Here is a 56,515-nt window from a genome sequence, read left to right as displayed (position 1 = left end):
CGACGAGGAGGCCGCGGCCCACGCCCGCACCCTGCTGGGCCCGCTGCTGGACGCCCCCGTCCTGGTGGAGACGCTGCGGGTGTGGCTCTCCCTGCACGGAGGCTGGGACCGCACCGCGGCGGCGCTGGGCGTGCACCGCAACACCGTCCGCCAGCGCGTCGCCCGCTGCGCGGCACTGCTGGACACGGACCTGGAGGACCCGGACGTGCGGATGGAGCTCTGGTTCGCCCTGCGGGCGGCGGGGCCCCCGGAGGCAGGCCGGCCCCCCACGGACTGAAGGACCCGCGCCCCGCGCACCGGCGCGCCACACGGTGCGGGAGTCGCCGGCGGGGTCCGTACGGGCGGTCACCGGAGGACGCCGCTGCGCCTGCCCTCGTCGAGCAGGGCCCGCACCAGGGCGGGCTTGGCTCCCGGCGCCACGAACCAGAGGGGCGCGGCGGCGCCCCTGAGGATCTCGACGCGGTGGCAGGCCACGACGAGACCCGCCACCGCCTGCTGCCGCACCCCGGTCACCTCGCTCCACGCCACCGAGTCGCGTATCCGCCCGAACAGGTCGGTGACGGCCACGCCGTCCGCGCACAGGTAGCACCTGTTGACGCCGAGCGGACGGGTCAGCCGTCGCCATCCGAACTTCAGGGCGTACACCGCGGCCACCACGGCGGTCGCGACGGCGGCGTTCCCGTCGACCGCGGAGGGGTTGACGAGGGTGGTGACGAGCAGGGCGCCCCAGATGAGCAACAGGAACCCCCTCGCCATCTGCGCCACGGTGCCCAGCGCCGGATTGACGACGGCGTGGTCGCCGCGCACCGCACCGCGCCCCAGGCCGGCCACTCTGTTCCCCGCTGAAGCCCCCACTGACGCCCCCTCCGTCGAAGCCGGATCCGCCCGCGTGACCCGCGCGCGGCAGGACAGGGCATACCCGCGCCGCCGACGCCGAGAAACCGCGTGGCCCCGGGCCCGCGCACCTGTGCAGCGGTTCTCGCCGCCCGGTCGGACCCGGGCGGCGAGAACCGCCGAGTGGTCAGCTCGGCCGGTCCGTCGCGGGCGGCTCCTGCGCGGCGGGCTCACCTCGCCCGACGGTCATGGACCACTGCACCGTGGACGGAGCCTGGACGGTCACCGTCCCCTCGCGTTCCACGCCCGCCACCTCGACCTGGTGGTGAAGGGTCTTCACCTTGCCGGAGCCGCACTCGACCGGGAAGACGACATCGACCGCGTCGACCTTCACCTGGATGGTGCCCGCTCCCTCGCAGCGCACGCCGACGATCAGAGCGTCGCCTTCGGCTCCGCTGTCGTACGCGAAGCCGGCGTTGCCACGAGTGACCTGCTGACGGCCGGCGAGCTTCTCGGTGCCGTCCAGCTCGGGCGGCTGCTGCACCGACGGCGACGCGGCCGAACCCGAAGGCGGTGTCGGTGACGGCGCCGTGGCCCGTGCGGTGGTGGCGTCGGAGGAAGGCGAAGCTTTCGCACCCTCCCGGCTTTCGGTACATGCGCCGGCGGACAGCAGGACCGCCGCGGCGGCAATGCCCAGTCCCATCGGCTTGCGGCGTGTCACGTCGATCCTCCCGGATGGCCCAGCCGACCCGGCGGGGGGTGTGAAGGATGGGCGCGGCGCGCGAAGCGGCCCCCGATCCGAACCCACCGGCGGCGCCTGCCCCTCGACCAGCCCTGTCTCGCGTCAGTTCTCGTTCCTCGCGCGGTGACCGCACATCGGCCGTGCGGAACCTCGGCAGCATGCCGGCCCCTCCCCGCCCCCGGCGTGGTGGGTGGGCACGACAGCGGCGCGCCCGGGTTCCGGCCGCGCCGCTGTCGTGCCGTGGTCGGCCCTCGGGGGAGCCCCCGGTCAGTGGAGCTTGTTGACGGCGGTCTTCGTCGTGGTGCGGAAGGCGGTCAGCGGGGCGTCCTTGAGGTCGCCCATCTGGCCCCAGCGGACGAGGGTGACGGTGCGGCCGTCGCGGCCGACGGCGAACAGGTGGATGTCGCTGTTGCCGACTCGCGGGTCGGCGGTGTCCAGGCTGTAGACCCAGGCGCCCTCCTCGACGGCGATCTTGCCGTGGTAGCCGCTGACGGCCTGCATTCCCGGGTTCTGCTGCTTCAGCTGGGTGCCGCAGACGGCGAGGGACTTGCGCAGGGTGTCGACCAGCTTCACGGCGTCGGCCTCGGTGCGGGCGACGTTGGTGATCTGGACGCCGTAGGCGTCGAGCTCGTTGCTGAAGTCGCGGTAGCTGCTGTTCTGCGCCGGGATCTTGTACGGGGCGCAGAGGGTGCCACCGTTCTCCGGGACGCCGGCGAAGACCTTGGAGGCGGTCCACGGCGTCGACGACTTCGGCATCTCGGAGGCGGTGAGGAAGCCGGGCTGGGCAGCGGCCTGCGCCGGGGCCGTGGCGAGGGCCGCGAGACCCAGGGCGGCAGCGGCGGCGGTGGCGAGTGCGGTACGGAGCTTGTTCATGGCGGTGGATCCCCCGTCGGGTCGTTCGTTCGTTCGGTCAGTGCTCAACCAGCGTGGGGCCGGCGCCCGCCATCTGCAACGATCACACGCCCACCATCCGTCCCGGAACCATTCCACCCCCGCTGACGTGCAAGGACGTGAAGGATGGGACGCAGGGTCGAGGGGGATGGAATGCCGAAGGACGCCACCGTCGAGGAGTTCGCGGGGCTGGTGCGCGCGCTGAAGGCGCGGGACGGGAGGAGTTACGAGGCGCTGGGCCGGCGCCTGAGCGTCAGCGCGTCCACCCTGCACCGCTACTGCTCCGGCGCGACCGTCCCGGAGGAGTTCGGCGTGATCGACCGCCTGGCCGTGCTGTGCGGGGCGGACGAGGAGGAACGGCGGGCCCTGGAGGCGGCCTGGACGGAGGCGGACCGCGCCCGCCGCCGAGCGGCCTCGCCCGTGCCCTCGCGTACGCCTGTGCCGGCCGCGCCGGAACCGAACCCGGCCGCGCCGGAACCGAACCCGGCCGCGGCGGAACCGAGCCCGGAACCGGCCGCGCCGGAACCGGGCCCCACCCCCGCCCCGGAACCGACCGCGCCCAAGGCGCCCCGCGCCCGCACCCGTCGTGTCGCCCCCGCTCCCCTCCTCGTCGCCGCCGCCGTCGCCCTCGTCGTGCTCGCCCTCGCCGCCGCCCTGCTCGGCAACCCCACCCGTACGGCTTCCGCTCCCGCTCCCGCTGCCACCCCTCCGGGGCGGACCGCGGCCCCCCTCCCCTTCACCTGGACCGTCGGCTCCCAGCTCTGGCAGGGCGGCTGCGGGCACACCTACCTCGTGGACCGGGCCCCCCGCGCGGTCGCCCCGCCGCCGGTCGCGGCCGACTCCGGGGCGTGGGCCGGGACGCACGGTGCCGTGCACGGCGGGGAGGCGCTGGTGCGGATCACGCTCCAGGGCCGGTCGCCGTCCGACGCCGTCGTCCTCCAGGCCCTGCACGTGCGCGTGGTCGACCGGGCCGCTCCGCTGCCGTGGAACGCGTACCGGATGGACAACGGCTGCGGCGGCGCCGTCACCCCGCGCCACTTCGCCGTGGACCTGGACCGGCCGCGCCCGCTCGCGAGGCCCGTCGACGGCGTCGACGCCTCCGGCGCCGAGGTCCGGACGATCCCGGCCGTCTCCTTCCCCTACAAGGTCACCTCCTCCGATCCCGAGGAGCTGCTCGTCTCCGCCCGGACGGCGGGCTGCGACTGCCGCTGGTACCTGGAGCTGGAGTGGAGCGCCGGGGGCCGTTCGGGGACGGCGCGGATCACGGACGGCGGGAAGCCCTTCCGCACGAGCGGGACCCGAGGGAGGCCGGCGTACGTGTACGACTCCGTGGAAGGGCTCTGGATCACAGACGCGGAGTCTGGACAGACCGGGTGACCGGTAAGTAACTTCGACTGACACAGGCTGAGCAAGCGCTTAGGCACATGCCGGAGCGTCGGAGTGACCGGCCGGACCAGGACAGGAACCGAAGGAGGCGGCTCGTGCGCCGTACCGTATTCAACGAGGACCACGAGGCGTTCCGGGAGACCATCCGCGCCTTCATCGAGGCCGAGGTCGTCCCCGTCTACGACGAGTGGTTCGCCGCCGGCCAGGCGCCGCGCGACTTCTACCACAAGCTCGGTGAGCTGGGCGTCTTCGGCATCAACGTCCCCGAGGAGTTCGGCGGCGCGGGCCTGGACACGCACAAGTTCGAGGCGGTGCTCTACGAGGAGACGGCCCGCGCGGGCGTCATCTTCGGCGGCTCCGGCGTCCACGTCCTGCTCGCCCTGCCGTACCTCAAGATGCTCGCCACCGACGAGCAGAAGAAGCGGTACCTGCCGAAGTTCGTCTCCGGCGAGGAGATGTGGGCGCTGGCGATGACCGAGCCGGGCACCGGCTCGGACGTCGCCGGCATGAAGACCACCGCGAAGCTCTCCGAGGACGGCTCGCACTACGTCCTCAACGGCGCCAAGACGTTCATCACCGGCGGCGTCCACGCCGACCGCGTGATCGTCTGCGCCCGCACCTCGGCCCCGTCCGCGGAGGACCGCCGCTTCGGCATCTCCCTCTTCGCCGTCGACACCAAGTCCGAGGGCTACTCCGTCGGGCGCAAGCTGGACAAGCTGGGCCTGCGCACCTCCGACACCGCCGAGCTGGCGTTCGTCGACGTGAAGGTGCCGGCCGAGGACCTGCTCGGCGAGGAGGGCAAGGGCTTCTCGTACCTGGGCCACAACCTCGCCTCCGAGCGCTGGGGCATCGCCTTCGGCGCGTACGCGCAGGCCAAGGCAGCGATCCGGTTCGCGCAGCAGTACGTGACCGACCGCACGGTCTTCGGCAAGCCGGTCGCGCACTTCCAGAACACCAAGTTCGAGCTGGCCGCCTGCCAGGCCGAGGTCGACGCCGCGCAGGCCGTCGCCGACCGCGCCCTGGAGGCCCTGGACGCGGACGAGCTGACCCCGGCCGAGGCCGCCAGCGCCAAGCTCTTCTGCACCGAGGTCGCCCACCGCGTCATCGACCGCTGCCTCCAGCTGCACGGCGGCTACGGCTACATGAACGAGTACCCGATCGCCCGCCTGTACGCGGACAACCGCGTCAACCGCATCTACGGCGGCACCAGCGAGATCATGAAGTCGATCATCGCCAAGTCGATGGGCCTGTAACACCGGTGACCGCAAGCGCGCAGCCGCTCGACGACCTGCTCGACCTGCTCGACCTGGAGCGGATCGAGCAGGACATCTTCCGTGGCGAGTCCCGCGCGGCGATCGTCCCGCGCGTCTTCGGCGGCCAGGTCGCGGCCCAGGCACTGGTCGCGGCCGGCCGCACGGTCCCGGCGGACCGGCCCGCCCACTCCCTGCACGCGTACTTCCTGCGCCCGGGGGACCCGGGCGCGCCGATCGTCTACACCGTGGACCGGATCCGCGACGGCCGCTCGTTCACCACGCGCCGGGTCGTCGCGGTCCAGCACGGCCAGCCGATCTTCCACCTGTCGGCGTCGTTCCAGGTGTACGAGGAGGGGCTGGAGCACCAGACGGACATGCCGCCGGCGCCGGACCCGGAGACGCTGCCGACGGGCGCCGAGCTGCTCCCCCGGTACGCGGACCGTTTCGTGGCGCCGGACGCCCTGGACCGCCTGCTGGAGGCGCGTGCGGCGGTGGACCTGCGGTACGTCGAGGAACCCCCGTACGGCACGGCGGGCACGCCCCGGGAGCCGCGCTCCCAGGTGTGGTTCCGCACCGACGGCAAGCTCGCCGACGACCCGCTGCTGCACGTGTGCCTGGCGACGTACGTCTCCGACATGACGCTGCTCGACTCGGTCCTGCTCGCCCACGGGCGGGGCGGGTGGGCGGTCGGCGACGTGGTGGGCGCGTCCCTGGACCACGCGATGTGGTTCCACCGGCCGTTCCGCGCGGACGAATGGCTCCTGTACGACCAGGAGTCCCCGTCCTCGTCGGGCGGCCGCGGCCTGGGCCAGGCCCGCATCTACACCCGGGACGGCCGCCTGGCGATCACGGTCATCCAGGAGGGCCTGATCCGCGTCCCGCGCGGCTGACCCGCGGCGGCGCCCGCCCACCCGGTGGCGGCGCCCGCCCACCCGGTGGCGTCGCCCGCCCCCGCGGGGCGGGCACCCCCCGCCCCCGACGGGGTGTACCAGCGGGCAGGCGCCGTGCAGCGGGCGCTCACGGAGCGCGGCGAGCACCGCGGCGCCGGGCCGGTCGACCTGCTCGTCGCCGCCACGGCCGAGCTGTCGGGGCTCACCGTCCTGCACTACGACGCGGACTTCGAGACGGTGGCGCGGGCCACCGGGCAGGCGACGGCGTGGGTGGCGCCCCCGGGCGGCCGGTGAGCGGCCGCCCCGCCGGGCGCCGGGCGACGGGGCCCGGACTGCTCAGAGCAGGCCCGCCGCGTTCAGGAGGTACTGGGTCATCGGCTCGTAGAAGCGCGGGTCCACGACGTGGTCGTCGAGGGGGACGGTGACCTGGAGGGTGCCCTCCGCCTCGGCGACGAAGAGCGCCGGGTCGTTGGAGTCGGCGTAGCCGACGGTGTCGATGCCGCGCTGGGCGGCGCGGCCGGCCCAGCCGTGGTCGGCGACGACCAGGTCGGGCAGCGGCTGGTCCAGGGCGCGCAGCCCGTCGAGTACGGCGTTCATCGGCTCGGGCGAGTGGGTGTGCCACAGGGTGGCGCCGCGCTCGAAGACCGCGACGTCGGCGAACTGCACGACGCAGCCCTCGTCGGCGTGCAGGCCGCCGGGGATCCGTACGACGTCGCACCCGGCGGCGCGCAGCGCGGCGGCGGTGCGGCTGTGCACGTCGAGGAGCGCGCCGGGGTGGCCGGTCGCGAACAGGACGCGTTCCCGGCCGGCGGCGGCCTTGCGCAGGCGGGCCGCCATCCGGTCCAGGGCGTCGACGGTCAGTTCCGGGTCGATGGTGTCCTGCCCGGCGCGGTGGGCGGGGTCGTCGATCACGCCGCAGCGCTCGGCCATCACGGCGAGGACGTCCTGCTCGTCGGTCCAGCGGTCGCCCAGCTCCAGACCCAGCCAGTAGTGGCGGTCGCCGTTCGCCAGCTTGCGGTAGTGGGAGAGGTTGTTGTCGCGGGGCGTGGCGACGTCGCCCGCGATGCGCGTGCGGACGAGGTGCTCGACGAGGGCGGGGCGGCTGGGTATCGGCATCCCCCCATTGTGCCGCCCGGTACGGCGCGTGGCCGAGCCGTTCCGGGGCGTGGACGGCCGTGGGTTCGACGGTCCGCGCCGATTGTAGGGAAAACGCCCCGGAACGGCCCCGCGGCCGGGCAGACTGGGCGCCGGCCACCCCCCTCGCTCCCGGGACGCGCGGTCCCGGACCGGCCGGGCCGCCACGCGCCCCGGCACCGCAGCAAGAAGGGCACCTCTTTGAACCGTGCGACACGCGCCGCCGCCCTGGCGACGGCCGCGCTCTGCCTCGCCGCCCTGCCGTCGATCGGCCACGCCGCCTCCACGACGGGCTCCCTGATGGTCACGCACGTGCGGCCCAACGCCGCCGGCGCGGACACGAAGGACGGCCGGCAGGTCAACGTCAACGGCGAGTACTTCGTCATCAAGAACGTCACGGCGCGGGCGGTGAACACCGGCGGCCACGTCCCGGACATCACGTCCAACACCTACGGCCGGGCCCTGCCCTCGTACAGCCTGCCGGCGGGCGCGCGGGCCTACGTGCACACCGGCAGCGGCACGAACCACCGGGACAGCGCCGGCTGGCACCACATCTACCGCGGGTACGCCCGGCACGTCCTGCCCAACGAGGCCGGCACGCGCAACCCCGACCTGCGGCTGAAGAAGCCCGGCAGCCGGGACGACAACACCTCGGCCGGCTCCCTCTCGGCGTGCAACTGGGGCTCGGCCCGGGACGCCACCACGTACGCCTGCTGATCCGGGCGCGGCCCGCGAGGCCGGTCGGGCGGTGCACCCGCCCGGCCGGCCTCCGCCGTACCCGGCGCGGGTCGGGGCACGGCGGTCACCCGGGGGGCGTACGGCGGGCCCGGGGGCGGGCGCCCGGTCCCGTCAGGCGCCCCGCACGCCCGTGCCCGCCGCGGCGAAGGCGCCCCGGGCGAGGCGGTGGAGCAGGGCGGCCGTGCTTCCGTGGCTGGTGAGGGCGCCGGCGGGGCCGAGGTGCGGGGTGGAGTTGAGCAGGCCGAACACCGCGTGGACGGCGGCGCGGGCGTCGGGCTCCCCCAGCTCGGGGTAGGTGGCGCGGACGGCGTCGACCCACAGTTCGACGTACTGCCGCTGGAGCTGGCGGACCCGCTTGCGGTCGGTGTCGCGGAGGCGGTCCAGCTCGCGGTCGTGCAGAGTGATCAGCGAGCGGTCGTTGAGCGCGAAGTCGATGTGCCCGTCGATGAGCGCGGCGAGCAGCGCGCGCGGGTCGCCGTCGGACTCGGCCACGCGGCGGCGGCCGCCGTCGAGGAGCCGTTCGCTGATGCCGACGAGCAGCTCGGCGAGCATGGCGTCCTTGCCGGCGAAGTGCCGGTAGAGGCCGGGGCCGCTGATGCCGACCGCCGCGCCTATCTCGTCGACGCCCACGCCGTGGAAGCCGCGCTCGGCGAAGAGGCGCGCGGCCTCCTTGAGGATCTGCTCGCGGCGGGTCGGGGCGTCGGTCCTGGTGGTCATGGATCGATTCTAGACAACGCGGTTAGCGCTCGTTAACCTGAGGGACACACGTTAACGCTCATTAACGCTCTCGTACGGGCAAGGGGGCTCGACACGATGCAGCAGGCACCTGTGCTGGCCGGCGCGGCGGATCCCGCGTCGCCGGCCTGGCAGGCCAACGAGGCGGCGCACCGGGAGCTCGTCGACGACCTCCGGGCGCGGCTCGCCGCCGCCCGGCTGGGCGGCGGCGAGAAGGCGCGCGCCCGGCACACGGCACGCGGCAAGCTGCTCCCGCGCGACCGCGTCGACACGCTCCTGGACCCGGGCTCGCCCTTCCTGGAGCTGGCGCCGCTCGCCGCGAACGGCATGTACGGCGACCAGGCGCCCGCCGCCGGGGTGGTCGCGGGGATCGGCCGGGTCGCGGGCCGCGAGGTCGTGGTCGTCGCCAACGACGCCACGGTCAAGGGCGGCACGTACTACCCGATGACGGTCAAGAAGCACCTGCGCGCGCAGGAGGTGGCCCTGGAGAACCGGCTGCCCTGCGTGTACCTGGTCGACTCGGGCGGCGCGTTCCTGCCGATGCAGGACGAGGTCTTCCCCGACCGGGAGCACTTCGGCCGGATCTTCTACAACCAGGCCCGCATGTCGGGCGCGGGGATCCCGCAGATCGCCGCCGTCCTCGGGTCGTGCACGGCCGGCGGGGCGTACGTCCCGGCGATGAGCGACGAGGCCGTCATCGTGCGCAACCAGGGCACGATCTTCCTGGGCGGCCCGCCGCTGGTGAAGGCCGCGACGGGCGAGGTCGTCACCGCGGAGGAGCTGGGCGGCGGGGAGGTCCACTCCCGGACCTCCGGCGTCACCGACCACCTCGCGGAGGACGACGCGCACGCCCTGCGGATCGTGCGGAACATCGTCGCGACGCTCCCCGCGCGCGGGGAGCTGCCCTGGTCGGTGGAGCCGGTCGAGGAGCCGAAGGTCGACCCGGCGGGGCTGTACGGCGCGGTCCCGGTCGACCCGCGCACGCCGTTCGACGTGCGGGAGGTCATCGCCCGGGTCGTCGACGGCTCGCGCTTCCAGGAGTTCAAGGCGGAGTACGGCCAGACGCTCGTCACGGGCTTCGCCCGGATCCACGGCCACCCGGTGGGGATCGTCGCCAACAACGGCATCCTCTTCTCCGAGTCCGCGCAGAAGGGCGCGCACTTCATCGAGCTGTGCGACCAGCGGGGCGTGCCGCTGCTGTTCCTCCAGAACATCTCCGGCTTCATGGTGGGCCGGGACTACGAGGCGGGCGGCATCGCCAAGCACGGCGCGAAGATGGTCACCGCCGTCGCGTGCACGCGCGTGCCGAAGCTGACGGTCGTCGTCGGCGGCTCGTACGGCGCGGGCAACTACTCGATGTGCGGCCGGGCGTACGGCCCCCGCTTCCTGTGGATGTGGCCCAACGCCAAGATCTCCGTCATGGGCGGCGAGCAGGCCGCGTCGGTCCTCGCCACGGTCAAGCGCGACCAGCTGGAGGCGCGCGGCGAGGAGTGGTCGGCGGAGGCGGAGGAGGAGTTCAAGGCCCCCGTCCGCGCCCAGTACGAGCAGCAGGGCAGCGCCTACTACGCGACGGCCCGGCTGTGGGACGACGGGGTCATCGACCCGCTGGAGACCCGCCAGGTGCTGGGTCTGGCCCTGACCGCCTGCGCCAACGCCCCGCTGGGTGAACCCGGCTTCGGCGTCTTCCGGATGTGAGGGACTGATGTTCACGACTGTTCTTGTCGCCAACCGGGGCGAGATCGCGGTTCGCGTCATCCGGACGCTGCGGGCCCTCGGCATCCGCTCGGTCGCCGTCTTCAGCGACGCGGACGCCGACGCCCGGCACGTCCGGGAGGCGGACACCGCCGTGCGGATCGGCCCGCCCGCCGCGACCGAGAGCTACCTGCGCGTGGACCGGCTGCTGGAGGCCGCCGCGCGCACCGGCGCCGAGGCGGTGCACCCGGGGTACGGCTTCCTCGCGGAGAACGCCGCGTTCGCGCAGGCGTGCGAGGACGCGGGGCTGGTCTTCATCGGGCCGCCGGCCTCCGCGATCTCCCTGATGGGGGACAAGATCCGCGCCAAGGAGACCGTGAAGGCGGCCGGCGTGCCGGTCGTGCCCGGCTCGTCGGGCAGCGGTCTCACCGACGGGGAGCTGGCCGCGGCGGCCCGCGACATCGGCATGCCGGTGCTGCTGAAGCCCTCGGCGGGCGGCGGCGGCAAGGGCATGCGGCTCGTGCGCGCCGAGTCGGCGCTGGCGGACGAGATCGCGGCGGCCCGCCGCGAGGCGCGGGCCTCCTTCGGCGACGACACGCTGCTGGTGGAGCGGTGGATCGACCGGCCCCGGCACATCGAGATCCAGGTCCTCGCCGACGGCCACGGCGCCGTCGTCCACCTCGGTGAACGCGAGTGCTCCCTTCAGCGCCGCCACCAGAAGGTCGTCGAGGAGGCGCCGTCGGTCCTGCTGGACGAGGCGACGCGCGCCGCGATGGGCGAGGCGGCCGTGCAGGCGGCCCGCTCCTGCGGCTACCGGGGCGCCGGCACGGTGGAGTTCATCGTCCCGGGCGGCGACCCCTCCCAGTACTACTTCATGGAGATGAACACCCGCCTTCAGGTGGAGCACCCCGTCACCGAGCTGGTGACGGGCGTGGACCTGGTGGAGTGGCAGCTGCGGGTGGCCGCCGGGGAGCGCCTCGGCTTCTCCCAGGACGACGTCGCCCTGACCGGCCACTCCATCGAGGCGCGCCTGTGCGCCGAGGACCCCTCGCGGGGCTTCCTCCCGTCGGGCGGCACGGTGCTGGCCCTGTCCGAGCCGGCCGGCGAGGGCGTGCGGACCGACTCGGGCCTCAGCGAGGGCACCGAGGTGTCCAGCCTGTACGACCCGATGCTGGCCAAGGTCGTCGTCCACGCCCCCGACCGGCCCACCGCGCTGCGCAGGCTGCGCGCCGCCCTGGCCGGCACGGTCACCCTCGGCGTCCCGACGAACGCCGGGTTCCTGCGCCGCCTCCTCGCCCACCCGGACGTCGTCGCCGGCGACCTGGACACGGGCCTGGTGGAGCGCGAGGTGGACGGGCTGGTCCCCGAGGGCGTGCCGGAGGAGGTGTACGAGGCCGCGGCGGCGGTGCGCGAGGCCCGGCTGCGGCCCGCCCCGGACGCGCGCGGCTGGACCGACCCGTTCTCGGTGCCGAGCGGCTGGCGGCTGGGCGGCGGGGCCGTGCCGGTGGAGCACTGGCTGCGCGTCCCCGGGCACGAGCCGGTCGCCCGCCGGGCCCGCGCCGGGGCGCGCGTGGACGAGGACCGGGTGACCGTCACCGTGGACGGCGTCACCCACACCTTCCACCGCGCCGGGACCTGGCTGGGCCGGGACGGCGACGCGTGGAACGTGCTGGACCACGACCCCGTCGAGGCGTCGCTCACCGGCGCGGCCCACGCGGGCGCCGACTCCCTCACCGCGCCCATGCCCGGCACGGTCACGGTCGTCAAGGTCGCCGTGGGCGACGAGGTGACGGCCGGTCAGGGGCTGCTGGTGGTGGAGGCGATGAAGATGGAGCACGTCATCTCCGCCCCGCACGACGGCACCGTCGCCGAGCTGGACGTCACGCCCGGCACCACCGTCGCCATGGACCAGGTGCTGGCCGTGGTGGTCCCGAAGGAGGAGGAAGCGTGAGCGCCGCTCCGGGCCTTCCCATGACCGTCCCCGCGCCGGGGCTGCCCGCGCGGGTGCGGATCCACGAGGTGGGCGCCCGCGACGGCCTGCAGAACGAGCAGGGCGTCGTACCGACCGAGGTGAAGGCGGAGTTCGTCCGGCGCCTCGCGGACGCCGGGCTGACCACGGTCGAGGCGACGAGCTTCGTCCACCCGAAGTGGGTGCCGCAGCTGGCCGACGCCGAACGGCTCTTCCCGCTCGTCCGGGACCTGCCCGTGGCGCTGCCCGTCCTCGTCCCCAACGAGCGCGGGCTCGACCGCGCCCTGGCGCTGGACGCCACCCGCGTCGCCGTCTTCGCCAGCGCCACCGAGTCCTTCGCGCGGGCCAACCTCAACCGCACGGTGGACGGGGCGCTGGCGATGTTCGAGCCGGTGGTGGCCCGCGCCAAGGCCGCGGAGGTGCACGTGCGCGGCTACCTGTCGATGTGCTTCGGCGACCCCTGGGAGGGCGCGGTACCCCTCCCCCAGGTGGTGCGGGTGTGCCGGGCCCTGCTCGACATGGGGTGCGACGAGCTGAGCCTCGGCGACACCATCGGCGTGGCCACGCCCGGCCACGTCACCGCGCTGCTCGACGCGCTCGGCGAGGCCGGCGTCCCGGTCGGCGCGCTGGGGGTGCACTTCCACGACACCTACGGGCAGGCCCTCGCCAACACGCTGGCCGCGCTCCGGCACGGCGTCACCACCGTCGACGCCTCCGCCGGCGGGCTCGGCGGCTGCCCGTACGCCAAGTCCGCCACCGGCAACCTCGCCACCGAGGACCTCGTGTGGATGCTGAGCGGACTCGGCATCGACACCGGGGTCGACCTCGGCCGTCTCGTCGCCACGAGCGCCTGGATGGCCGACCGGCTGGGCCGGCCCAGCCCCTCCCGCACCGTCCGCGCCCTGTCCCACAAGGAGCAGTGATCACCGATGGACCACCGCCTGCCCGCCGAGCTGGAAGAACTCCGCCGCACGGTCGAGGAGTTCGCACACGACGTCGTCGCGCCGAAGATCGGCGACTTCTACGAGCGGCACGAGTTCCCGTACGAGATCGTGCGGGACATGGGCCGGATGGGGCTGTTCGGCCTGCCCTTCCCGGAGGAGTACGGCGGGATGGGCGGCGACTACCTGGCGCTGGGCATCGCGCTGGAGGAGCTGGCCCGCGTCGACTCCTCGGTCGCCATCACGCTGGAGGCGGGCGTCTCGCTGGGCGCGATGCCGATCTTCCGGTTCGGCACGGAGGAGCAGAAGCGGGAGTGGCTGCCGCGGCTGTGCTCCGGTGAGCTGCTGGGCGCGTTCGGCCTGACGGAGCCCGACTGCGGCTCGGACGCGGGCGGGACGCGCACGACGGCCGTGCGCGACGGCGACGAGTGGGTCGTCAACGGCACCAAGTGCTTCATCACCAACTCCGGTACGGACATCACCGGCCTGGTCACGGTGACCGCGGTGACGGGCCGCAAGGAGGACGGCCGCCCGGAGATCTCCTCCCTCATCGTCCCCGCGGGCACGCCCGGCTTCACCGTCGCGGCGCCGTACTCGAAGGTCGGCTGGAACGCCTCGGACACCCGCGAGCTGTCCTTCTCCGACGTTCGCGTGCCGGCCGCGAACCTGCTGGGCGAGGAGGGCCGCGGGTACGCCCAGTTCCTGCGCATCCTGGACGAGGGCCGCATCGCCATCGCGGCACTCGCCACCGGGCTGGCGCAGGGCTGTGTGGACGAGTCGGTGCGGTACGCGAAGGAGCGCCGCGCCTTCGGCCGGCCCATCGGCGACAACCAGGCCATCCAGTTCAAGCTGGCCGACATGGAGATGCGGGCGCACATGGCCCGGATCGGCTGGCGGGACGCGGCGTCCCGGCTGGTGCTGGGCGAGCCGTTCAAGAAGGAGGCCGCGCTGGCGAAGCTGTACTCCTCGACGGTGGCGGTCGACAACGCCCGCGAGGCGACCCAGATCCACGGCGGCTACGGCTTCATGAACGAGTATCCGGTGGCGCGGATGTGGCGGGACTCGAAGATCCTGGAGATCGGCGAGGGCACGAGCGAGGTGCAGCGCATGCTCATCGCCCGGGAGCTCGGCCTCTCCGCGTGATCAAGGGAACAACCGGGAGTCACCCCCTGGACAAGATCTGAGGTTAGGCTAACCTACCCTCGAACTTGCCCACTGGCCGGATCCGGCCGTACGAAAGCGACTCCGCCATGCCCAGCAACGCCCGAGCCACCCATCTCACCCGACGCGGTCTCCTCGCTGCGGGCGGCGCCCTCGGCCTGGGCGCCGCTCTCGCCGCGTGCGGCGGCAAGGAGGCGGACGGCGGCAAGGGCGCCGACAAGAGCGCCGCCGCGTCGGGCCCGTGGAAGTTCACCGACGACCGCGGCGTGGCGGCCGAGGCGAAGACCACGCCGAAGAACATCGTGGCCTTCACGGGCATGGCGGCGGCGCTGCACGACTTCGGCGTCGAGGTGAAGGGCGTCTTCGGCCCCACCAAGACCGCCGACGGCAAGCCCGACGTGCAGGCCGGCGACCTCGACGTGAACAAGGTCAAGGTCATCGGCAACGTCTGGGGCGAGTTCAACATCGAGGAGTACATCAAGCTCCAGCCCGAGCTCCTCATCACGGACATGTGGGAGAAGGACGCCCTCTGGTACGTGCCGGACGAGTCGAAGGACAAGATCCTCAAGCTCGCCCCGAGCGTCGCGCTGTGGGCCGCCGACCAGTCGATGCCCAAGGTGATCCAGCGTCACGTGGACCTGGCCGAGAGCCTGGGCGCCGACGTGAAGACCAAGGCGATAGCCGACAGCAAGGCCCGCTTCGAGAAGGCCGCCGCCCGGCTGCGCGCCGCCGCCAAGGCGAACCCCGGGATCCGGGTGCTCATCGGCTCGGCGAGCGCCGACCTCTTCTACGTCTCCACCCCGGCCCGGCCGACGGACACGCTGTACTTCAAGGAGCTCGGCGTCAACGTCGTCGTCCCGACCAAGCTCGACGCGGCCGGCTGGTTCGAGGGCCTGAGCTGGGAGAACGTCGACAAGTACCCGGCCGACATCATCATGATGGACAACCGCACCTCGGCCATCCAGCCCAAGGACCTGGCGTCGAAGCCGACCTGGGCCCAGCTGCCCGCCGTCAAGGCCGGCCAGGTCATCCCGCGCGTCACGGAGCCGATCTACTCGTACGAGAAGTGCGCGCCGCTCCTGGAGGACCTCGCCGAGGCCATCGAGAACGCCAAGAAGGTGGCCTGACCCCATGACGACCACCGAGCCCGCCGAGCCCACCGAGGCGACCGAGCCCGCCGAGGCCCCCGCGCTGCCCTTCGCCTTCTTCGCCCTGCGGGTGGCGCGGACGCGGCGGCTCGGACCGTCGCTGGTCCGCGTCACCTTCACCGGCGCCGGTGACGAGGACCTGTCGGGCTTCGTCTCCGGGGGCCACGACCAGAGCCTGTCGCTGTTCCTCCCCCACCCGGGCCAGCCGGAGCCGGTGATGCCGCCGGTCGTCGACGGCGACCTGTACGGCGCGCTCGGCGCCTGGCGGGCCATGGACGACGACGTACGGGCCGTGATGCGCTCCTACACCGTGCGGGAGCAGCGGCGTACCGGCGACGGGACGGTCGAGGTCGACATCGACTTCGCCGTCCACCCCGACGGCGGGCCCGCGTGCGCCTGGGCGCAGCGGGCGGTGGAGGGCGACCGCGTCGCGGTCCTCGGTCCGACTGTGGCGGACAACACCGGTGTCCGCTTCCGGCTGCCCGCCGACGCCGACGAGGTGCTGATCTGGGCCGACGAGACGGCCCTGCCCGCCGCCTCGGCCGTACTGGAGCGGCTCCCGGCCGGCATCCGCGCCCGGGTGTGGCTGGAGGTGCCGCACGCCGGCGACCGCGTGGAGCCGCGCACCGCCGCGGACGCCACCGTGACCTGGCTGGTGCGGGAGGAGGGCGCGCCCCCGGCCGTGGAGGCGGTCCGCGCCGCGCGGCTGGAGGGCGAGGCGCCGTACGCCTGGATCGCCGGCGAGTCGGGCGTCGTGAAGGCGCTGCGCCGCCACCTGGTGAACGAGCGGAAGTTCGATCGCCGTCGCGTCACGTTCGTCGGATACTGGCGCAAGGGGCTGAGCGAGGACGCCCTGCGCGAGGTCCCCGAGCCCGACGCCGACAGCGAGTCCTGACCCGTACCGCCCGTACGACGGCACGTCAGCACCGCACCACCCGCACGACGGCACCACCGGCACACCGGCACCACCGGCACCGCGCTGTACCACCGGCACCACTCGCACCACCGTGCGACCGCGCCACCCGCGGCGCGCCCTTCGGGGCGCGCCGCACCGGCGCGTCCGCACGTCCGCACGCCCCTTCTCGGGGGCCGAGGAGACGTTGAACATCAACTTAGGTTAGGCTAACCTAAGCAACACCGCGTCCCTCGCCCTCATCCTGTCCCTGAGGGACGGTCAAGTCCCTGCATCCGGGAGGATGTCGCATGCGCTCGCACCTGCTCAATGACGCAACGGCGGAGCAGTACCGGCGTTCCGTCACCGAAGGAGTCGAGCGGGTGGCGCGCAAGATCGCCACCACCCGGCAGCCCTTCAGCGGCGCCACCCCCGACGACCTCGCGCCGCTCGTCGACGCGGTCGACCTGGACCGCCCGCTGGGCGACGCCTCCGCCGCCCTGGACGAGCTGGAGGACCTGTACCTGCGTGACGCGGTGTACTTCCACCACCCCCGCTACCTGGCGCACCTCAACTGCCCGGTCGTCATCCCGGCCGTCCTCGGCGAGGCCGTCCTCTCGGCGGTGAACTCCTCCCTCGACACCTGGGACCAGAGCGCCGGCGGCACGCTCATCGAGCGCCGCCTCATCGACTGGACCACCGGCCGCATCGGCTTCGGCGAGGCCGCCGACGGCGTCTTCACCAGCGGCGGCACCCAGTCCAACCTCCAGGCGCTGCTGCTGGCCCGGGAGGAGGCCAAGACGGACGACCTGACGAAACTGCGGATCTTCTCCTCCGAGTGCAGCCACTTCAGCGTCCAGAAGTCCGCGCAGCTCCTCGGCATGGGCCGCTCCTCCGTCGTCTCCATCCCCTGCGACCGCGACCGCCGGATGCAGAGCGTCGTCCTCGCCGCCGAGCTGGCCCGCTGCGCCGCCGAGGGGCTCGTCCCGATGGCGATCGTCGCCACCGCGGGCACCACCGACTTCGGCTCCATCGACCCGCTGCCGGAGATCGCCGCCCTGGCCGCCGAGTACGGCGCCTGGATGCACGTCGACGCCGCCTACGGCTGCGGGCTGCTGGCCTCCCCCACCCGCCGCCACCTCCTGGACGGCATCGAGCTGGCCGACTCGGTCACCGTCGACTACCACAAGTCGTTCTTCCAGCCCGTCAGCTCCTCCGCCGTGCTGGTCCGCGACGGGGCGACCCTGCGCCACGCCACCTACCACGCGGACTACCTCAACCCGCGCCGCACGGTCGCCGAGCGCATCCCCAACCAGGTCGACAAGTCGCTCCAGACGACCCGCCGCTTCGACGCGCTGAAGCTGTGGCTGACGCTGCGCGTCATGGGCGCCGACGGCGTGGGGCAGCTCTTCGACGAGGTGTGCGACCTGGCCGCCGAGGGGTGGGAGATGCTCGCCGCCGACCCGCGGTACGACGTCGTGGTCCAGCCCTCGCTCTCCACCCTCGTCTTCCGCTACGTCCCGGCCGCCGTCACCTCCCCCGCGGAGATCGACCGGGCCAACCTCCACGCCCGCAAGGCGCTCTTCGCGTCGGGCGAGGCCGTCGTCGCCGGCACGAAGGTCGACGGCCGCCAGTACCTCAAGTTCACCTTGCTCAACCCCGAGACGACCGTGCACGACATCGCCGCCGTCCTCGATCTGATAGCCGGCCACGCCGAGCAGTACCTGGGAGAGAACCTTGTCCACGCCTCTTGATTTCCTCGGTATCGGACTGGGTCCGTTCAACCTGGGCCTGGCCTGCCTGACCGAGCCCATCGCGGAGCTCGACGGCCTCTTCCTGGAGTCGAAGCCGGACTTCGAGTGGCACTCGGGGATGTTCCTGGAGGGCGCGCACCTCCAGACGCCGTTCATGTCGGACCTCGTCACCCTCGCCGACCCGACCTCGCCGTACTCCTTCCTGAACTACCTGAAGGAGAAGGGCCGACTGTACTCGTTCTACATCCGCGAGAACTTCTATCCGCTGCGCGCCGAGTACAACGACTACTGCCGCTGGGCCGCCGGGAAGCTGAGCAGCGTCCGCTTCGGCACGACGGTCAGCCGCGTCGAGTACGACACCGAGGGCGAGGTGTACGTCGTCCACACCGAGGGCGGCGAGACGTACCGCGCCCGCCGCCTCGTCCTGGGCACCGGCACCCCGCCGTACGTCCCGGAGGCGTGCCAGGGCCTGGGCGGCGACCTGCTGCACAACTCCCGGTACATGCAGGGCCGCGAGGCGCTGAAGGCGAAGAAGTCCATCACGCTCGTGGGCAGCGGGCAGAGCGCGGCCGAGATCTACTACGACCTGCTCTCCGAGATCGACGTCCACGGCTACCAGCTGAACTGGGTGACCCGCTCCCCGCGCTTCTTCCCGCTGGAGTACACCAAGCTCACGCTGGAGATGACCTCCCCCGAGTACATCGACTACTTCCACGCCCTGCCGGAGGAGACCCGCTACCGCCTGGAGACCGCGCAGAAGGGCCTCTTCAAGGGCATCAACGGCGAGTTGATCGACGCCATCTTCGACCTGCTGTACCAGAAGAACCTGGACGGCCCGGTCCCCACGCGGCTGCTCACCAACTCCGCGCTGCACTCCGCCTCCCACGACGAGGCGACCGGCACGTACACGCTGGGCCTGCGCCAGGAGGAGCAGGGCAAGGAGTACGAGATCCGCACCGAGGGCCTGGTCCTCGCCACCGGCTACAAGTACAGCGTGCCCGCGTTCCTGGAACCCGTCCGCGACCGGCTGCGCTGGGACTCCCGCGGCCGGTTCGACATCGCCCGCAACTACTCGATCGACACCACCGGCCGCGGGGTCTTCCTCCAGAACGCCGGGGTGCACGCCCACTCGGTCACCTCGCCCGACCTGGGCATGGGGGCGTACCGCAACTCCTACATCATCCGTGAGCTGCTGGGGACCGAGTACTACCCCGTCGAGAAGTCCATCGCGTTCCAGGAGTTCACCGTATGAGCACCACCGGCACCACCGTCCCCGGCATAGGCACGTTCACGTTCCGTCCGCTCGACCCCCTGACGGACGCCGAGCTGGTCCACGGCTGGGTCACGCACCCGAAGGCGTCGTTCTGGCTGATGCAGGACCACAAGCTGCAGGACGTGGAGCGGGAGTACATGGCCATCGCCGCCCACCCGCACCACGACGCCTTCATCGGCCTCCTCGACGGCGAGCCCGCCTTCCTCATGGAGCGGTACGACCCGGCGCACGTCGAGCTGGTCGGGCTGTACGACCCGCTGCCCGGCGACGTCGGCATGCACTTCCTCGTCGCGCCGACGGACACCCCGGTCCACGGCTTCACCCGCGCCGTCATCACCGCCGTCATGGCGGAGCTGTTCGCCGACCCGGCCACCCGCCGCGTCGTGGTCGAGCCGGACGTCCGCAACACCGCCGTGCACGCCCTGAACGAGGCGGTCGGCTTCGTCCCCGTCGACAAGATCGCCAAACCGGAGAAGGAAGCCCTGCTCAGCGTGTGCACGCGAGAGGCGTTCGAGGCGGCAGTGGGAGCGACCCGATGAGCGAGACGACCGCCACCGGCACCCCGGCGGGCACCGCCCTGGCGCGCGGCGCCGACGCCGTCGCCCACCTCACCCCCGAGCGCTGGGAGCACGCCAACCGCCTCCTGGTCCGCAAGGCCCTCGCGGAGTTCGCCCACGAGCGGCTGCTCGACCCGCAGCCGCTCGGCGAGGGCCGCTACCGCGTCCTCAGCGACGACGGCGCCACCGAGTACCGCTTCACCGCGGGCCGCTTCGCCCTGGACCACTGGCAGGTGTACGCCGACTCCGTCAGCCGCCACCGCGACGGCCGCGAGCTGCCGGTGGACGCCCTGGAGTTCGTGATCGAGCTGCGGGGCGCGCTGGGCCTGAGCGACGAGATCCTGCCCGTGTACCTGGAGGAGATCTCCTCGACGCTCTCCGGCACCGCCTACAAGTCCGCGAAGACGCCGGTGAGCGCCGCGGAGCTGGCGCGGGCGGACTTCCAGGCGGTCGAGACGGGCATGACCGAGGGCCACCCGTGCTTCGTCGCCAACAACGGCCGGCTGGGCTTCGGCGTCGACGAGTACCACGCGTACGCGCCCGAGGCCGCCAGCCCGCTGCGGCTGGTGTGGCTGGCCGCGCACCGGGACCGCACGGACTTCACGGCGGGCGAGGACATCGAGTACGACGCGTTCGTCCGGGCCGAGCTGGGCGACGCCGTCGTCGACGGCTTCGCCCGCACCCTCGCGGAGCGCGGCCTGGACATGGCCGACTACCTCCTCGTGCCGGTCCACCCCTGGCAGTGGTGGAACAAGCTGACCGTCACCTTCGCCGCCGAGATCGCCCGGCAGCGGCTGGTGTACCTCGGCGAGGGCGACGACCGGTACCTGGCCCAGCAGTCGATCCGGACGTTCTTCAACACGAGCGACCCGGCCAAGCACTACGTGAAGACGGCCCTGTCCGTGCTGAACATGGGCTTCATGCGGGGCCTGTCGGCCGCGTACATGAAGGCCACGCCCGCGATCAACGACTGGCTGGCCCGGCTGATCGACGGCGACGACGTCCTGCGGGCGGCCCGCTTCTCGATCATCCGCGAGCGGGCGGCGGTCGGCTACCGGCACCTGGAGTACGAGGCCGCCACCGACCGGTACTCGCCCTACCGGAAGATGCTCGCCGCGCTGTGGCGTGAGAGCCCGGTCCCGTCCCTGGAGCCCGGTCAGCGGCTCGCCACCATGGCGTCGCTCCTCCACGTCGACCACGAGGGCGCGTCCTTCGCGGGTGCGCTGATCGCCGAGTCGGGGCTCGCCCCCGACCGGTGGCTGCGCCGCTACCTGGACGCCTACCTGCTGCCGATCCTGCACACCTTCTACGCCTACGACCTGGCGTGGATGCCGCACGGCGAGAACGTCATCCTCGTCATCGAGGACGGCACCGTGCAGCGGGCGATCTTCAAGGACATCGCCGAGGAGATCGTCGTCATGGACCCGGACGCGGTGCTGCCGCCGGCCGTGGAGCGGATCCGGGTCGAGGTGCCGGAGGACCAGAAGCTGCTGTCGGTCTTCACGGACGTCTTCGACTGCTTCTTCCGCTTCCTGGGCGCGACGCTGGACTCCGAGGGCGTCCTGGACGAGGAGACGTTCTGGCGGACGGTCGCCGAGTGCGTCACCGCCTACCAGGAGTCCGTGCCGGAGCTGGCGGAGAAGTTCAAGCGGTACGACCTCTTCGCGGAGGAGTTCACTCTGTCCTGCCTGAACCGCCTCCAGCTGCGGGACAACAGGCAGATGGTGGACCTCGCGGACCCGTCCGGCGCGCTGCAGTTCGCGGGCACGCTGGTCAACCCGATCGCGCGGTTCGCGTAACCAGGGCCGGCCGGGGCGTCGGACGGGGTACGGTCCCCCGTCCGGCGCCCCGGCTTTCCGCGTCCGGTGTCAGAATCCTCGGCATGACGGAAATCATCCAGAAGGACGGGACCTGGAGTTTCGACGGGGACGTCATACGGATCGTGCCGGGTGGCGACAAGGGCGTGGGGCTGCTGCGCCAGACCCTGGGCGAGGTCGCCGTACCCCTCGACGCGCTGGCGGGCATCTCGTTCGAGCCGGGCCGGAAGACCGGGCGGCTGCGGCTGCGGCTGCGGGACGGCGCCGATCCGCTGCTGCGGGTCACCGGGGGCAGGCTGGCGGACGGCTCGGACCCCTACCGGCTCGCGGTGGGAGGCGACCGGAGCGGGGTGGCGGAGTACTTCGTGGACGAGGTGCGCCGCGCGATGCTGCTGGAGCAGACGGAGACGGGCCCCGTGGACAGGTACCTGCTGCCCGGCCCGCCGGTGCCCCTCACCGTGGGGGCGGGGGACGGCACGGTGACCTTCGACGGGGAGGCCGTCCGCCTGGAGTGGAACTGGAAGACGGAGGACTCCAAGTCCTCGGGGGGCGCCCGCACCCTGGCACTGGCCGACGTGCGGGCGGTGGAGTGGCTGCCGGCCGTCGGGTTGGACAACGGCTACCTGCGCTTCCGGTTGGCGGTCGGGGCGCCGGCCTCTCCCCCGGCCCCCAAGTACGACCCGTACGCCGTGGAGCTGTACGGCTTCCGCAAGGACCCGCTGATGGCGCTGGTCGGGGCGGCCGTGGTGGCCCGGCTGCCGCACCCGAACGCCCCGGCGGCGGACGCGCCGCCGCCCGCGGCGGTGCCGGCTTCCGCCCCCGACCACGACGTCCTGCTGCGGCGGCTGCGGGAGCTGGGCGAGCTGCACCGGTCGGGCGTCCTCACCGATGAGGAGTTCACCACCGCCAAACGGGCCGTTCTCCAACAACTCTGACCAAAACGGACCCCCCTCTGCCCGACATCGGGCAGAAATGTTGCCATCGACCTGCCCGTACTCCAATATCGACGGGTGCTCGATCGCCGCCCGTCACACGACGACCTCATCGACCACCTGGTGCGCAGCACCGCGCTGCAGCGCGGTGAGGCCGCCCGGGTGGTGCTCGACGTGCTGGCGTACTTCGACGAGACGACCGAGGAGTACGTCCGCCGCCGCCACCGCGAGCTCCAGGCGGGCGGCGCCGTGAACGCGGAGATCTTCGAGCGGATCGCGGCGGAGCTGCCGCACCGCGCCGTGGCGCCACCGGAACTCTCGCTCCGGCAGCTGCGCCGCATCGTCTACGGCTGAGCGTCGGCCGGGCACACACAACGAACCTGGAGGGGCAACACCTTATGTGCGGAATCGTCGGTTACATCGGCAAGCGCGACGTGGCTCCGCTGCTGCTGGAGGGTCTGGCGCGGCTGGAGTACCGGGGGTACGACTCGGCGGGCATGGTCATCACCAGCCCCAAGTCGAGCGGCCTGAAGATGGTCAAGGCCAAGGGCCGGGTCCGCGACCTGGAAGCCCGCGTCCCCAAGCGCTTCACCGGTACCACCGGCATCGCCCACACCCGCTGGGCCACCCACGGCGCCCCGAGCGACGTGAACTCGCACCCGCACCTGGACCCCGAGAACAAGGTCGCCGTCGTCCACAACGGCATCGTCGACAACGCCGCCGAGCTCCGCGCCAAGCTGGAGGCGGACGGCGTGGTCTTCGCCTCGGAGACCGACACCGAGGTCCTCACCCACCTGATCGCCCGCTCGCAGGCCGAGTCGCTGGAGGAGAAGGTCCGCGAGGCGCTGAAGGTCGTCGAGGGCACGTACGGCATCGCCGTCATGCACGCCGACTTCAACGACCGCATCGTCGTCGCCCGCAACGGCTCCCCCGTCGTCCTCGGCATCGGCGAGAAGGAGATGCTGGTCGCCTCCGACATCGCCGCGCTGATCGCCCACACCCGCCAGATCGTCACCCTCGACGACGGCGAGATGGCCACCCTCAAGGCCGACGAGTTCCGCACGTACACCACCTCCGGCACGCTCACCACGGCGACGCCCGAGACCGTCGAGTGGGAGGCCGCCTCCTACGACATGGGCGGCCACGACACGTACATGCACAAGGAGATCTCGGAGCAGGCCGACGCCGTGGACCGCGTGCTGCGCGGCCGCATCGACGAGAAGTTCTCCACCGTGCACCTGGGCGGCCTGAACCTCGACGCCCGCGAGGCGCGCGGCATCCGCCGCGTGAAGATCCTCGGCTGCGGCACCTCCTACCACGCCGGCATGATCGGCGCGGGCCTCATCGAGGGCATGGCGCGCATCCCCGCCGACGCCGAGCCGGCCTCCGAGTTCCGCTACCGCAACCCGGTCGTCGACCCCGACACCCTCTACATCGCGGTGTCGCAGTCGGGTGAGACGTACGACGTGCTGGCCGCCGTGCAGGAGCTGAAGCGCAAGGGCGCCCGCGTCCTCGGCGTGGTCAACGTCGTCGGCTCGGCCATCGCCCGCGAGGCCGACGGCGGCGTGTACGTCCACGCCGGCCCGGAGGTCTGCGTGGTCTCCACCAAGTGCTTCACCAACACGGTCGTCGCGTTCGCGCTGCTCGCCCTGCACCTGGGCCGCATCCGCGACCTGTCGGTCGCCGACGGCAAGCGGATCATCGAGGGCCTGCGCCGGCTGCCGGAGCAGATCAGCGAGATCCTCAAGCTGGAGGACGAGATCAAGGAGCTGGCCGCCGAGTACGCCGGCGCCAAGTCGATGATGTTCATCGGCCGCGTCCGGGGCTACCCGGTGGCGCTGGAGGCCTCCCTGAAGCTCAAGGAGATCTCGTACATCCACGCCGAGGCGTACCCGGCCTCGGAGCTGAAGCACGGCCCGCTCGCCCTCATCGAGCCGGCCCTGCCGACCGTGGCGATCGTCCCGAACGACTCGCTGCTGGAGAAGAACCGGGCCGCCCTGGAGGAGATCAAGGCCCGCAGCGGCCGGATCCTCGCCGTGGCGCACCAGGAGCAGGAGAAGGCCGACCACACCATCGTCGTGCCGAAGAACGAGGACGAGCTCGACCCGATCCTCATGGGCATCCCGCTCCAGCTCTTCGCGTACCACACGGCCCTCGCCATGGGCCGCGACATCGACAAGCCGCGCAACCTCGCCAAGTCCGTCACGGTGGAGTAGGCGCCGCACGCGCCTCACCCGTGCACCGGGCCCGGGGGGCCGGCCGTCCAGGCCGGCCCCCCGGGCCCCGTCGTACCCGGCGCGGCTCAGGCGCGGCTCAGGCGCGGCTCAAGCGCGGCTCAGGCGCGGCTCAGGCGCGGCTCAGGCGGGTGGTCTCACCGCGCGTCGCCGTGGAAGTGCACCTCCGGGTTCTGCGCCGTCGGGCCGTCCAGCAGCGGCTGGGGCCGGCCGCGCAGGTGCCGGTCGAAGAAGGCCGCGGTGTACGCGCGCGTCAGCTCCACGGCCCGGCCGGCGGCGATCGTCGGCTGCGGGTCGTCGCCCGGGTAGGCCACGCCCAGCTGGTCGAAGAGGACGGGGACGTCCGAGAAGGTGAAGTGGTGCGCCCCGGACACGCCGAGCCAGCGCTTCCACCCGTCCAGGTGGCGCCACGCCTCGTCCCAGGTCGGGTCGCCGCCACCGGGAAGGTGCACCTCGTCCTGCGTGCCGAGCATGAGGAACGGCCGGCCCCCGAGCCCGTCCGCCGGCACGGGGTCGCCGAAGGAGCCGTCCATGTTGACGCCCGCCCGCACCCGGTCGTCCCGTGCCATGGCGGAGGCCGCGGCGGCCCCGCCGATCGAGTGCCCCGCGGCGCCTATCCGCTTCCGGTCGATCATCGGGGCGTACCGCCAGGCCGGCCGCGGCCCGGTCAGCCGGTCGACGACGAACGACAGGTCCCGGCCCCGGTTGACCGTGGCCTTCCGCATGTCCTCCAGGGTCTGCGCCTTCTCGCAGGCGACACAGGTGAGCAGCCGCCCGCCGGGGAAGACGGTGCCGGCCGCCTCGTAGGCGTGGTCGACCAGGGCGACGACGTAGCCGCGGCTCGCGTACTCCTCGGCGAGGGTCGTCAGGGTGAAGCGGGGCGCGCCGAACCCGGGCGACAGCAGTATCAGCGGGTGGCGGCCGCCCTGGGGACGAGCGCCGGCCACGCTGTGGGTGCGGGTCGCGCCGAGCCGGGCGGCCGCCGTCGCGTCGCGGTTCCCGGCGGCCTCCAGCAGCAGCCGCGCCTCGCGCGGGTCGGCGTAGGGGGCGCGGGAGCCCGCCGCGGAGCGGGCCGGGTGGTACACGTCGACCATCAGTTCGCGCGGCCGGTCCGGCACCCAGGGGTCCTGCCGGGAGCGGTCGACGAGGTGGAGGGTGGAGCGGCCCACGGCCGACGGGCCGGTGGGGCGGGGCAGGACCACCCCGACCGCCGCCGGCCGGTCGGGCGCGGCCTGCCGGAGGTCCGGGGCGGCGGCGGGCGCGGCGGCGGTGGTGGGCGTGCCGGGGGCGGGGGTTTGCGCGTGGGCGGCCGGGGCGGTGGCGGCGAGCGTGACGAGGAGGGCCGCGGCCGCCGCCGACCGCAGCGTGCGTGACGTCTTCATGGGCCCGACGCTAGGTGGTGGCGGGGGCGGCGGGCGTCGGCCCAGGGTCGCGACCGTGTCCGACCGGAGGGTGAGGCGACGTGCTCCCAGGGGCGGTTGACGGACCGTCGGACACGGCACCCGAAGGGCTGGAGACGCACGGGGGCGGGAAGCGAGGCAGGGGCCCTCGCCCCGAGGCGGCCTTGACCCGCGGCATTCCCGCCGCCCCGACCGGGCGCTTTCGCCCGCCCCGCCGAAGGGAAATGTGGTTCATTATTGAATTACTACCCGGCACCCCGGAGGCGCCACGGGCACGCGCCCCGGGAAAGCACCGGGGAGCACTCAGGGGAACACTCGGGGGAACGCTCAGGGAATGACCACGACGGGCCGCTGCGCGCGCTTCGCGAGGCGGCCCGCGACGGATCCGAAAATGCGCCCGGCGATACCGTGGGTCGACCCGACCACGATGGCGTCGGCCTCGTACTCGCGGCCGACCTCCTCCAGCTCGTGGCAGATGTCACCGCCCCGCTCGACGAGGATCCACGGCACCTCGGAGAGGTGGTCGGCGCAGGCGAGCTCCAGTCCCAGCACCTCGGTGCGGTGGTCCGGCACGTCGACGAAGACGGGCGGCTCGCAGCCGGCCCACACCGTGGTGGGCAGCCGGTTCGCCACGTGCACGATGATCAGGCCGGAACCGGACCGGCGCGCCATGCCGATCGCGTAGGCGAGGGCCCGCTCGCTGGAGGTGGACCCGTCGAAGCCGACGACGACGCCGTGCTGGAACGCGGGGTCACACGCCTGGCGCGCGTCTTCCGCCGCCAGGGGGTCCACCGCCGAATCGGCGACCTGCCTGCGGTCGGCTGGTTCAGGGAATTCGTGACCGGCCATCGGTGTCTCGGCGAAGAAGGTCCTCGTGGGAAGGGTTCAAGGGACGTCGCGCACGGAGCCGTGTCCGGGAATCATCTTCCCAACCCCATACCCCCAAGGGTACGGCGCCACTCCTCTCGTGCCCATCGTCCGCCGCCGCGCACGCGGCGTTCCAGGGAGCATGCACGAGGCCGCCCCCGGACGCAACGCCGGTTGGCCCTTACAGGTGTCCCCCGCGACGGCCCGGAACCGGCCCCGCAGCCGCCCGGCGGCGGCCCCGGCGGCCCTCCGCACGGCCCTCCGCACGGCCCTCGGGCACCCTCCCGGAGAGTCACGCGGTGCTCCCCGACAGTGACCGGAGCACTCCGGTCCTCGTTTGGCAGCGATGCCCCGACCCGACCGCCGCCACCCCGAGGGAGCACCCGTGCAGGCACCCCAGGCAGGCTCCGGGCGCCACGCGGCGCCCCCGCCCCCCGGCTCCCCCGCCCCCGACTCCCCCGCCTCCGTCTCCGCCGCCGCCCCGGCTCCCGCCCCCGCCACCCGCCCCGTCTCCACCGCCGCGCCGGACGGAGGGAGCGGGGCGGGTATGCCGGGCGCATCCGGGGTACCAGGGGTGCCGGAGGCACCCGCGGACGCCGCCGGCGAGGTGGTGCGGTGGGCGGCCTTCAGCTGCGCGCTGGTCCCCTTCGTCCTCCTCCTCTACGGGACGTCGTTCGCCGCGGCCGCCGGCACCGCGCTCGGGCTCGCCGCCGTGACGGCCGCCTGCCGGGTGCTGCTACGCCGCTGCGAGCGCGCCCCGGCACCGGCCGCCGAGCAGGCGGCCGAACCCCCCGGGGAGGGCGGGGGGCGCGCCGGGGCTCCGGCGCCGCACCGGGGCCGGCACTCGCGTACGGGCGGGGGCGCGCACCGGGGCGGGCGCCACGGGCCGGGGAGCGCGCCGGAGGACTGAGGGCTTCGCACACCCGCACCCGTATGTTTTCAGCCAACTTCAGCAGACCCACCGGTCCTTGCCGGAATGGCCTGCGAACCCCCTTGCCACCTGCGGGATAAGGGCCGCAGGGGCCTCGCGCACCCTACGCGGATGGGCCATGAGCGTGAGACGCACTTCCCTGCGGGGCCCTCAGGGTGAAACGCTTCGTGATCGAATGCTTCGCGCCAAGTTGCCTTGTCGACATAGTGCCGGATACGGAACTTGTCACGCCGGCAGCGCGGGACGCAGTAGATTCGATCATGACTATCGGAGAACGGGGTCTCGTGCAAAACCGAGGGGAAACGTGCAGGAGCGACAGGACCTAGGAGACGCGAACACCGAGGGGGGCTTAGCGTCATGAGCCAGGACTCCGCCGCACCGGAGACCGGACGCAAACTGTCCGGACGCCGCCGTCGCGAGGTCGTCGCCGTCATGCTGTTCAGCGGCGGGCCCATCTTCGAGAGTTCCATTCCGCTCTCGGTGTTCGGGATCGACCGCCAGGACGCCGGAGTTCCGCGCTACAGGCTGCTTGTCTGCGCGGGCGAGGACGGGCCACTGCGCACGACCGGGGGACTAGAACTCTCCGCGCCGTACGGCCTGGAAGCGATCAGCAGAGCGGGCACCGTCGTCGTACCGGCCTGGCGGTCGATCACCTCGCCGCCACCGGCCGAGGCGCTCGACGCGCTGCGCCGCGCACACGAGGAGGGCGCCCGCATCGTCGGCCTGTGCACCGGCGCCTTCGTGCTGGCCGCCGCCGGCTTACTGGACGGGCGGCCCGCCACCACGCACTGGATGTACGCCCCGACGCTGGCCAAGCGCTACCCGTCGGTCCACGTGGACCCGCGGGAGCTCTTCGTCGACGACGGTGACGTGCTGACGTCGGCGGGCACGGCGGCCGGCATCGACCTCTGTCTGCACATCGTGCGGACGGACCACGGCACGGAGGCGGCCGGGGCACTCGCCCGGCGGCTCGTCGTGCCGCCGCGCCGCAGCGGTGGCCAGGAGCGGTACCTGGACCGGTCCCTCCCCGAGGAGATCGGCGCCGACCCGCTGGCCGAGGTCGTGGCGTGGGCGCTGGAGCACCTCCACGAGCAGTTCGACGTGGAGACGCTCGCCGCGCGGGCCTACATGAGCAGGCGGACCTTCGACCGCAGGTTCCGCTCGCTCACCGGCAGCGCGCCGCTCCAGTGGCTGATCACCCAGCGGGTGCTGCAGGCGCAGCGCCTCCTGGAGACGTCCGACTACTCGGTCGACGAGGTCGCGGGGCGCTGCGGCTTCCGCTCGCCGGTGGCGCTGCGCGGCCACTTCCGCCGGCAGCTCGGCTCGTCGCCGGCCGCCTACCGCGCCGCCTACCGGGCCCGCCGCCCGCAGGGCGACGGGGGGCCGCCGCCGGTCGCCGACCCGGTCGTCCCGACGCAGGTCGCGGGCCCGGGCCCGGGGCTGCGCCGGCCGACGGCCGGTGCGGGCGCCGGACTGGGCGTGGACCCGGGCAAGCACCACGCGGACGCGTACGCGCCCGGGCGGGGCCTCCCGGGGCAGCGCAGCGCGCCGTAGGACGGCACGGCACGTCCGAGAAGGGGCCGCCGGTGGGGACGCGTCACACGACGCCGCCCCCACCGGCGGCCCCTTTAAGGTGGACGCATGAACGACCGCATGGTGTGGATCGACTGCGAGATGACCGGGCTCTCGTTGACGGACGACGCACTCATCGAGGTGGCCGCACTGGTCACCGACTCGGAACTGAACGTGCTCGGCCAGGGCGTGGACATCGTCATCCGCCCGCCGGACGCGGCCCTGGAGACGATGCCGGACGTGGTGCGCGCGATGCACACCGCTTCCGGACTCCTCGACGAGCTCGCGGGCGGCACCACCCTCGCCGACGCGGAGGCACAGGTCATGGCGTACGTCCGCGAGCACGTCAAGGAGCCCGGCAAGGCGCCGCTGTGCGGCAACTCCGTCGGCACCGACCGCGGCTTCCTCGCCCGGGACATGCCCGGCCTGGAGACGTACCTCCACTACCGGATCGTCGACGTCTCCTCCGTCAAGGAGCTGGCCCGCCGCTGGTACCCGAGGGCCTACTACAACAGCCCGGAGAAGAACGGCAGCCACCGGGCGCTCTCCGACATCCGCGAGTCCATCGCCGAGCTGCGCTACTACCGCGAGGCGATCTTCGTCCCGCAGCCCGGCCCGGACTCCGACACCGCGAAGACCATCGCGGCCCGCCACGTCCTCCCCACCGAACCCCTGGCCTGACCCCGCCCCCACGGGTCCGGGAGGCCCCGGAAGCCCCCGGGGAAACGCGTGCGCGAGCACCCTCCCGGACCCTGTACACTTTTTCTCGGCCGGTCGGAAGAACGACCGGTCGTGGTGGGTATAGCTCAGCTGGTAGAGCACCTGGTTGTGGTCCAGGATGTCGCGGGTTCGAGTCCCGTTACTCACCCTGATCGATCAAGGGCTGACCTGGTAAAACAGGTCAGCCCTTCGTCGTACCCGGCGCCACGGGAACACCGCGGGCACGGCCCCCACTGACGAGGGCGCCCCGTCCCCCTCCCCTCGCAGCGAGCAAAAGCGGGGGCGCCGTCCTTCCCTCCTTCGGTGGACAAGTCACGACCGGCCGGACGTGGAGGCGGCACTCCACGCCTCCACGACGGCGTCCAGGGCCACCGCCCACGGGTACTCACCCGGGCGGCCCCGGCCCGGCTCGTTGGGCACGAACCCGTCGCTCCCGTACAGCACCGTCGAGACTCGGCTCCAACCACCGCGCGGCGCTCGGTGTGAGCCCGAGGCAGACGTCCCAACCACGCGCCTGCGCGTCCTCGATCACCCGGGCGACGTCGAAGACCGGCGGGGCGGCGGAGCAGAACAGGTACAGGGTCCTCGTCACGGGGCTATCCGACCACATGCGGCCGTTCCCGAACCCGGAGACGCGGAGGAGCGGTTCGAGGACCATCGCGCGGGCGCCTGGGGGTACCGCTCCGCACGTGCAGCCGCCAGGCCGTTCCGGCCCCGGCCCCTCGTCCGCCAAGCGCTGCGGAGAAAGGCGCGCAACGGTTCTGCCGTGCCGTGTCAGGGTGAGGGCGTGACGGAGATCGAGAGGGCGGACGCGGGCGCGGCCGGACGCCGCGGTGGAGGGGGCAGTCCCCATGCGTACCGGGTGCGGGGGCTCAGCCGCAGCGGGGTGGTCCTGTGGATCGGTGGCCGGGACGACGAACCGGATCGGGTGCTGACGTCGCCGGCACCCGAGAGCCGGCGAGTGCCGCTGTTCGCGACCGCTCGGCAAGCGCGGGTGTACGCGCGTCGGCAAGGGCGGCGGCTGGCCACTTCCGAGGTCGACACCCTGGAGCTCGTCCGCGTCGAGCGTTGGCTGGAGGACCCGGGCCGTCGACACGTCCCACCGGGCGCGGTGCTGGAGGCATGGAACTTCTTCGACGATCTGGCCCGAGGGCTCGACGCGGCCCACCGGCTGCCCTCGCAGGGAGCCGCGCGCCACGGCGCCTACGAGCGGCTGTTCGGAAACGAGTGCGCCGAGTGGACACCCGACGAGCGACGCGCGGTACTGGCACTGCTCCGCGCCGGAGTGGCCCTGTGGAACTCCTGCCCCGTCACCCTCAGGCCCCGATCGGGTGGCGCGTCGGTGTGACGTCGGTGCGCCCCTCCTCCTGTGCGGATCGCTCGCCCTCACCGGTCCGCGCCTGCCCGCGGCGCGCCAAGAGCGTTACCCGGCCGCCTACTTGCCCCTACTCTGGAGGCGTCCTGCTGTACAGAGGAAGGGCAACGGCATGTCTTCTGACGCCACCCCGGACCCGTACGCCGACCCGATGACGTTCGGGCAGAGGATGCAGATCCTCCGTGAGCGCCGCGGCATGAGCCGCACCGTCCTCGGTGGACTTCTCGGCCGCTCACCCGAGTGGGTGAAACAGGTCGAGAAGGGCGGCATCCGGGCACCTGGCGTCGACGTCGTGCTGCGCATCGCCGAGGCCCTGCGCGTACGGCAGCTCGCCGAACTCACGGGGCGGCCTTCAGAGGTGGATCTGTTCGCCGGTCCCGGTCACCCGCGGCTCGCCGCCGTGCGCTCGGCGGTGGACGCGCTGGCGCCCATGCGGGGGAAGCAGGCTCCGACGCCGGCTCAGTTGCGGGCCCGGCTGGCCCGGGCCTGGGCCGCCCGGCATTCCTCGCCCCATCACCGCGAAGTGGTCGGAAGCCTCCTGCCGGACCTGATCCGCGACGCCCAGCTCGCCGTTCGACAGGCGGAGCGGCCCGCGGACTGGCGCGCTGCGCAGTCCGCGCTGTCCGAGGTGTACAGCCTGTGCCAGTTCTTCGTGGCTTATCAGCCCGACGCGGCACTGCTGTGGCGGGTGGCGGAGCGCGGCATGGTGGCGGCTCAGCAGGCCGACGACCCACACGCCGTGGGCGTCTCTGCGTGGCTGCTCGCGCAGGCCCACCGCGACAGCGGACCGAAGCACTTCGACCCGGCAGACACCATCACCCATGACGCCTTGGCTCACTTGGACCCGATGCTGGCGGATGGGGACGCGAACCTGGTCGCCATCGCCGGGGCCCTCTGGTTCGAGGCCGCGTACACCGCGGCGCGCCGCGGCGACACCGGTACGGCGTGGCGGCACTGGGACACGGCACGCAGGGTGGCCGACCAGTTGCCCGAGCACTACTACCATCCGGTGACCTCGTTCTCCCGGGCCGTGATCGGAGCTCATGCGGTCACCGTCGCGGTCGAACTCCGCGCAGGCCGCGAGTCGGTCCGGCAGGCGGCGGGTATGGACCCGGCGAGCATCCCGTCCCGGCCCCGCCGCGCCCGGCACCGGATCGAGGAGGCTCGCGCCCATCAACTGAACGGCCAGCCGGAGATCGCCGTCGCCACGCTGGCGCAGGCACACCAGGAAGCGCCGGAGACGGTCCGGTACAACGGCTACGCGAGGCGGATCCTGCTGGAGGAGACGGAGTCGCGCGTGGCCTACCGACGCCGACGGGCGTCGCAACTGGCGGTCGAGATCGGCCTGCTGGCCGCCTGAGTCACGAGGGGTATGGATTCCTCCCCTCCCCTCCCGCCAATCGCTCCTACCGTCAGTGCCGGTTCGTACACCACCGGCTACAACGGAGAGCAGATGCCCCACCGCCGACGCCCACCCTCACACCTCCGGCGCCTTCTGCGACAGGCACGTGCCTTGGTCACCGGGCGGCGCCTCGCCGCCCGCCCCCGCAACGCCGCGCGACCGCCCCACCGTCCCTACCTGATGTACAGCAGCGGCTCCACACTCCGATGTGCAGCACCGCCCGCCACCGCCTGGCAGCCTGTCGCCCCGCATCTGCCACGGGCAGCAGCACAGCCGACCGTGCTGATCGAGACGGGCTCACCGGTACGCCCCTACCTGTCGGGCGACGGGGCCGTCCGGTGAGCGGCATGACTTTGCGCGTGTACCGGGTCCGTGCCGACGGCACCGCCGACACCGTGCGCGAGCGGCGGGAGTTCGAGGCCGGCGATCCGCCCGTCGACGGGCTGCGCTATCCGCCCTGCGCGTGCGCGCGGTGCGCGGGCGGGGAGGCGGGGCGGTGAGCGGCGGGCGCGCCCCGGCGGCCGTACCGGGCGGAGTGCCGCCGGTGCGGCGGGTCAGCGAGCGGCAGCGGCGGGGGGCGGACTGCGTCCACTGCGGTGTCGTCCTCACGCCCAGCACCGCCGTCGACCTGGGGCGGCACGACTACAAACCGGACGACTGGGTCGACTACCACCTCTCCTGGTGGCCGCGGTCCTGCCGGTCCTGCCACCACTGCCGTACCCCCCACCGAGGAGGTCCCCTCATGACCGACGGGAAGCACGCCGGGCCGCCGTCCGACAAGCCGTGGAACCCGCCGCCGTCGCCCGACGGTTCCGGGCCCGGCAAGTAGGGGGCGGGGATGGGTCTCGCCCCGCATCCCGGGCACCTCGCGCTCGTGGAGTCGCTCCACGAGCGCGGACTGCTCGACACGGAGTGGTACCGCGTCTGGCTCGGCGTCCCCCGGGCGGCGTTCGTCCCGGAGACGGCCTGGCGGCAGACGCCCGCCGGGTGCGTGCCCGTCACCGGTGACGGGCGGCTCGCGCTGCTCCACTCCGACGAGCCCGTCGTCACCCAGCTCGACGACGGCCGGCTCGACGGCCCCGGTGTCGCCACCTGCTCGAACAGCCAACCCAGCATGGTCGCGCGGATGCTGCGGGTCCTCGACCTGCGCGACGGGCACCGGGTGCTGGAGGTGGGCACCGGCACCGGGCACCTGGCCGCGCTGCTGTGCGAGCGGGTCGGCGACCGGAACGTCCACACCGTGGAGGTCGACGCGGCCCTCGCCGACCGGGCCGCGCGGGCCCTCTCCGCCGCCGGGTACGCACCCCACACCGTCCACGGCGACGGTGCGTGGGGGCTGCCCGGTGCCGGGCCGTTCGACCGGATCGTCGTGACCTGCGGGGTCCGCCGCGTACCGCCGGACCTCCTCGCCCAGCTGCGCCCCGGTGGCGTGCTGGTGGCGCCGCTGTACCGGGACTTCTGGTCCGGTGCGCTCGTGCGGCTCACCGCCGGAACGGGAGCCGTCTCGGAGGGGCGTTTCCACGGTGGTGCCTCGTACATGCCGATGCGGTCCCACCGGGCGGCGGACGACGCGGCGGGCGTGGACGGGGCCACCGCCCGCCGCCGCGCCGGGGCCCTGCCGCCCGCGCGCCTGCTCGACCTCGGGTTCGCCCTGTACGCCGGGGCACGGCTCCCCGGGGTGCGCGCCTGGCACTCCGGGGAGGGTGACGGCGCGGAGTTCTGGTGTCAGGACGGGGCGGGCTCCGCCGCGCACGCCGCCGCGCGCGAGGTGTGGGAGTACGGGCCCCGCGACCTGTGGCGGGAGGTCGAGCGGGTGGAGGCGGAGTACGCCGGGCTGGGGCGGCCGTCCGCCGACGCGTTCGGGCTGACCGTGACGGCCGGCGGGCAGCGGCTGTGGCTGGCCTCGCCGCGCCGGGTCGTGGGGCCCGCGCCGTGGGCGACCGGAGGTGTAGGGGCGGGTCCGCCGGGGGGCGGAGGGGTGGGCGGATGATGCGCCCATGGGGCGACGGCGGAGCCCCGGGGCCGGCGGCAGTCTGGGCGCATGCTGACCATGAACGCCCTGCCGAACGTGCCCCGTTGGGCCGTGCTCGCCGCCCACGCCGTCCCGCTCGTCACCCTGCCGTCCGGGCTGTGGCGGATCGCCCTCGCCGCCGGGCTGCCCGTCGCCGAACGACCCGTCGAGGGCGGGTGGGAGACCGCGTACGTCGTGGGCCTGAGCGTCCTGTCGGAGCTGCTCGCGCTGTTGACGCTGGGGCTCGTGCGGGGGTGGGGGGAGGTGGTGCCCCGCTGGGTGCCGCTGCTCGGCGGTCGGCGCGTGCGGCCGCTCGCCGCCGTCGTGCCCGCGCTGCTGGGCGCCGCCGGGCTGGCCGGGATCGCCGTGTACGCCTTCCACGCCCAGGCGGCCGGACTCGGGGACCTCACCATCGGGACGCCCGCGCAGGACGCGCTGCTCCTCGCCTGCTACCTGCCGCTGCTCGCCTGGCCGCCGCTGCTGGTCGCCGTGACCGTCGCCTACCACCAGCGCCGGCGCCGGGGTGGCACGGTGCGGCTGGGCTGAAGGGGGAGCCGGGCGCGGGGCGGGCCCCGCGCCCGGCTCCGCCGTCACGGTGACGGCGTCGTGCAGCGCGTGCCGTCCACGGTGAGGGCCGGTGGCGGACGGTTCGCGCCGGACCACGTGCCGGTGAACCCGAAGGCGACCGTGCCGCCCGGTTCGACCCGCGTGTTCCAGCCGACCGGCGCGGCGGTCACCTCGGTGCCGGACTGGGTGAGGGTCGCGTTCCACCCCTGGGTGACGCGCTGGCCGTCGGGGAAGGTCCAGGCGGCCCGCCAGCCGTTCCACGCGGTCGTGCCGGTGTTCCGTACGGAGACCTCGGCCTGGAAGCCGCCCTGCCACTGGTTGGTCACCCGGTAGGCCGCCTCGCACGGGGCCTTCGCGGGCGGGTCAGGGTCCGGATCCGGGTCGGGGTCGGGGGCGGGGGTGCCGGAGGGGTCGCCGTAGACGATGCCGCGGCCGTTGGTGGAGACGTAGACGCGGCCGAAGACCCTCGGGTCGCCGGTGATGGCCGCGCCCGTCCACCCCCACTGGTGGGCGTCGTCGTTGATCCGGGTCCAGGTCGCGCCGGTGTCGGTGGAGCGGAAGATCCCGCGGACGCCGCCGATCCTGGCGCTCGTGTAGAGCGTGTCGTACGAGGCGCCCGGCGCGGCCTTGCCGAAGCCGATGGTGTCGGCCTCCTCGACGCCCGGGAGCCTGGTGAACGTCGCCCCCGCGTCGGTGGAGCGCCACAGTCCGTACGCCCCGGTGGCGCCGCCCGCGAGCCAGAGGTGGCCGGATCGGCCGGGGACCGCCTGGAAGCGGACGTTCCCCGTGGCGGGCAGGCCCGTAGCCTTCGGGGTGAACGTCGCGCCGCCGTCCGTGCTGACGTGGAGCGTGCCGCCCGCGAAGGCGTAGAACCGGCGCGGGTCGACGCGGTCCGCCTCGACGACGGCGCCCGCCGGCACGCCCCGCGACGCCGTCCACGCGCCGCCCGGTCCGGACGCCCAGTGCACCCCGGCGCCGTCCGGGCTCCACACGAAGCGGCTGCCGTCCGCCGCCGCGGCGACCGTGCCGCCGCCGGAGACGCCCGGCGGCTCCTGCCCGGCGGACCAGGTCGCGCCGTTGTCCGTGGAGAACGCGATCCGCGGGCCCCCGTCGAGGTGCCCGGCGCGGACGACCGTGTCCGGCCTCGCGCCCGCGTAGTCGAGGCTCGTCCCGCTGGTGAAGTTCGGGGACGTGAACATCATCGCGGGGACCTTCGTGACGTCCGTGTGGCGGAAGCCGCCGATGTCGCCGAGGGCGCTGAGGAGCGGCGCGCCGGACGGCGGGGAGACGAGGTCGTTGACGGCCGTCTCCTCCAGGCCGCGGACCATCGGCCTGATGGTGATCTTCCCGCCGGTGTCCCACCGGGTGAGGTCCTCGGTGCCGTAGACGGTGGCGCCGGTGCCGTACATCATCCGGTCGGAGTCGAACGGGTCGATCTCCAGCGCCTCGGTCATCCAGCCGAGCTTCGGGCTGCGTTCGGGCGGGGCCGGGGTCGCGCCCCAGCTCAGCCAGGGCGAGGAGGAGACGTCCATCGTGTAGCGGTCGGTCCGCTCGGGATAGGGGGAGAAGTCCCATGCCCGGGTCCAGTTCGCCCCGCCGTCGGTGGTGCGGAAGATCTGCGTGTCGGGCCACCAGGAGCTGTAGCCGGTCACCATGACGGTGCCCGGCCGCTGCCGGTCGAGGCTCAGCCCGCTGAAGCCGTAGTAGGGGTCGGCGTCCGGGGTGACGTCCTGCCAGGTCCCGGCCTTGGTGTCGTACCGCCAGACCGCGCCGTCCGCCCCGTCGTACGGGCCGCCGGTGTCGCTGTACGCCAGGTACAGCCGGCCGCCGCGCGCGTCGAGGACGCCCTTGTGGGCGAGGAGGCCGGTCGGCTGGCCCGGCAGCCGGGACCAGGTGGCGCCGGCGTCGGTGGAGCGGTAGACGGCGTTCTCCTTGTCGGCGACGCCGACGTAGATCGTGCGGGTGGCGGAGCCGGGGGTTCCGGTGGACTCGTCGAAGGTGACCCAGACGATCCCCTGGTTGTCGGAGGCGTAACCGGAGGGGTCGGTGGGGTCCTGGGCATAGGTGCCCGGGTTGGGGAAGGCGGTGACCTTCGACCAGGTGGCGCCGGAGTCGGTGGAGCGCCACAGGCCGTGGCCGCTGGGCGCGCCGAGGTAGAGCACGCCGTTGCGGTGCGGGTCGATCGCCAGGCGCTCGCCCATGCCGCGGCCCGGCATGTTGCCGCCGAGCTTGAACGGCAGGTCGGTGGTGCGCCAGGTGGCGCCCCGGTCGGTGGAGCGCAGGACGGCGCCGTTGCCGGGGTCCCAGTCGTTGGTGTAGGTGCCGACGGCGGCGTACACGCGGTCCGGGTCGACGGCGTCGGTGGCGAGGCTGACGACGCCGGTGTGGCCCCAGCGGTCCCAGCCGACGTGGTCCAGCAGCGGCGTCCAGGTCTTGGTGGACTGCTGCCAGCGGTAGGCGCCGCCGATGTCGGTGCGGGCGTAGGCGAGGTCCTTCTCGGCGCGGTTGAAGACGATGCCGGGGACGAAGCCGCCGCCGTCGATGCGGACGTTCTTCCAGGTGTACGTGTCGGCGGTGGTGGCGTTCGGAGCGGTCGCGCCCGCGGAGGCGGGCGGGGCGGGCGCGGTGCCGGGGATGGCCGGGAGGGTCCGTGCGCTGCCTGCGGTCGTCGGGGTCGGGTGCGCGACCGGGGCCGTGCCCGCGGCGGGGGCGGAAGGGGGTGGTGGGGCCGGTGGGGGTGGGGCGGCGGCGAGCAGGCCGGCGGTCAGGGCCAGGCCGGCGAGCAGGTTCCACTTCTTGCGCACGGTGCCTCCTGTCGGGGCGCGCGGAAGGCGGAAGGGGTACGGGCGGGGGCGTGCGGCGGAAGGACGGGACGCGGCGGGCGGGGGGGTGGGCGCGAGGGGGTTGGTCCGAAGGCGCCCGGGGACGGCCCGAGAGGGTCGGCGCGTGCGTGTGCCGGGTGGGGCGCGGACGGCGCGCCCCACCCGGCTGTGACGTACGCGGAGTCAGCGCGGGGCTATTCGAGCAGCTCCGCGTACGCGCCCATGGCGAGCGCGATGTCCGCCTGCGCCCAGAAGCGGTGGTACGTGAAGACCGGCGCGGCGCCGCCCTTCAGATAGGCCTCGACCTTCGGCCAGGCCGGGTCGTCCTGGTAGAAGGAGCGGATCGAGGCGAAGGTGGACGCGGAGTCGATCCGGTCGCCGTTCGGCATGGTGCCGGTCCAGCCGGCGGGGACGTGCACCGGGTCGTCGAAGCGCTCGTAGTCGGCGCGGGTCTCCGGCACGGCGATCCCCAGCGGGTCCTGGTGGTGCTGCCACATGCCGTCGAGCAGCGCCTTGGCGACCCGCTTGGCGTCCGCGTCGCCGGACCTGGCGGCGTAGTACGTCAGGGTCTTGGCGTACGCGGCGGCCACGCCGACGTCGTCGGTGTAGTCGGCGACGGTGACGTGCAGGCCGGCGTTGGGACCGGGGTTGGCGGCGTTCCACGTGTCGGGCTTGCCGGACCAGCGCAGGGTGGAGGGGAAGCGGTACGTGCCGTCGGGGTTGACGGTGGTCTGCGACACGGCCCAGTCGACCCACTTGTCGAGGACGCTCTTGGCGAGGGCGTCACCGCTCTGGTGGTAGTACTCGGCGACCCGTTCCATGGACCACGCCTGGAAGCCGAACCACTGGTTGGACGGCGGGTCGTGGTAGACGGGCTTCTCGTCGTAGAACAGGCCGTGGAAGGTGGGCGTGCCGGCCGGCGGGGTGGCGTAGCGGCCCTGCCAGCTGTTGGTGGCGCCGCCCGCGATGGCGCCCTCGTCGGACTGGAGCCAGCGGTAGAACTCGACCTGCCGGTCCAGGCTGGTCGCCCAGTCCTGCGCGCCGGTCGCCGACTTGGGCTTGAGCGGGGCGTACTCGCTGAGCGCGTACGCGGCGAGCGGGTTCTGGTAGCCGCTGTGGGCGTGGCTGGAACCGATGCGCCAGGCCCAGCCGGCGGAGGTGTCGGTGGCGCCGCCCCAGGCGTAGTACCAGGACATCAGGTAGTGGGCGCTGTTCTTGCCGGTGCCGGCGGGGCAGGTGGTCGGACCGACGCAGTCGCCGGCCTTCTTGAAGTACTTGTCGAAGAGGGAGTACCGCAGGTAGTCGCCCATCTTGGCGGCCTTGGCGACGACGCCGGAGACGGCCGTCCCCTTGCCCTGCTGCTTGGCCCAGACGTCCGCCCAGTAGGCGGCCTGGACGGCGCGGGCGTCGGCGTCGGGGGCGTTGGTGAACTTCCACTGCTTGGCGTACGAGGCGTCGCCGGTGAAGAGGTCCAGGTAGCCGTTGCGGCCGCCGTAGGTGAAGTTGTCGCAGGTGGGGTGGGTCACGGTCTCCCAGACGGACTCCTGCGGGCCGCGCTGGAAGGTGTTGATGTACGAGGGGCCGGTGGCGGCGGGGCCGGCAGAGCACTTGCCGGGCTCGTTGCCGAAGCCGTAGACGTTGTCGACGTCCTGGAGCCAGTGCATGCCGTAGACGTCGTCGGTGCCGTAGGCGCTCTTCAGCTCGCCGGCGATCGGGTCGGCGCCCGTGGGGACGCCGGCGTCGAGGCGGGAGGGGTACTGCGTCGGCAGGTCGTGCTCGGGGGCGTAGGTGGCCGGCTTCGACGCGTTGTACTTGTCGTTGGTCGGCTGGTCGGCGCGGGTGGGGATCATGTACTTCTCCATGGTGTCCCACGCGCCGTTGAACCGGGTCCAGTCGCCGGTGACCTTGCCGTACATGGCGTCGAGCCAGATGAGGTAGCTGTACGCCTCGGACGTCGTCTCGTGGCCGTGGTCGGGCGCCTCGACGATGAGCGTCTCGACCGAGTGGTACGGGATGCCCTCCGGCGAGAAGTAGCCGTTCGCCGGGTCGGTGATCTTGGCGTGCATGGCGAGGAACCGGGCGTCGTAGGTGGAGTCGCCGTCCAGCTGGGTGGCGGTCACCTCGGCCTTCGCGTGGCCGGGCGCCGTCACGGCGAACACGGCGGAGCCCGTGCCGGTCGCGGCGGCGGTGACGGTCACCTTGCGGGCGGTGTTCCAGTCGGCCGGGGTGAAGGTGAGCGTGCCGGGCGCCGCGGTGAGGCCGGTGGTGCCCGAGACGCGGGCGACGGTCGCCGTGACGTTCGCGGCGGGCCGCGTGGAGAGCTTCACGTCGAAGGTCGCGGACTGGCCCTGCCGGACCGGCAGTTGGGCGGGGGTCGCGACGAGGGCCGGCCCGGCGGCGACGGTGATGCCGACGGGGGCGGACTCGGCGGAGGCGCCCCGGCTGTCGTACGCCTTCGCGTACAGCGAGTGGGTGCCCGCGGCGAGGTCCCGGGCGGTGAGGGCGTACGGCGCGGTGGTGTCCGTGCCGAGCAGGGTCGTGTCGTCGTAGAACTCGACCTTGGCGACGGTCGCCCCGTCGGCGGCCGCCGCGGTGGCGGCCAGCGGGACCGGGTCGCCCGCGGTGTAGGTGGCGCCCGGGGCGGGGCTGGTCAGCACGGCGACCGGCGGCTGCTGGGCGCCGGCGCAGAGGGTGCCGTCGACGGTGAAGGAGGTGGGTGCGGCGTTGGTGCCGCTGTAGGTGAACTGGGCGCCGGCGGTGACGGCCTGGCCCGCGGGGACGGTCCTGTTCCAGCCGACGGGCGTGACCGTGACGGTCTTGCCGGTCTGGGACCAGGTGCCGTTCCAGCCGTTGGTCAGCCGCTGGTTGCCGGTCTGGTCGTAGCGCAGGGTCCAGCCGTCGAGGGCGGCGGTGCCCCGGTTGGTGAGGGTCAGCTCGGCCGTGTAGCCGGAGCCCCAGTCGTTGGTCCGGTAGTCGACGCTGCACTGGACGGCTGCGGCGGCGGTTGCGGCGGCGCGCGCCCCGGCGGGTGCGCCGTTGGCCGCGGTCATGCCCAGAGGGAGGGCGAGGACGGCGGCCAGGACGGCCGTCAGCCGTCGGCGCCGGCCCGTACGTGGTCCTGGCGACATGCGGGTCTCTCCTAGCGGCTCAGTAGGGCAGGAGGAGTGGGGGTGACAAGCCTTGAACCAGTGGGAGCGCTCCCACTATGGAGAGGGGCGGGTGCGCGGTCAAGGCATGTGAAGAGTCGAAGAACTTCGAAAGAAAAACTCCGCCCACCCTCTGTTGCTTGACGGCGGACGGGCGTTACGGTCGGCGGCACCAGTGGGAGCGGTTCCACGACAGTCGGCGCGTTGTCAGGTACGCGCCTGAACTGCAAGGAGTCGCTCATGCGACACTCCCCGCGCACGTCATCGACATCCCCGCGCACGTCAGCCCCCCGCACGTCGCTCCTTCGCACGTCGCTCCTCCGCACCTCGCACCCCCGCACGTCGTCCCGTCGCACGTCGTCCCGCCGTACGTCGGAACTGGTCGCGGGAGCCGCGCTCGCCCTGGCGGGCGTGGTCCTCGCACCGGCGGCCCCCGCGGCCGCCGGCCCGGTCGGTGCGGCCGCCCCCGTGGCGGACGCCCAGCCGGTGGCCGCCGCGTCCGCGGACGCCCCGGTCGGTACGGCCGCCCCCGCGCGGGCGGCGGTACCCGCCGCCGGTTGCACGGTGGAGTACACCGTCGTCAACCAGTGGTCCGGCGGGTTCCAGGGCTCCGTCACGGTCACCAACCGGGGCCCCGCGCTGGACGGCTGGCGGCTCGGCTTCGGCTTCCCGGGCGGCCAGCGGGTCACCCAGGGCTGGGGCGCCCGGTGGTCCCAGTCCGGCACCTCGGTGACGGTCGTGAACGAGAGCTGGAACGCGGCACTCGGCACGGGCGCCGCCGTCACGGCCGGCTTCGTCGCCTCGTACTCCGGCGCCAACCCGGCGCCGACCGGCTTCACGCTCGACGGCACCGCCTGCGGCGACGCGGGCGGCCCGACGGATCCGCCCGATCCGCCGGACCCGCCGGACCCCGGTGGCGGGGCGCCCGTCCTCACCGCGAGCGGCAACCGCCTCGTGGACGAGGACGGCCAGACCCGCCGCATGCTCGGCGTCAACCGCTCCGGCGGCGAGTTCATGTGCGTCCAGGGCCACGGAATCTTCGACGGCCCCGTGGACGACGCCTCCGTGCGCGCCATCGCGGAGTGGAAGGCGAACACCGTACGCATCCCCCTGAACGAGGAGTGCTGGCTGGGCCTGGACAACATCGACCCGAGGTACCGCGGGACCGCCTACGTCGACGCGGTCGAGCAGTTCGTGGACCGCGTGCTGGCGCACGGCATGACCCCCGTGCTCGAACTGCACTGGAGCTGGGGCCGGTACACCGGCAACTCCGCCGGCTGCGCCGACGAGCACGCGAGCTGCCAGAAGCCGATGCCCAACGCCCGGTACACCCCGGCGTTCTGGACCTCGGTCGCGGACACCTTCAAGGACGACCGGCGCGTGGTGTTCGACCTGTTCAACGAGCCCTACGCGGACCGCGCCACCCCGACGGCCGAGGCGGCTTGGGCGTGCTGGCGGGACGGCGGCACCTGCCCCGGCATCGGTTACGAGGTGGCCGGCATGCAGGACCTCCTCGACGCGGTACGGGCCACGGGCGCGAGGAACCTCGTGCTCGTCCCGGGCCTCGCGTACGCCAACGACCTGAGCCGGTGGCTCACGCACGCCCCGACCGACCCGGCCGGCAATCTCGCCGCCGCCTGGCACGTCTACAACTTCAACACCTGCTCCACCGAGAGCTGCTGGGACGCCACACTCGCCCCGGTCGCCGCCCGCGTACCGCTGGTGGCGGGCGAGATCGGCGAGAACACCTGCGGCCACGGCTTCATCGACCGCGTCATGGCGTGGTTCGACGCCCGCGGCCAGTCGTACCTGGGCTGGACCTGGAACACCTGGGACTGCTCCGCGGGCCCGGCCCTGATCAGGGCGTACGACGGCACCCCCACGCCGTTCGGCGCGGGGCTGAGGGACCACCTGCGCGCGCTGGCCGGCTGAGCACCGGCCCGCACGGCACGACCGCCATACGGCACCACCCCCTACGGCACCACCTCCGCAGGACAACCGCACGCCCGGAGAGACCGGGAGAGATCAGAGAGGAAACCCCATCCCCATGAGCCGCACCAGCACCATCGGCACCACCGTTCCGGTACCCCGCCGCCGCAGCAGAACGGCACTGCTGGCCGCCTGCACCCTGATCGCCACGGCCGGCGCGACCGCCACCGCGCTCTCCTCCCCCGCCGGGGCCGCCGCCCCGGGCTGCAAGGTCGACTACACCGTCACCAACCAGTGGGGCAACGGCTTCGGCGCCAACGTCACCGTCACCAACACCGGCGACCCGGTCGCCGCCTGGACGCTGGAGTGGGCCTTCGCCGGCGGTCAGCAGGTCACCCAGCACTGGAACGCCGCGATCACCCAGTCCGGCGCGGCCGTCACCGCGAGGAACCTCGCGTACAACGGCTCCCTCGCCACCGGGGCCTCCACGTCCTTCGGGTTCAACGGCTCCCACGGCGGGACCAACGCCGTACCCACGGTGTTCAAGCTCAACGGCGTCGTCTGCAACGGCTCCACCGGCCCGACCGACCCGCCCACCGACCCGCCCACGGACCCGCCGGCCGGCAACCGGGTCGACAACCCGTACACGGGCGCCAAGGTGTACGTGAACCCCGAGTGGTCCGCGAAGGCCGCCGCCGAACCGGGCGGCGCCAAGGTCGCCAACCAGCCCACGGGCGTCTGGCTCGACCGCATCGCCGCGATCGAGGGCGCCAACGGCGGCATGGGGCTGCGCGACCACCTCGACGAGGCCCTGCGCCAGAAGGGCAGCGGCGAACTCGTCGTCCAGCTGGTGATCTACAACCTGCCGGGCCGCGACTGCTCCGCGCTCGCCTCCAACGGCGAGCTGGGCCCGACGGAGATCGGCCGCTACCAGCGCGAGTACATCGACCCCATCGCCGGGATCCTCGCCGACCCGAAGTACAAGGGTCTGCGGATCGTGACGACGGTCGAGATCGACAGCCTGCCCAACCTCGTCACCAACGTCACCCCGCGCCCGACCGCGACGCCCAACTGCGACGTCATGAAGGCGAACGGCAACTACGTCAAGGGCGTCGGCTACGCCCTGGCGAAGCTGGGCGCCGTCCCGAACGTCTACAACTACGTCGACGCCGGCCACCACGGCTGGCTCGGCTGGGACGACAACTTCGCCGCGTCCGCCCAGATCTTCAAGGAGGCGGCCACGGCGCAGGGCTCGACCGTCGCCAACGTCCACGGCTTCATCGTCAACACCGCCAACTACAGCGCCCTGAAGGAGGACAACTTCACCGTCAACGACACGGTGGGCGGCCAGTCGGTGCGCACCTCGAAGTGGATCGACTGGAACCGGTACACCGACGAGCTGTCGTTCGCGCAGGCCATGCGGAACGAGCTGGTCCGGATCGGCTTCTCGCCGAACCTCGGCATGCTGATCGACACCTCCCGCAACGGCTGGGGCGGCGCGGCCCGCCCGGCCGGCCCCGGCCCGCGGACGAGCGTCGACGCGTACGTCGACGGCGGCCGCTACGACCGCCGCATCCACCTCGGCAACTGGTGCAACCAGGCGGGTGCCGGCCTCGGCGAGCGGCCGAAGGCCAACCCGGAGCCGGGCATCGACGCCTACGTGTGGATGAAGCCCCCGGGCGAGTCCGACGGGTCGAGCAAGCTCATCCCCAACCCCGACGGCAAGGGCTTCGACCGGATGTGCGACCCCACGTACACCGGGAACCCGCGGAACAACAACAACATGTCGGGGGCCCTGCCCGACGCCCCGATCTCGGGCGCGTGGTTCTCGGCCCAGTTCCAGGAGCTGCTGAAGAACGCCCACCCGGCGCTCTGACGCCCGCAGCCGGCTCCTGACCACGAGCCCCCGCACCCGGCGGTACGTTCCCGGGTGCGGGGGCTCGTCCCACACCGCTCAGCGGCACGGGCGGCGCCGAGCGGCGGCTCGGCGCGGTACGGCGGTGCGGCACCGGGCAGCGGCTCGGCGCCGTACGGCGGCGGACAGCGGTGCGGCGCCGGGGCGCGGGTCAGCGCCGTACGGCGGTGCGGCGGCGGGATGCGGTGCGGCGCCGGGGTGTGGGTCAGCGCGGTACGGCGGCGGGCTGCGGTGCGGTGGTGGCGGCGGCCTCGCGTGCCGGGGCCAGGACGTGGTCGCGGCCCCAGGCGCCGAGCGGGGCGAGGGCCTCGTTCAGCGACACGCCCACCGGCGTCAGGGAGTACTCGACGCGCGGCGGCACCTCGTCGTACTCCTCGCGGTGGACGACGCCGTCGGCCTCCAGCTCCCGCAGGTGCGAGGCGAGGACCTTCTCCGTCACCCCGGGCAGCTCGCGGCGCAGCTCGCCGAAGCGGCACGGACGCTCGTGCAGCGCCCACAGGATGAGGACCTTCCACTTCCCGCCGATCACGTCCATCGCGGCGTCGATCCCGCACACGTACGCCCCCGGCCGCCTGGTCACCGCCATGCCGCCACCCCCTCCGCCTGGATGCTTACCCGGAGGTGACCACCCACTCGAAAGTGCGTACTTGAGCGGCCGCCCCGCACCGACGAGCCTAACCGTCATGACCGACACCACCCCTTCCCCCGCCGGCTCCCCCGCGCCGTCGCCCGCCCCGCTGACCCTGCTCGGCACCGGCGACATGGGCAGCGCCCTCGGCCGGGCCTGGCTCGCCGCGGGCCACCCGCTCACCGTCTGGAACCGCACCCCCTCCCGTACCGAGCCGCTCGCCGTGCTGGGGGCGGAGGTCGCGGCCTCGGCCGCCGAGGCGGTGGCGGCGAACCGGCTCGTCGTGGCCTGCCTCCTCGACGACGACTCCCTCGGCGACGCCCTCGACGGGACGGACCTGACCGGCCGCGACCTGGTGAACCTCACCACCGGGACCCCCGGCGACGGCCGCGCCCGCGCCGCCTGGGCCCGGCAGCGCGGCGCCCGCTTCCTGGACGCCGGGATCATGGCCGTACCGCCGATGGTCGGCGCGCCCGACTCCGGGGCGTACGTCTTCTACAGCGGCTCCCCCGCCCTCTTCGCCGAGCACCGCGCCACGCTCGCCGTCCCGGCCGCCGCGACGTACGTCGGCGAGGACCCCGGGTTCGCCGCGCTGCACGACGTGGCCCTGCTCAGCGCCATGAGCGGGATGTTCGCGGGCATCCTCCACGCCTTCGCCCTGGTACGCCACGAGGACGTCCCGCCGCGCGACTTCGCCGCGCTGCTCGTCGACTGGCTGACCGCCATGGCCCAGTCGGCGCACACGGCCGCCGAGCAGATCGAGACGGGCGACTACGGCAAGGGTGTCGTGTCCAATCTCGCGATGCAGTCGGCGGGGAACGCGACGCTGCTGCGCACCGCCGAGGAGCAGCGCGTCAGCCCCGAGCTCCTCGCGCCGTACGTGGAGCTGATGGCGCGGCGGGTCGCAGCGGGCCACGGCGCGGAGGACAGCACCGGGATGGTGGAACTGCTCGACCTGCGCTGAGACGGCGGCAGTTCGGCCGAAACCGCGTGGTCACCCGGGGCGGGCAGGGTTAGAGTCGACGATGTGACTGCCGGGTCGGCCATGGGCCATCAGCGAGTGGGGCACCCGGCCTCCTCGTGAGCGCGGGGCGGGCCAGAGGCCCCCCTCGGCGTGCGCGCGTCCCTCCGACGCGCCCCTCTCCGTGCCTCCACCGCACGTGAGACTCCGCCACGCCTCGACGCCCATCGACCACACAGGGAACATCCATGACCGCAGATCTCAACCACACCGTCGTCCACGCCACCGACAAGCAGGCGTCCGCCGAGTTCCTCGCCGGGATCCTCGGCCTGGAGGTCGGCGCGCCCTTCGGGCCGTTCGTGCCGGTGGACACCGGCAACGGCGTGACGCTCGACTTCTACACGGCGCCCGACGGACAGGTCGCCTCGCAGCACTACGCGTTCCTCGTCCCCGACGAGGAGTTCGACACCATGATCGACCGCCTGGAGACGGCGGGCGTGACGTACTACGCCGACCCGCACCACACCGAGAAGGGCAAGGTCAACACCCTCTTCGGCGGGCGGGGCGCCTACTTCGAGGACCCGGACGGCCACAACATGGAGATCATCACCCGCCCGTACGCCCGCCCCGCGTAGGGGCGGCGCGGGAGCCCGCCGTCCGCCCCGGTACGGGGCGGACGGCGGGCGCTCAGGCGGTGGACGCGGAGAGGCCCGCTCCACTCAGGCCCGCCGCGGTCGCCGCCACCTGGGGCAGGTGCAGTTCGGCGAGGACCTCCCCGTCGTCCGTCATGCCGAGCGCGCGGAAGCCGAGCCGCGCGTAGAACCCCTCCGGACCGTGCTCCCCGGGCTTGTAGGTGACCGTCACCGTCGACCCGCCCCGCCGCCGGACCTCGTCGCAGACGGCCCCGACGGCGAACCGGCCGTAGCCGCCGCCCTGGTGGTCGGCGGAGACGGCCAGCCGCCACAGCCCGCTGCGGGGCGCGGCACCGGGCCCGTCGAAGTCGAACGGGACGTCGAGGAACGCCATCACGAAGCCGACGGCCTCCGCCCCGTCGCACACCAGCCGCGGCCAGGCGATGCCGGGCGAGGCGTACGCCTCGGCGAGGGACTCCGCGACCGACTCGACGAACCCCTCCTGCTCGGGCCGTACACGCAACCGGCACGCGTCGGTGACGTTGTCGGGCGTGATCTTCTCAAGGCGCGGCGCGGAAGGCATGGGCGTGACCCTAGGCGACGCGCCGCCGGACCGGCACCGGGTTTCGGCGACGCGGGGACGTCCGAAGGCAGCGCGGCCCCGCCGGAAGGCTTCCCTGCGGCGTAGGTGCGGCAGGAGTGCGGCCGCCACCCGGTCAGGCCGCGGCCGACCACCCACAGTTCCGCAGGCCGGGTCGACGCCGTCGCCGTCGCCGTCGCCGTCACCGTCGCCGAGGAGCGGAAGGTCGCGTGGATGCACCCGGTGGCTACGGCTTCATGCTCGTACGGGAGCAGCCGGGCCTCACGCGAGCTCCCTCGTCAGCGAACCTGCCCCCCTTCGTCCCCGATGGCTTCGATCCTGGTCGGAGTCCCCTCCGGGGCGAAAGGGCGGTGGAAGGTGAACGCGTGCGGCGCGGAGCCGTGGTCGTGGAGGTGCTCCAGCCTGGAGACCCCGTCCTGCCAGGTCGGTATCACGCCCTCTGAGACCCACCAGGTCACGTGACTCGGGTGTCCGGTCCTCTCGAACCAGTCGTGACGCCTGTTCAGCGCCTCACGGTGCGGACCGGTGTAGACGGCGTCGAAGGCGGAGCGCAGGTCGGTCCAGAGCGAGAGGGTCGCGTCCAGGGCGGCGGTCGCCACCGTTCGGCCCTTGTCGTACCAGGTCGGTACCGCGAACGCTCCCCACGCACCCCAGTCCAGGTCGAAGTGTGTGCCCCGGCCGCCGCCTGCCGCTTCGGCACGAGCGAGGTAGCCGGGGTGCCGGCTGAGCCTCCGGTAGACGGCCGCGCCGCTGTCGTGGAGTTCGCGCGTGAGAGGCGCGGGATCGGCGAGAGGCGACTTCAGGACGCCGAACGTGTACAGCGCGAGATGGGCCATGTGTCTCTCCCTGGTCGGGGGCCTGGTGTGGGCCCGGTTCCGTGGCTTACGCACGGGGTGGCGATGCACGAGGTGGGGCCGGCTCATCCCGTGGCGGGTGGCTCGCCCTGGAGGAACTCCTGTGCACCCGTGGGCGATCGCCGAAGACCAGGTGAAGGTAGCCGCCTCTGCGGACCGTGTCGAAGTTGCGTTTTCCCTGCTCCAGTGGCTTCCCGCACCGGCCATCGCGGGGCTGGGGCGGTCACGGGCGAGGCAGGCCGCGGCGCCCCACCTCGTTCACACCCACGCGGGCCGCCGAGGGCACGGTGCCGGCCTGCCGGCTGCCTTCGAACACCTCGGCGATGACGAGCACGCGATCAACCGGGGCGAGGAGACCTTCGCCCAGGCCCGGCGCCGCCGACGAGGGTGTCCGACCGCGCGGAAGCGATGCCGGCGCGCCCCCTCCAGTGCCGCGACAGCCCGCCGCACGGGACGTCGGCGGGGCGCGGGGAGGGGTGGCGCGCCCGGCGCCGCCCCGTTCACGCCGAGTCGCGGATCACCAGGGACGTCGGCAGGACGAGTTGGCGGGGTTCGGAGCCGGTGCCGGCGATCTCCTGGAGGAGGACGCGGGCCATCACGCGGCCCATCTCCTCGATCGGCTGCCGCACGCTCGTCAGTGGCGGGTCCATGTGGCGGGCCACCGCCGAGTCGTCCACGCCGATCAGGGCCACGTCGTCCGGGACGCGGCGGCCCGCCTCGCGCAGGGCGACGCGCGCGCCCGCCGCCATGACGTCCGACGCCGCGAAGACCGCGTCCAGGTCCGGGCACCGCTCCAGGAGCTCCACCATCGCGCGGTGGCCGCCCTTCTCGGTGAAGTCCCCGGCCGCGACGAGGCCCTCGTCCGCCGCGAGGCAGGCGGCCGTGAGGCCCTGGCGGTAGCCGTCGAGGCGGCAGCGGGCCACGTACATGTCGAGCGGGCCGGTGATCGTGGCGATCCGGCGGCGGCCGCCGTCCGCCAGGTGGGCGACGGCGGAGCGGCCCGCGCCGACGTTGTCGGAGTCGACGTACGCCACGGGCTCCGCCTCGGAGCGGCGGCCGTTGAGGACCGCGGGGATGTCCAGGCCGCGCACCACGTCCGGCAGCGGGTCGTCCGCGTGGACCGACACCAGCAGCACCCCGTCGACGCGCTGCGCCGCCAGGTACTGCTCGAAGCGCTGGCGCTCCTGGCTGGTGCGGATCAGGGTGAGCAGCAGTTGCTTGTCGGCGTCGGCGAGTTCGGCGCTCACCCCGCGGATGATGTCGAGGAAGTACGGCTCGGCGAACAGCCGCGCCTCCGTCTCCGGGATGACCAGCGCCACCGCGTCCGTACGGGCGCCGGCCAGCGCGCGGGCGGCGCGGTTCGGGACGTACCCGAGTTCGGCGACGGCCCGGGAGACGGCGGCCTTGGCGCGGTCGCTGACGCGGGGCGAGCCGTTGATGACGCGCGAGACCGTGCCGCGGCCGACGCCCGCCCGGGCCGCGACCTCCTCCAGGGTGGGCCTGCCCGTCTGCCGTCCGTTCACCGCCATCGCGTCACGTCTCCCGTCCCGTTCTCGGTGCCGGCTCGCCACGGGGCGGAGAGCCGCGGGGCCCGCCCGGCGGCGCGGCCCCTGCTGGAGTCAAAGTAGAGCCTGCCCCGCGTACCGGCCCCAGCGGGAGGGCCGAAACCTGACCGAGGGTGGTGGGAGCGCTCCCACCGTAGCCGATCGTGGCCGCCGGCTCCAGCGGCGGCCTTGAGGTCCTGAAGGCGCGCACCGCATGGCGGACGCCCGACACCCGCGACCGGACCAATTCGCGTTCATCTCTTGACACCCGTACCCGCCAGGCAGCAACCTTCCGGCAAGGCGACGTGGGAGCGCTCCCACCCTCCCGCGAGGGCTCGCCGGATCCGACGCACGAGCCGCCGCACGCCGATCCGATCCGCCCCGGTCAGGCCACCCGGCCCCCCGGGCACCGGCCGCCCCGGCCCGGCGCGACCCCGCACCACCCTGGACGAGGAGAGTGGAGAATGCGCACTTCGAGCAGTACCCGTGACCTGGCCCGCAGACGCCGCCCCGCACTCGCGGCGACCGCCCTCGCGGCCTGCGCGGCCCTGATCGCCGGTTGCAGCGACGGCGGGGGCGACGGCTCCGCTTCGGGCGCGGGCACCGAAGGGAAGATCACGCTGCGGATCGGCACCTTCGGGTCGTTCGGCTACGACGACAAGAACGGCGCCAAGCTGTACGCCGAGTACGAGAAGCTGAACCCGAACATCGACATCGTCGAGTCGAACGTCGCGGACGGCCAGAAGTACTGGGACACCCTCAAGCTGCGCCTCTCCCGCAACAGCGGGCTCGCCGACATCCAGGCCGTCGAGGTCGGGTACATCGCCGAGGCGACCGGGCCGACCCTGGCCGGCAAGTGGGTCGACCTGTCGAAGACCGGCGGCGCCGACACCTCCGCGTTCCTCGACTGGAAGATCAAGCAGGCCACCACCGCCGACGGCAAGGTCATCGGTCTCGGCACCGACATCGGCCCCATGGCCATCTGCTACAACAAGGACCTCTTCGCCAAGGCCAAGCTGCCCACCGACCGCGAGCAGGTCGCGCGGCTGTGGGCCGGGGACTGGGCGAAGTTCGTGGCCGCGGGCAAGACGTACCAGCGCAGCGCCCCCGCCGGGACCGCCTTCCACGACTCCGCCAGCGGACTGTTCAACGCCGTCCTGTCCAGCCAGCCCCTCCAGTACGCCGACGCCGAGGGCAAGCTCGCCTGGGAGGAGAGCCCCGGCGTCCGCACGGCGTGGGGCCTCGCCGTCGACGCGGCGCGGAGCGGCATCACGGCGAAGCTGCGCCAGTTCGACGAGAAGGGCACGTGGAACGCCGGGTTCAAGAACTCCCGGTTCGCCACCGTCGCCTGCCCGTCGTGGATGACCGGCATCATCAAGGACCAGGCCGGGCCCGCCAACCAGGGCAAGTGGGACATCGCGGCGCCGCCCGTCGCCGGCAACTGGGGCGGGTCGTTCCTCGCCGTCCCCAAGGCCGGCAAGCACACCGAGGAGGCCGCGAAGCTGGCCGCCTGGCTGACGGCGCCCGCGCAGCACGCCAAGGTGTTCGGCGTGAACGGCAACATCCCGTCCACGAAGGACACCCTCGCCTCCGACGCCGTCCAGAACGCCACGATCCCGTACTTCGGCGACACCCCCGTCGGGAAGATCTACTCGTCGGCCGCCCAGGGCATCACGCCCGCGCCGGTCAGCCGGTACGACGGCCAGGTCAAGACGTTCGTCACCGACAACGGCATCCTCGACATCGAGCAGCGCGGCACGCCGCCCGAGGAGGCGTGGAACAACGTGAAGAAGCTGGTCGACGACAAGATCGCCCAGTAGCGGCGGAGGGACCGACGGGCCCGGGCGCGGGTGGGCGTGTCCGGGCCGGGGCGGGAGCGGGCGCGCACAAGGGGCGGCCTGGGCGGCCCGCCCGCCCGCGCCCGGCACGCCGCAGGCGGGAACCCGCGAACCGCGCCCACCCCGCGCACCGCCCCCACCAGGCACCGGCCCACCACGGCCGCCGGGGCAGCCCCCGTCGCCACGCCCGCCCCACACGACCGCGAGCGAAGCACCGACCCCGGCCCTCACCCCCGTCGCCCGTCGAGCGCCCGGCCCACCACGGCCCCGGCGCACCCGCGCCACGAGAACCCCACCACGGCCGAGGCGCACCCGCGCCACGAGAACAGCGCACCCGTGCCACAAGAAGCCCGAACGAAAGGACCCCTCCTGGTGGCCACCTCCGTCCGGGCGGCGGCCGACGGCCCGCCGCCGCCCCCTGCCCCGCCGCCCCCCGCCCCCCGGAAGCCGGCAGCGTCCCCGGCCCGCGCGGGCTGGCGCAGCAGGCTCTACCGGCTGGACCTCAAGGCGACGCCGTACGCGTTCGTCGCGCCGTTCTTCCTGTGCTTCGCCGCGTTCGGGCTGTTCCCGCTGGTGTACACGGGCTGGCTCTCCCTGCACCGGGTGGAGCTGGGCGGCGAGGCCGAGTGGCGCGGCGCCGACAACTACACCGCCCTGTGGGACAGCGACTTCTTCTGGAACGCGCTGGCCAACACGTTCACCATCGGTGTCCTGTCCACCGTCCCGCAGCTGCTGATGGCGCTCGGCCTGGCGCACCTGCTCAACTACAAGCTGCGCGGGCGCGGCTTCTTCCGCGTCGCGGTGCTCGCCCCCTACGCCACGTCCATCGCCGCCGCGACCCTCGTCTTCGCGCAGCTGTTCAACAGCGACTACGGGCTGATCAACACCGTGCTGGGCTGGGTCGGGTTCGAGCCGGTCAGCTGGGAGTCGTCCAAGTGGCCCGCGCAGATCGCCATCTCGGTGATCGTGACGTGGCGGTGGACGGGGTACAACGCGCTGATCTACCTCGCCGCGATGCAGGCCGTCCCGCAGGACCTGTACGAGGCGGCCGCCCTGGACGGGGCGTCGCGCTGGCGGCAGTTCGTCAGCGTCACCATCCCCTCGATCCGGCCGACGATCCTCTTCACCATCGTCGTGTCGACGATCGGCGCGACCCAGCTGTTCGGTGAGCCGATGCTCTTCGGCGGGAGCCTCGGGGTGAGCGGCGGCAGCGGCAACCAGTTCCAGACGCTCAGCCTGCTCATGTACGAGAAGGGCTGGGTGACGGGCGCGCTCGGGCAGGCGTCGGCCATCGCCTGGGTGATGCTGCTGCTCCTGCTCCTCATCGGCGGCCTGCGGCTGCTGTCCGCCCGCGTCCACCGCACGAGGCAGGGGTCCTGACCGATGAAGCTCACGCAGACGGCCGGCCGGCAGCACCACGCCGGGCCCGTCACCTACGTCCTGCTGGGGCTGGCCGCCCTGGTCTCCCTGTTCCCGCTGTACTGGAACCTCGTCGCCGCCTCCCACACCGGGGAGCGCGTCGTGGAGGCGCCCGCCCCGCTGCTGCCGGGGCCGCGCCTGTTCGAGAACCTGTCGTTCGCCTGGAACCAGGTCGACATGGGCGAGGCCCTGGTCAACACGACCGTCGTGGCGGGGCTCGTGGCGGTGTCGACCGTGCTGTTCTCGACGCTGGCCGGGTTCGCCTTCGCCAAGCTGCCGTTCCGGGGCCGCAACGTGCTGCTGGCCCTGGTGGTGGCGACCATGACGATCCCGCCGCAGCTCAGCGTCATCCCCCTGTACCGGATCATCACCGACCTGGGCTGGGTGGACCAGTTGCAGTCGGTGGTGCTGCCCTCGCTGGTCGCCGCGTTCGGCGTGTTCTTCATGCGGCAGTACCTGCTGGAGGCGCTGCCCGTCGAACTGGTCGAGGCGGCGCGGGTGGACGGCGCGCACAGCATGCGGATCATCTGGCACGTGGTGTTCCCGGTGGCGCGGCCCGCGATGGCCGTCCTCGGCATGCTCGTCTTCGTCCAGGCGTGGAACGACTTCTTCTGGCCGTTCATCGCGCTGACACCGGACGGGAACCCGACGCTCCAGGTCGCCCTCGCCGGCCTGGGCTCCGGCAACCACACCGTCAACCAGGCCGTCGTGCTGACGGGCGCGCTGATCTCCACCCTGCCCCTGCTGGCGGTCTTCGCACTGCTCGGCAAGCACATCGTGGGCGGCATCACCTCGGGCGCCGTCAAGAGCTGACGCGCCGACCCCGCTTCGGCACCCCGGGCGCCGCACCGCGCCGCCCCACCGCCGCTCCGGCACCCGCCACGCCCCTTCTTCCTACCCGCGTTGGGAGCGCTCTTCCATGACTGCGTCCGAAGCCCGGCCGCTCACCGCGACCCGCCACTTCCCGCCCGGTTTCCTCTGGGGGGCCGCCACCGCCGCGTACCAGATCGAGGGCGCGGCGGCCGAGGACGGCCGTACCGCCTCCATCTGGGACACCTTCTCCCACACGCCGGGGAAGGTGTTCGGCGGGCACACCGGTGACGTGGCCGTCGACCACTACCACCGGTTCCGCGACGACGTGCGGCTGATGCGGGAGCTGGGCCTCACGGCCTACCGCTTCTCCGTCTCCTGGTCGCGGGTGCAGCCCACCGGGCGGGGGCCCGCCGTGCAGAAGGGCCTCGACTTCTACCGGGCCCTCGTCGACGAGCTGCTCGACGCCGGCATCCGCCCCGCCCTGACCCTGTACCACTGGGACCTGCCGCAGGAGCTGGAGGACGCGGGCGGCTGGCCGGAGCGCGCCACCGCCGAGCGGTTCGGCGCGTACGCGGCGCTCGTCGCGGACGCGCTCGGCGACCGGGTGGAGCGGTGGACCACCCTCAACGAGCCGTGGTGCAGCGCCTTCCTCGGCTACGGCTCCGGCGTCCACGCCCCCGGCCGCACCGACCCCGTCGCCGCCCTGCGCGCCGCGCACCACCTGAACCTCGCCCACGGCCTCGGCGTGCAGGCGCTGCGGGCCGCGCTGCCGCCGCGCGCCGAGGTGGGCGTGTCCCTCAACCTGCACGAGGTGCGGCCGCTGACGAACGCGCCCGGCGACCTGGACGCGGCCCGCCGCATCGACGCGGTCGGCAACCGGGTGTGGCTCGGCCCGATGCTCGACGGCGCCTACCCGGAGGACCTGCCGGCCGACACCGCGCGCCTCACGGACTGGTCGTTCGTCCTGCCGGGGGACACCGCGACGGCACACCAGCCGCTGGACTTCCTGGGCGTCAACTACTACACGCCGACCCTGGTGTCCGCGCGCGGCGGCGACGGGCCGGCCGGCGGCGACGGCGGGCACGGCGGCGGCGCCTCGTCCCCGTGGCCGGGCGCGGACGAGGTGTCCTTCCACCAGCCGCCCGGCGACCTCACCGCGATGGGCTGGTCCGTGGACGCCTCCGGCCTGTACGACCTGCTGACGCGGCTGTCCCGCCACTACCCGGAGCTGCCGCTGTACGTCACGGAGAACGGCGCCGCCTACGAGGACGCGGTCGGGCCGGACGGCGCCGTCCACGACCCGGAGCGGATCGCGTACGTCCACGCCCACCTGGAGGCGGTGCACCGGGCGGTGGAGGCCGGCGCCGACGTACGCGGGTACTTCCTGTGGTCGCTGCTGGACAACTTCGAGTGGGCGTACGGGTACGAGAAGCGGTTCGGGGCCGTGCACGTCGACTACGACACGCAGGTCCGCACCCCGAAGGCGAGCGCCCACTGGTACGGGCGGGTGGCGCGCAGCGGCGAGCTGCCGGAACTGCCGGGGGTGCCGGGGGTGTGAGGCGCCCGCCCGGGCGGGGCCCGCGCGCGCCGCGGGC

The 56,515-nt window shown here is 73.4% G+C and carries 49 protein-coding genes, 1 tRNA gene and 1 pseudogene (1 of these 51 cut by a window edge); 37 read left to right on the top strand and 14 right to left on the bottom strand.

All coding sequences use genetic code 11. The features are described 5' to 3' along the window. A protein-coding gene (locus LPA54_RS27895; protein WP_228982710.1) for a PucR family transcriptional regulator crosses the window boundary here: on the top strand, positions 1-277 show its 3' end. It extends 1,367 nt beyond the left edge of the window; 277 of the gene's 1,644 nt are visible here — the last part of the coding sequence; the start codon falls outside the window, past its left edge; the stop codon is at positions 275-277. A 68-nt stretch (positions 278-345) separates the two neighbouring features. On the opposite strand, the gene LPA54_RS27890 is transcribed toward LPA54_RS27895, so the two are convergent. From LPA54_RS27890 to LPA54_RS27880, 3 genes are all read right to left on the bottom strand, one after another. Beyond that, entirely contained in the window at positions 346-831 is a 486-nt protein-coding gene (locus LPA54_RS27890; RefSeq protein WP_228982709.1) for a hypothetical protein, read from the bottom strand. Positions 832-1,021: 190 nt separating this feature from the next. After that, positions 1,022-1,378, bottom strand: a complete 357-nt coding sequence (locus LPA54_RS27885) for a hypothetical protein (protein ID WP_228982706.1) — start codon at positions 1,376-1,378, stop codon at positions 1,022-1,024. A gap of 465 nt (positions 1,379-1,843) precedes the next feature. Continuing rightward, entirely contained in the window at positions 1,844-2,449 is a 606-nt protein-coding gene (locus LPA54_RS27880) for a hypothetical protein (protein WP_228982705.1), read from the bottom strand. 171 nt (positions 2,450-2,620) lie between these two features. On the opposite strand from LPA54_RS27880, the gene LPA54_RS27875 reads away from it, so the two are divergent. The 4 genes and pseudogenes from LPA54_RS27875 to LPA54_RS27860 all read left to right on the top strand — a co-directional run. Continuing rightward, positions 2,621-3,844, top strand: coding sequence for a helix-turn-helix transcriptional regulator (locus tag LPA54_RS27875; RefSeq protein WP_228982730.1), 1,224 nt, complete (start codon positions 2,621-2,623; stop codon positions 3,842-3,844). 104 nt (positions 3,845-3,948) lie between these two features. Then, entirely contained in the window at positions 3,949-5,106 is a 1,158-nt protein-coding gene (locus tag LPA54_RS27870) for an acyl-CoA dehydrogenase family protein (protein WP_228982704.1), read from the top strand. 5 nt (positions 5,107-5,111) lie between these two features. Beyond that, the gene (locus LPA54_RS27865) at positions 5,112-5,996 is read left to right on the top strand and encodes an acyl-CoA thioesterase II (RefSeq protein ID WP_228982703.1); all 885 of its coding nucleotides are present in this window, start codon (positions 5,112-5,114) and stop codon (positions 5,994-5,996) included. A gap of 78 nt (positions 5,997-6,074) precedes the next feature. Beyond that, positions 6,075-6,290 (top strand): annotated as a pseudogene (locus LPA54_RS27860) (PIN domain-containing protein); the annotation flags it as partial. Positions 6,291-6,332: 42 nt separating this feature from the next. On the opposite strand, the gene LPA54_RS27855 reads toward LPA54_RS27860, so the two are convergent. After that, entirely contained in the window at positions 6,333-7,112 is a 780-nt protein-coding gene (locus LPA54_RS27855; RefSeq protein ID WP_228982702.1) for a phosphatase, read from the bottom strand. A gap of 219 nt (positions 7,113-7,331) precedes the next feature. Here LPA54_RS27855 and LPA54_RS27850 point away from each other — a divergent pair, with 219 nt between their 5' ends. Further along, the gene (locus tag LPA54_RS27850) at positions 7,332-7,847 is read left to right on the top strand and encodes a hypothetical protein (RefSeq protein ID WP_228982700.1); all 516 of its coding nucleotides are present in this window, start codon (positions 7,332-7,334) and stop codon (positions 7,845-7,847) included. A gap of 132 nt (positions 7,848-7,979) precedes the next feature. Here LPA54_RS27850 and LPA54_RS27845 read toward each other — a convergent pair whose 3' ends face one another. Then, positions 7,980-8,585: a TetR/AcrR family transcriptional regulator gene (locus LPA54_RS27845; protein WP_228982699.1), complete on the bottom strand. Its 606-nt coding sequence runs from the start codon at positions 8,583-8,585 to the stop codon at positions 7,980-7,982. Between the two features lie 96 nt (positions 8,586-8,681). On the opposite strand from LPA54_RS27845, the gene LPA54_RS27840 reads away from it, so the two are divergent. The 13 genes from LPA54_RS27840 (at position 8,682) to glmS (ending at position 24,955) form a co-directional block, all read left to right on the top strand. After that, on the top strand, positions 8,682-10,298 hold the full coding sequence (locus LPA54_RS27840) for a carboxyl transferase domain-containing protein (protein WP_228982697.1): 1,617 nt from the start codon (positions 8,682-8,684) through the stop codon (positions 10,296-10,298). Between the two features lie 7 nt (positions 10,299-10,305). Beyond that, positions 10,306-12,246 carry an acetyl-CoA carboxylase biotin carboxylase subunit gene (locus LPA54_RS27835; RefSeq protein ID WP_228982696.1) on the top strand — a complete coding sequence of 647 codons (1,941 nt, stop codon included), beginning with the start codon at positions 10,306-10,308 and terminating at the stop codon, positions 12,244-12,246. 20 nt (positions 12,247-12,266) lie between these two features. Continuing rightward, positions 12,267-13,187: a hydroxymethylglutaryl-CoA lyase gene (locus LPA54_RS27830; protein WP_228982728.1), complete on the top strand. Its 921-nt coding sequence runs from the start codon at positions 12,267-12,269 to the stop codon at positions 13,185-13,187. Positions 13,188-13,193: 6 nt separating this feature from the next. Further along, positions 13,194-14,348, top strand: a complete 1,155-nt coding sequence (locus LPA54_RS27825) for an acyl-CoA dehydrogenase family protein (RefSeq protein ID WP_228982694.1) — start codon at positions 13,194-13,196, stop codon at positions 14,346-14,348. A gap of 107 nt (positions 14,349-14,455) precedes the next feature. Next, entirely contained in the window at positions 14,456-15,493 is a 1,038-nt protein-coding gene (locus LPA54_RS27820; RefSeq protein ID WP_228982692.1) for an ABC transporter substrate-binding protein, read from the top strand. Positions 15,494-15,497: 4 nt separating this feature from the next. Next, positions 15,498-16,409 carry a siderophore-interacting protein gene (locus LPA54_RS27815; protein WP_228982691.1) on the top strand — a complete coding sequence of 304 codons (912 nt, stop codon included), beginning with the start codon at positions 15,498-15,500 and terminating at the stop codon, positions 16,407-16,409. 308 nt (positions 16,410-16,717) lie between these two features. Continuing rightward, positions 16,718-18,160, top strand: a complete 1,443-nt coding sequence (locus LPA54_RS27810; protein WP_228982688.1) for an aspartate aminotransferase family protein — start codon at positions 16,718-16,720, stop codon at positions 18,158-18,160. Next, the gene (locus LPA54_RS27805) at positions 18,144-19,412 is read left to right on the top strand and encodes a lysine N(6)-hydroxylase/L-ornithine N(5)-oxygenase family protein (protein ID WP_228982682.1); all 1,269 of its coding nucleotides are present in this window, start codon (positions 18,144-18,146) and stop codon (positions 19,410-19,412) included. Before LPA54_RS27810 ends, LPA54_RS27805 begins: the two co-directional genes overlap by 17 nt. Further along, on the top strand, positions 19,409-19,972 hold the full coding sequence (locus LPA54_RS27800; RefSeq protein ID WP_228982680.1) for a GNAT family N-acetyltransferase: 564 nt from the start codon (positions 19,409-19,411) through the stop codon (positions 19,970-19,972). The genes LPA54_RS27805 and LPA54_RS27800 overlap by 4 nt, the downstream gene beginning before the upstream one ends. Beyond that, positions 19,969-21,789 carry an IucA/IucC family siderophore biosynthesis protein gene (locus LPA54_RS27795; protein WP_228982678.1) on the top strand — a complete coding sequence of 607 codons (1,821 nt, stop codon included), beginning with the start codon at positions 19,969-19,971 and terminating at the stop codon, positions 21,787-21,789. Before LPA54_RS27800 ends, LPA54_RS27795 begins: the two co-directional genes overlap by 4 nt. 83 nt (positions 21,790-21,872) lie before the next feature. Further along, positions 21,873-22,742 (top strand): DUF4429 domain-containing protein, encoded by an 870-nt coding sequence (locus LPA54_RS27790; RefSeq protein WP_228982677.1) that lies wholly within the window; start codon positions 21,873-21,875, stop codon positions 22,740-22,742. 75 nt (positions 22,743-22,817) lie between these two features. Next, a complete protein-coding gene (locus LPA54_RS27785; RefSeq protein WP_228982675.1) occupies positions 22,818-23,093 on the top strand; it encodes a hypothetical protein in 276 nt (91 codons plus the stop codon). A gap of 44 nt (positions 23,094-23,137) precedes the next feature. Then, positions 23,138-24,955 carry a glutamine--fructose-6-phosphate transaminase (isomerizing) gene (gene glmS / locus LPA54_RS27780; protein ID WP_228982673.1) on the top strand — a complete coding sequence of 606 codons (1,818 nt, stop codon included), beginning with the start codon at positions 23,138-23,140 and terminating at the stop codon, positions 24,953-24,955. A gap of 155 nt (positions 24,956-25,110) precedes the next feature. Here the strand turns inward: glmS and LPA54_RS27775 are convergent, their stop codons facing one another. Together LPA54_RS27775 and LPA54_RS27770 are read right to left on the bottom strand one after the other, a co-directional pair. Then, complete coding sequence (locus LPA54_RS27775; RefSeq protein WP_228982672.1) at positions 25,111-26,355, bottom strand: alpha/beta hydrolase; 1,245 nt, start codon at positions 26,353-26,355, stop codon at positions 25,111-25,113. A gap of 345 nt (positions 26,356-26,700) precedes the next feature. After that, positions 26,701-27,222 carry a universal stress protein gene (locus LPA54_RS27770; RefSeq protein WP_228982671.1) on the bottom strand — a complete coding sequence of 174 codons (522 nt, stop codon included), beginning with the start codon at positions 27,220-27,222 and terminating at the stop codon, positions 26,701-26,703. A gap of 565 nt (positions 27,223-27,787) precedes the next feature. Between LPA54_RS27770 and LPA54_RS27765 the strand changes: the two genes are divergently transcribed. The 4 genes from LPA54_RS27765 (at position 27,788) to LPA54_RS27750 (ending at position 30,611) form a co-directional block, all read left to right on the top strand. Then, positions 27,788-28,150, top strand: a complete 363-nt coding sequence (locus tag LPA54_RS27765) for a hypothetical protein (RefSeq protein WP_228982727.1) — start codon at positions 27,788-27,790, stop codon at positions 28,148-28,150. 378 nt (positions 28,151-28,528) lie between these two features. Continuing rightward, positions 28,529-29,725: a helix-turn-helix domain-containing protein gene (locus LPA54_RS27760; protein WP_228982670.1), complete on the top strand. Its 1,197-nt coding sequence runs from the start codon at positions 28,529-28,531 to the stop codon at positions 29,723-29,725. A gap of 87 nt (positions 29,726-29,812) precedes the next feature. After that, positions 29,813-30,424: an oligoribonuclease gene (gene orn, locus LPA54_RS27755; RefSeq protein WP_228982669.1), complete on the top strand. Its 612-nt coding sequence runs from the start codon at positions 29,813-29,815 to the stop codon at positions 30,422-30,424. Positions 30,425-30,538: 114 nt separating this feature from the next. Further along, positions 30,539-30,611 (top strand) — tRNA-His (locus tag LPA54_RS27750). Positions 30,612-30,848: 237 nt separating this feature from the next. Here the strand turns inward: LPA54_RS27750 and LPA54_RS27745 are convergent. Beyond that, complete coding sequence (locus LPA54_RS27745) at positions 30,849-31,055, bottom strand: hypothetical protein (protein ID WP_228982667.1); 207 nt, start codon at positions 31,053-31,055, stop codon at positions 30,849-30,851. Between the two features lie 195 nt (positions 31,056-31,250). On the opposite strand from LPA54_RS27745, the gene LPA54_RS27740 reads away from it, so the two are divergent. From LPA54_RS27740 to LPA54_RS27715, 6 genes are all read left to right on the top strand, one after another. After that, on the top strand, positions 31,251-31,811 hold the full coding sequence (locus LPA54_RS27740) for a hypothetical protein (RefSeq protein ID WP_228982665.1): 561 nt from the start codon (positions 31,251-31,253) through the stop codon (positions 31,809-31,811). Positions 31,812-31,950: 139 nt separating this feature from the next. After that, positions 31,951-33,198, top strand: a complete 1,248-nt coding sequence (locus tag LPA54_RS27735; RefSeq protein ID WP_228982662.1) for a helix-turn-helix domain-containing protein — start codon at positions 31,951-31,953, stop codon at positions 33,196-33,198. A gap of 389 nt (positions 33,199-33,587) precedes the next feature. After that, positions 33,588-33,740, top strand: a complete 153-nt coding sequence (locus LPA54_RS27730; protein WP_157901936.1) for a hypothetical protein — start codon at positions 33,588-33,590, stop codon at positions 33,738-33,740. Beyond that, a complete protein-coding gene (locus tag LPA54_RS27725) occupies positions 33,737-34,069 on the top strand; it encodes a hypothetical protein (RefSeq protein WP_228982661.1) in 333 nt (110 codons plus the stop codon). Before LPA54_RS27730 ends, LPA54_RS27725 begins: the two co-directional genes overlap by 4 nt. A gap of 9 nt (positions 34,070-34,078) precedes the next feature. Next, on the top strand, positions 34,079-35,230 hold the full coding sequence (locus LPA54_RS27720; protein WP_228982659.1) for a methyltransferase domain-containing protein: 1,152 nt from the start codon (positions 34,079-34,081) through the stop codon (positions 35,228-35,230). Positions 35,231-35,281: 51 nt separating this feature from the next. Then, positions 35,282-35,797 (top strand): hypothetical protein, encoded by a 516-nt coding sequence (locus LPA54_RS27715; RefSeq protein ID WP_228982658.1) that lies wholly within the window; start codon positions 35,282-35,284, stop codon positions 35,795-35,797. A gap of 44 nt (positions 35,798-35,841) precedes the next feature. Here the strand turns inward: LPA54_RS27715 and LPA54_RS27710 are convergent, their stop codons facing one another. After that, a complete protein-coding gene (locus LPA54_RS27710) occupies positions 35,842-38,454 on the bottom strand; it encodes a cellulose binding domain-containing protein (RefSeq protein WP_228982725.1) in 2,613 nt (870 codons plus the stop codon). 380 nt (positions 38,455-38,834) lie between these two features. Beyond that, positions 38,835-41,768 (bottom strand): glycoside hydrolase family 48 protein, encoded by a 2,934-nt coding sequence (locus LPA54_RS27705; protein ID WP_228982656.1) that lies wholly within the window; start codon positions 41,766-41,768, stop codon positions 38,835-38,837. A gap of 258 nt (positions 41,769-42,026) precedes the next feature. On the opposite strand from LPA54_RS27705, the gene LPA54_RS27700 reads away from it, so the two are divergent. Continuing rightward, on the top strand, positions 42,027-43,718 hold the full coding sequence (locus LPA54_RS27700; protein ID WP_228982654.1) for a cellulase family glycosylhydrolase: 1,692 nt from the start codon (positions 42,027-42,029) through the stop codon (positions 43,716-43,718). Positions 43,719-43,833: 115 nt separating this feature from the next. Next, positions 43,834-45,591 (top strand): glycoside hydrolase family 6 protein, encoded by a 1,758-nt coding sequence (locus LPA54_RS27695; protein WP_228982653.1) that lies wholly within the window; start codon positions 43,834-43,836, stop codon positions 45,589-45,591. Between the two features lie 244 nt (positions 45,592-45,835). On the opposite strand, the gene LPA54_RS27690 is transcribed toward LPA54_RS27695, so the two are convergent. After that, entirely contained in the window at positions 45,836-46,216 is a 381-nt protein-coding gene (locus LPA54_RS27690; protein WP_228982651.1) for a helix-turn-helix domain-containing protein, read from the bottom strand. Between the two features lie 97 nt (positions 46,217-46,313). Between LPA54_RS27690 and LPA54_RS27685 the strand changes: the two genes are divergently transcribed. Further along, positions 46,314-47,222, top strand: coding sequence for an NAD(P)-binding domain-containing protein (locus tag LPA54_RS27685; RefSeq protein ID WP_228982649.1), 909 nt, complete (start codon positions 46,314-46,316; stop codon positions 47,220-47,222). Positions 47,223-47,467: 245 nt separating this feature from the next. Beyond that, positions 47,468-47,854: a VOC family protein gene (locus tag LPA54_RS27680; protein WP_228982647.1), complete on the top strand. Its 387-nt coding sequence runs from the start codon at positions 47,468-47,470 to the stop codon at positions 47,852-47,854. 52 nt (positions 47,855-47,906) lie between these two features. Here LPA54_RS27680 and LPA54_RS27675 read toward each other — a convergent pair whose 3' ends face one another. From LPA54_RS27675 to LPA54_RS27665, 3 genes are all read right to left on the bottom strand, one after another. Further along, positions 47,907-48,434: a GNAT family N-acetyltransferase gene (locus LPA54_RS27675; RefSeq protein WP_228982645.1), complete on the bottom strand. Its 528-nt coding sequence runs from the start codon at positions 48,432-48,434 to the stop codon at positions 47,907-47,909. A 296-nt stretch (positions 48,435-48,730) separates the two neighbouring features. Further along, positions 48,731-49,288, bottom strand: a complete 558-nt coding sequence (locus tag LPA54_RS27670) for a DUF3291 domain-containing protein (protein WP_228982642.1) — start codon at positions 49,286-49,288, stop codon at positions 48,731-48,733. Positions 49,289-49,806: 518 nt separating this feature from the next. Continuing rightward, positions 49,807-50,835: a LacI family DNA-binding transcriptional regulator gene (locus LPA54_RS27665; protein WP_228982640.1), complete on the bottom strand. Its 1,029-nt coding sequence runs from the start codon at positions 50,833-50,835 to the stop codon at positions 49,807-49,809. 479 nt (positions 50,836-51,314) lie between these two features. Between LPA54_RS27665 and LPA54_RS27660 the strand changes: the two genes are divergently transcribed. The 4 genes from LPA54_RS27660 to LPA54_RS27645 all read left to right on the top strand — a co-directional run bounded on the left by LPA54_RS27660 (position 51,315) and on the right by LPA54_RS27645 (position 56,478). Next, positions 51,315-52,670 (top strand): ABC transporter substrate-binding protein, encoded by a 1,356-nt coding sequence (locus tag LPA54_RS27660; RefSeq protein WP_228982638.1) that lies wholly within the window; start codon positions 51,315-51,317, stop codon positions 52,668-52,670. A 390-nt stretch (positions 52,671-53,060) separates the two neighbouring features. After that, positions 53,061-54,068: a carbohydrate ABC transporter permease gene (locus LPA54_RS27655; protein ID WP_228982635.1), complete on the top strand. Its 1,008-nt coding sequence runs from the start codon at positions 53,061-53,063 to the stop codon at positions 54,066-54,068. A gap of 3 nt (positions 54,069-54,071) precedes the next feature. Further along, positions 54,072-54,920, top strand: a complete 849-nt coding sequence (locus LPA54_RS27650; RefSeq protein WP_228982633.1) for a carbohydrate ABC transporter permease — start codon at positions 54,072-54,074, stop codon at positions 54,918-54,920. Between the two features lie 106 nt (positions 54,921-55,026). Further along, positions 55,027-56,478: a glycoside hydrolase family 1 protein gene (locus LPA54_RS27645; protein WP_228982631.1), complete on the top strand. Its 1,452-nt coding sequence runs from the start codon at positions 55,027-55,029 to the stop codon at positions 56,476-56,478. Positions 56,479-56,515 lie beyond the last annotated feature (37 nt).

Origin of the sequence: Streptomyces sp. DH12, assembly GCF_020873895.1 — a bacterium.
GTDB lineage: Bacteria > Actinomycetota > Actinomycetes > Streptomycetales > Streptomycetaceae > Streptomyces.
Note: the sequence above shows the minus strand (reverse complement) of the source record. Positions and strands in the feature narration are given on the sequence as shown.

Excerpts from the sequence above, each read along its gene's own strand:
- LPA54_RS27770 (WP_228982671.1), bottom strand. The coding sequence starts at position 27,222 with ATGGCCGGTCACGAATTCCCTGAACCAGCCGACCGCAGGCAGGTCGCC.
- LPA54_RS27855 (WP_228982702.1), bottom strand. The coding sequence starts at position 7,112 with ATGCCGATACCCAGCCGCCCCGCCCTCGTCGAGCACCTCGTCCGCACG.
- LPA54_RS27840 (WP_228982697.1), top strand. The coding sequence starts at position 8,682 with ATGCAGCAGGCACCTGTGCTGGCCGGCGCGGCGGATCCCGCGTCGCCG.
- LPA54_RS27880 (WP_228982705.1), bottom strand. The coding sequence starts at position 2,449 with ATGAACAAGCTCCGTACCGCACTCGCCACCGCCGCCGCTGCCGCCCTG.
- LPA54_RS27645 (WP_228982631.1), top strand. The coding sequence starts at position 55,027 with ATGACTGCGTCCGAAGCCCGGCCGCTCACCGCGACCCGCCACTTCCCG.
- LPA54_RS27660 (WP_228982638.1), top strand. The coding sequence starts at position 51,315 with ATGCGCACTTCGAGCAGTACCCGTGACCTGGCCCGCAGACGCCGCCCC.
- LPA54_RS27875 (WP_228982730.1), top strand. The coding sequence starts at position 2,621 with ATGCCGAAGGACGCCACCGTCGAGGAGTTCGCGGGGCTGGTGCGCGCG.
- LPA54_RS27800 (WP_228982680.1), top strand. The coding sequence starts at position 19,409 with ATGAGCACCACCGGCACCACCGTCCCCGGCATAGGCACGTTCACGTTC.
- LPA54_RS27670 (WP_228982642.1), bottom strand. The coding sequence starts at position 49,288 with ATGGCCCATCTCGCGCTGTACACGTTCGGCGTCCTGAAGTCGCCTCTC.
- LPA54_RS27795 (WP_228982678.1), top strand. The coding sequence starts at position 19,969 with ATGAGCGAGACGACCGCCACCGGCACCCCGGCGGGCACCGCCCTGGCG.
- LPA54_RS27765 (WP_228982727.1), top strand. The coding sequence starts at position 27,788 with ATGCCGGGCGCATCCGGGGTACCAGGGGTGCCGGAGGCACCCGCGGAC.
- LPA54_RS27735 (WP_228982662.1), top strand. The coding sequence starts at position 31,951 with ATGTCTTCTGACGCCACCCCGGACCCGTACGCCGACCCGATGACGTTC.
- LPA54_RS27685 (WP_228982649.1), top strand. The coding sequence starts at position 46,314 with ATGACCGACACCACCCCTTCCCCCGCCGGCTCCCCCGCGCCGTCGCCC.
- LPA54_RS27830 (WP_228982728.1), top strand. The coding sequence starts at position 12,267 with ATGACCGTCCCCGCGCCGGGGCTGCCCGCGCGGGTGCGGATCCACGAG.
- LPA54_RS27815 (WP_228982691.1), top strand. The coding sequence starts at position 15,498 with ATGACGACCACCGAGCCCGCCGAGCCCACCGAGGCGACCGAGCCCGCC.
- LPA54_RS27730 (WP_157901936.1), top strand. The coding sequence starts at position 33,588 with ATGACTTTGCGCGTGTACCGGGTCCGTGCCGACGGCACCGCCGACACC.
- LPA54_RS27695 (WP_228982653.1), top strand. The coding sequence starts at position 43,834 with ATGAGCCGCACCAGCACCATCGGCACCACCGTTCCGGTACCCCGCCGC.
- LPA54_RS27680 (WP_228982647.1), top strand. The coding sequence starts at position 47,468 with ATGACCGCAGATCTCAACCACACCGTCGTCCACGCCACCGACAAGCAG.
- LPA54_RS27775 (WP_228982672.1), bottom strand. The coding sequence starts at position 26,355 with ATGAAGACGTCACGCACGCTGCGGTCGGCGGCGGCCGCGGCCCTCCTC.
- LPA54_RS27650 (WP_228982633.1), top strand. The coding sequence starts at position 54,072 with ATGAAGCTCACGCAGACGGCCGGCCGGCAGCACCACGCCGGGCCCGTC.
- LPA54_RS27825 (WP_228982694.1), top strand. The coding sequence starts at position 13,194 with ATGGACCACCGCCTGCCCGCCGAGCTGGAAGAACTCCGCCGCACGGTC.
- LPA54_RS27790 (WP_228982677.1), top strand. The coding sequence starts at position 21,873 with ATGACGGAAATCATCCAGAAGGACGGGACCTGGAGTTTCGACGGGGAC.
- LPA54_RS27700 (WP_228982654.1), top strand. The coding sequence starts at position 42,027 with ATGCGACACTCCCCGCGCACGTCATCGACATCCCCGCGCACGTCAGCC.
- orn (WP_228982669.1), top strand. The coding sequence starts at position 29,813 with ATGAACGACCGCATGGTGTGGATCGACTGCGAGATGACCGGGCTCTCG.
- LPA54_RS27690 (WP_228982651.1), bottom strand. The coding sequence starts at position 46,216 with ATGGCGGTGACCAGGCGGCCGGGGGCGTACGTGTGCGGGATCGACGCC.
- LPA54_RS27760 (WP_228982670.1), top strand. The coding sequence starts at position 28,529 with ATGAGCCAGGACTCCGCCGCACCGGAGACCGGACGCAAACTGTCCGGA.
- LPA54_RS27720 (WP_228982659.1), top strand. The coding sequence starts at position 34,079 with ATGGGTCTCGCCCCGCATCCCGGGCACCTCGCGCTCGTGGAGTCGCTC.
- LPA54_RS27820 (WP_228982692.1), top strand. The coding sequence starts at position 14,456 with ATGCCCAGCAACGCCCGAGCCACCCATCTCACCCGACGCGGTCTCCTC.
- LPA54_RS27705 (WP_228982656.1), bottom strand. The coding sequence starts at position 41,768 with ATGTCGCCAGGACCACGTACGGGCCGGCGCCGACGGCTGACGGCCGTC.
- LPA54_RS27810 (WP_228982688.1), top strand. The coding sequence starts at position 16,718 with ATGCGCTCGCACCTGCTCAATGACGCAACGGCGGAGCAGTACCGGCGT.
- glmS (WP_228982673.1), top strand. The coding sequence starts at position 23,138 with ATGTGCGGAATCGTCGGTTACATCGGCAAGCGCGACGTGGCTCCGCTG.
- LPA54_RS27835 (WP_228982696.1), top strand. The coding sequence starts at position 10,306 with ATGTTCACGACTGTTCTTGTCGCCAACCGGGGCGAGATCGCGGTTCGC.
- LPA54_RS27715 (WP_228982658.1), top strand. The coding sequence starts at position 35,282 with ATGCTGACCATGAACGCCCTGCCGAACGTGCCCCGTTGGGCCGTGCTC.
- LPA54_RS27665 (WP_228982640.1), bottom strand. The coding sequence starts at position 50,835 with ATGGCGGTGAACGGACGGCAGACGGGCAGGCCCACCCTGGAGGAGGTC.
- LPA54_RS27845 (WP_228982699.1), bottom strand. The coding sequence starts at position 8,585 with ATGACCACCAGGACCGACGCCCCGACCCGCCGCGAGCAGATCCTCAAG.
- LPA54_RS27675 (WP_228982645.1), bottom strand. The coding sequence starts at position 48,434 with ATGCCTTCCGCGCCGCGCCTTGAGAAGATCACGCCCGACAACGTCACC.